At 72.3% G+C, this 55,991-nt stretch carries 54 protein-coding genes and 1 riboswitch (1 of these 55 running past the window's edge); of the genes, 35 read left to right on the top strand and 19 right to left on the bottom strand.

Going from position 1 to position 55,991, the window contains the following annotated elements:
• The 5 genes in view from ABZ794_RS24780 to ABZ794_RS24760 are tightly spaced (each overlapping or abutting the next) and all read left to right on the top strand, a layout consistent with a single transcriptional unit that may run on beyond the window.
• Window positions 1–678, top strand: partial view of an SRPBCC family protein gene (locus tag ABZ794_RS24780; RefSeq protein WP_210781753.1) — the 3' portion only. 78 nt of this gene lie to the left of the window's left edge; the window shows 678 of its 756 coding nt (coding positions 79–756); its start codon lies off the left edge, out of view; the stop codon is at window positions 676–678.
• Entirely contained in the window at window positions 671–1,075 is a 405-nt protein-coding gene (locus ABZ794_RS24775) for a cupin domain-containing protein (protein ID WP_112587250.1), read from the top strand. The genes ABZ794_RS24780 and ABZ794_RS24775 overlap by 8 nt, the downstream gene beginning before the upstream one ends.
• Window positions 1,072–2,346, top strand: a complete 1,275-nt coding sequence (locus ABZ794_RS24770) for a beta-ketoacyl-[acyl-carrier-protein] synthase family protein (protein ID WP_210781754.1) — start codon at window positions 1,072–1,074, stop codon at window positions 2,344–2,346. Before ABZ794_RS24775 ends, ABZ794_RS24770 begins: the two co-directional genes overlap by 4 nt.
• Window positions 2,343–3,617: a beta-ketoacyl synthase N-terminal-like domain-containing protein gene (locus tag ABZ794_RS24765; protein ID WP_210781755.1), complete on the top strand. Its 1,275-nt coding sequence runs from the start codon at window positions 2,343–2,345 to the stop codon at window positions 3,615–3,617. Before ABZ794_RS24770 ends, ABZ794_RS24765 begins: the two co-directional genes overlap by 4 nt.
• A complete protein-coding gene (locus ABZ794_RS24760; protein WP_210781756.1) occupies window positions 3,614–3,931 on the top strand; it encodes an antibiotic biosynthesis monooxygenase family protein in 318 nt (105 codons plus the stop codon). The genes ABZ794_RS24765 and ABZ794_RS24760 overlap by 4 nt, the downstream gene beginning before the upstream one ends.
• Window positions 3,932–4,186: 255 nt before the next feature.
• Here ABZ794_RS24760 and ABZ794_RS24755 read toward each other — a convergent pair whose 3' ends face one another.
• Window positions 4,187–4,696, bottom strand: coding sequence for a hypothetical protein (locus ABZ794_RS24755; RefSeq protein ID WP_210781757.1), 510 nt, complete (start codon window positions 4,694–4,696; stop codon window positions 4,187–4,189).
• A gap of 609 nt (window positions 4,697–5,305) precedes the next feature.
• On the opposite strand from ABZ794_RS24755, the gene ABZ794_RS24750 reads away from it, so the two are divergent.
• Complete coding sequence (locus ABZ794_RS24750) at window positions 5,306–6,691, top strand: class I adenylate-forming enzyme family protein (RefSeq protein ID WP_210781758.1); 1,386 nt, start codon at window positions 5,306–5,308, stop codon at window positions 6,689–6,691.
• Here ABZ794_RS24750 and ABZ794_RS24745 read toward each other — a convergent pair.
• Window positions 6,619–7,305: a 4'-phosphopantetheinyl transferase superfamily protein gene (locus ABZ794_RS24745; protein WP_238688865.1), complete on the bottom strand. Its 687-nt coding sequence runs from the start codon at window positions 7,303–7,305 to the stop codon at window positions 6,619–6,621. The genes ABZ794_RS24750 and ABZ794_RS24745 overlap by 73 nt on opposite strands.
• A gap of 15 nt (window positions 7,306–7,320) precedes the next feature.
• Here ABZ794_RS24745 and ABZ794_RS24740 point away from each other — a divergent pair, with 15 nt between their 5' ends.
• The 12 genes from ABZ794_RS24740 (at window position 7,321) to ABZ794_RS24685 (ending at window position 18,620) form a co-directional block, all read left to right on the top strand.
• Window positions 7,321–7,587 (top strand): acyl carrier protein, encoded by a 267-nt coding sequence (locus ABZ794_RS24740; protein WP_210781759.1) that lies wholly within the window; start codon window positions 7,321–7,323, stop codon window positions 7,585–7,587.
• On the top strand, window positions 7,587–7,832 hold the full coding sequence (locus ABZ794_RS24735) for an acyl carrier protein (protein ID WP_210781760.1): 246 nt from the start codon (window positions 7,587–7,589) through the stop codon (window positions 7,830–7,832). The genes ABZ794_RS24740 and ABZ794_RS24735 overlap by 1 nt, the downstream gene beginning before the upstream one ends.
• On the top strand, window positions 7,825–8,928 hold the full coding sequence (locus ABZ794_RS24730) for a beta-ketoacyl synthase N-terminal-like domain-containing protein (protein ID WP_357517778.1): 1,104 nt from the start codon (window positions 7,825–7,827) through the stop codon (window positions 8,926–8,928). Before ABZ794_RS24735 ends, ABZ794_RS24730 begins: the two co-directional genes overlap by 8 nt.
• Window positions 8,929–9,125: 197 nt before the next feature.
• Window positions 9,126–9,563, top strand: a complete 438-nt coding sequence (locus ABZ794_RS24725) for a beta-ketoacyl synthase chain length factor (RefSeq protein WP_238688867.1) — start codon at window positions 9,126–9,128, stop codon at window positions 9,561–9,563.
• Window positions 9,560–11,176, top strand: coding sequence for a class I adenylate-forming enzyme family protein (locus ABZ794_RS24720; RefSeq protein WP_238688868.1), 1,617 nt, complete (start codon window positions 9,560–9,562; stop codon window positions 11,174–11,176). The genes ABZ794_RS24725 and ABZ794_RS24720 overlap by 4 nt, the downstream gene beginning before the upstream one ends.
• A gap of 22 nt (window positions 11,177–11,198) precedes the next feature.
• Window positions 11,199–12,437, top strand: a complete 1,239-nt coding sequence (locus ABZ794_RS24715) for a beta-ketoacyl-[acyl-carrier-protein] synthase family protein (protein ID WP_357517776.1) — start codon at window positions 11,199–11,201, stop codon at window positions 12,435–12,437.
• Between the two features lie 76 nt (window positions 12,438–12,513).
• A complete protein-coding gene (gene hppD, locus ABZ794_RS24710; protein WP_210784835.1) occupies window positions 12,514–13,605 on the top strand; it encodes a 4-hydroxyphenylpyruvate dioxygenase in 1,092 nt (363 codons plus the stop codon).
• Window positions 13,602–14,531 (top strand): phytanoyl-CoA dioxygenase family protein, encoded by a 930-nt coding sequence (locus tag ABZ794_RS24705; protein WP_210784836.1) that lies wholly within the window; start codon window positions 13,602–13,604, stop codon window positions 14,529–14,531. Before hppD ends, ABZ794_RS24705 begins: the two co-directional genes overlap by 4 nt.
• Window position 14,532: 1 nt before the next feature.
• On the top strand, window positions 14,533–15,324 hold the full coding sequence (locus tag ABZ794_RS24700; RefSeq protein WP_210784837.1) for a DUF3050 domain-containing protein: 792 nt from the start codon (window positions 14,533–14,535) through the stop codon (window positions 15,322–15,324).
• Window positions 15,321–16,295, top strand: a complete 975-nt coding sequence (locus tag ABZ794_RS24695) for a thiamine pyrophosphate-dependent dehydrogenase E1 component subunit alpha (protein ID WP_210784838.1) — start codon at window positions 15,321–15,323, stop codon at window positions 16,293–16,295. Before ABZ794_RS24700 ends, ABZ794_RS24695 begins: the two co-directional genes overlap by 4 nt.
• 1 nt (window position 16,296) lies before the next feature.
• Window positions 16,297–17,265 carry a transketolase C-terminal domain-containing protein gene (locus ABZ794_RS24690; protein WP_210784839.1) on the top strand — a complete coding sequence of 323 codons (969 nt, stop codon included), beginning with the start codon at window positions 16,297–16,299 and terminating at the stop codon, window positions 17,263–17,265.
• The gene (locus ABZ794_RS24685) at window positions 17,262–18,620 is read left to right on the top strand and encodes a hypothetical protein (RefSeq protein WP_357517772.1); all 1,359 of its coding nucleotides are present in this window, start codon (window positions 17,262–17,264) and stop codon (window positions 18,618–18,620) included. The genes ABZ794_RS24690 and ABZ794_RS24685 overlap by 4 nt, the downstream gene beginning before the upstream one ends.
• Here the strand turns inward: ABZ794_RS24685 and ABZ794_RS24680 are convergent.
• The 4 genes from ABZ794_RS24680 to ABZ794_RS24665 all read right to left on the bottom strand — a co-directional run bounded on the left by ABZ794_RS24680 (window position 18,617) and on the right by ABZ794_RS24665 (window position 23,160).
• Window positions 18,617–19,303, bottom strand: a complete 687-nt coding sequence (locus ABZ794_RS24680; RefSeq protein WP_238688872.1) for an SGNH/GDSL hydrolase family protein — start codon at window positions 19,301–19,303, stop codon at window positions 18,617–18,619. The two genes, ABZ794_RS24685 and ABZ794_RS24680, sit on opposite strands and share 4 nt — an antisense overlap.
• Window positions 19,304–19,342: 39 nt before the next feature.
• Window positions 19,343–20,278: a sialidase family protein gene (locus ABZ794_RS24675; protein ID WP_357517770.1), complete on the bottom strand. Its 936-nt coding sequence runs from the start codon at window positions 20,276–20,278 to the stop codon at window positions 19,343–19,345.
• Window positions 20,279–20,380: 102 nt separating this feature from the next.
• Complete coding sequence (locus tag ABZ794_RS24670; protein ID WP_210784843.1) at window positions 20,381–21,604, bottom strand: MFS transporter; 1,224 nt, start codon at window positions 21,602–21,604, stop codon at window positions 20,381–20,383.
• A complete protein-coding gene (locus ABZ794_RS24665) occupies window positions 21,601–23,160 on the bottom strand; it encodes an AMP-binding protein (protein ID WP_238688874.1) in 1,560 nt (519 codons plus the stop codon). The genes ABZ794_RS24670 and ABZ794_RS24665 overlap by 4 nt, the downstream gene beginning before the upstream one ends.
• Window positions 23,161–23,473: 313 nt before the next feature.
• Here ABZ794_RS24665 and ABZ794_RS24660 point away from each other — a divergent pair, with 313 nt between their 5' ends.
• The 6 genes from ABZ794_RS24660 to ABZ794_RS24635 all read left to right on the top strand — a co-directional run bounded on the left by ABZ794_RS24660 (window position 23,474) and on the right by ABZ794_RS24635 (window position 29,789).
• Window positions 23,474–24,751, top strand: coding sequence for an SGNH/GDSL hydrolase family protein (locus tag ABZ794_RS24660; RefSeq protein WP_357517800.1), 1,278 nt, complete (start codon window positions 23,474–23,476; stop codon window positions 24,749–24,751).
• A 70-nt stretch (window positions 24,752–24,821) separates the two neighbouring features.
• Window positions 24,822–26,033 carry a cytochrome P450 gene (locus tag ABZ794_RS24655; protein WP_357517768.1) on the top strand — a complete coding sequence of 404 codons (1,212 nt, stop codon included), beginning with the start codon at window positions 24,822–24,824 and terminating at the stop codon, window positions 26,031–26,033.
• 7 nt (window positions 26,034–26,040) lie between these two features.
• A complete protein-coding gene (locus ABZ794_RS24650) occupies window positions 26,041–27,036 on the top strand; it encodes an alpha/beta hydrolase (RefSeq protein ID WP_357517766.1) in 996 nt (331 codons plus the stop codon).
• Window positions 27,029–28,132 carry an alpha-hydroxy acid oxidase gene (locus ABZ794_RS24645; RefSeq protein WP_357517798.1) on the top strand — a complete coding sequence of 368 codons (1,104 nt, stop codon included), beginning with the start codon at window positions 27,029–27,031 and terminating at the stop codon, window positions 28,130–28,132. The genes ABZ794_RS24650 and ABZ794_RS24645 overlap by 8 nt, the downstream gene beginning before the upstream one ends.
• 3 nt (window positions 28,133–28,135) lie before the next feature.
• Window positions 28,136–29,461, top strand: coding sequence for a PLP-dependent aminotransferase family protein (locus ABZ794_RS24640; RefSeq protein ID WP_357517764.1), 1,326 nt, complete (start codon window positions 28,136–28,138; stop codon window positions 29,459–29,461).
• Between the two features lie 67 nt (window positions 29,462–29,528).
• Window positions 29,529–29,789 (top strand): hypothetical protein, encoded by a 261-nt coding sequence (locus tag ABZ794_RS24635; protein ID WP_210784879.1) that lies wholly within the window; start codon window positions 29,529–29,531, stop codon window positions 29,787–29,789.
• Between the two features lie 95 nt (window positions 29,790–29,884).
• Here ABZ794_RS24635 and ABZ794_RS24630 read toward each other — a convergent pair whose 3' ends face one another.
• The gene (locus ABZ794_RS24630) at window positions 29,885–31,321 is read right to left on the bottom strand and encodes a glycine hydroxymethyltransferase (RefSeq protein WP_210784848.1); all 1,437 of its coding nucleotides are present in this window, start codon (window positions 31,319–31,321) and stop codon (window positions 29,885–29,887) included.
• 19 nt (window positions 31,322–31,340) lie between these two features.
• Window positions 31,341–31,430, bottom strand: a riboswitch (ZMP/ZTP riboswitch).
• Window positions 31,431–31,579: 149 nt separating this feature from the next.
• Here ABZ794_RS24630 and ABZ794_RS24625 point away from each other — a divergent pair.
• Window positions 31,580–32,386 (top strand): SDR family NAD(P)-dependent oxidoreductase, encoded by an 807-nt coding sequence (locus ABZ794_RS24625; protein WP_210784849.1) that lies wholly within the window; start codon window positions 31,580–31,582, stop codon window positions 32,384–32,386.
• Between the two features lie 60 nt (window positions 32,387–32,446).
• On the opposite strand, the gene ABZ794_RS24620 is transcribed toward ABZ794_RS24625, so the two are convergent.
• The 4 genes from ABZ794_RS24620 to ABZ794_RS24605 form a co-directional block, all read right to left on the bottom strand.
• A complete protein-coding gene (locus tag ABZ794_RS24620; RefSeq protein ID WP_210784850.1) occupies window positions 32,447–32,947 on the bottom strand; it encodes a hemerythrin domain-containing protein in 501 nt (166 codons plus the stop codon).
• Window positions 32,948–33,026: 79 nt separating this feature from the next.
• Window positions 33,027–33,896, bottom strand: coding sequence for an NAD(P)H-hydrate dehydratase (locus ABZ794_RS24615; RefSeq protein WP_210784851.1), 870 nt, complete (start codon window positions 33,894–33,896; stop codon window positions 33,027–33,029).
• Window positions 33,880–34,611 (bottom strand): histidine phosphatase family protein, encoded by a 732-nt coding sequence (locus ABZ794_RS24610; protein ID WP_238688877.1) that lies wholly within the window; start codon window positions 34,609–34,611, stop codon window positions 33,880–33,882. Before ABZ794_RS24610 ends, ABZ794_RS24615 begins: the two co-directional genes overlap by 17 nt.
• 52 nt (window positions 34,612–34,663) lie before the next feature.
• The gene (locus tag ABZ794_RS24605; protein ID WP_210784853.1) at window positions 34,664–35,935 is read right to left on the bottom strand and encodes an N-acetyltransferase; all 1,272 of its coding nucleotides are present in this window, start codon (window positions 35,933–35,935) and stop codon (window positions 34,664–34,666) included.
• A gap of 87 nt (window positions 35,936–36,022) precedes the next feature.
• Between ABZ794_RS24605 and ABZ794_RS24600 the strand changes: the two genes are divergently transcribed.
• Window positions 36,023–36,994, top strand: coding sequence for a DNA primase small subunit domain-containing protein (locus ABZ794_RS24600; protein WP_210784854.1), 972 nt, complete (start codon window positions 36,023–36,025; stop codon window positions 36,992–36,994).
• A 9-nt stretch (window positions 36,995–37,003) separates the two neighbouring features.
• Here the strand turns inward: ABZ794_RS24600 and ABZ794_RS24595 are convergent, their stop codons facing one another.
• On the bottom strand, window positions 37,004–37,510 hold the full coding sequence (locus ABZ794_RS24595) for an Lrp/AsnC family transcriptional regulator (protein WP_210784855.1): 507 nt from the start codon (window positions 37,508–37,510) through the stop codon (window positions 37,004–37,006).
• A 72-nt stretch (window positions 37,511–37,582) separates the two neighbouring features.
• Between ABZ794_RS24595 and pdhA the strand changes: the two genes are divergently transcribed.
• The 4 genes from pdhA (at window position 37,583) to ABZ794_RS24575 (ending at window position 42,985) form a co-directional block, all read left to right on the top strand.
• Entirely contained in the window at window positions 37,583–38,782 is a 1,200-nt protein-coding gene (gene pdhA, locus ABZ794_RS24590; RefSeq protein WP_357517796.1) for a pyruvate dehydrogenase (acetyl-transferring) E1 component subunit alpha, read from the top strand.
• Window positions 38,779–39,783, top strand: a complete 1,005-nt coding sequence (locus ABZ794_RS24585) for an alpha-ketoacid dehydrogenase subunit beta (RefSeq protein ID WP_210784881.1) — start codon at window positions 38,779–38,781, stop codon at window positions 39,781–39,783. Before pdhA ends, ABZ794_RS24585 begins: the two co-directional genes overlap by 4 nt.
• Complete coding sequence (locus ABZ794_RS24580; protein ID WP_210784882.1) at window positions 39,768–41,117, top strand: dihydrolipoamide acetyltransferase family protein; 1,350 nt, start codon at window positions 39,768–39,770, stop codon at window positions 41,115–41,117. Before ABZ794_RS24585 ends, ABZ794_RS24580 begins: the two co-directional genes overlap by 16 nt.
• Before the next feature lie 188 nt (window positions 41,118–41,305).
• On the top strand, window positions 41,306–42,985 hold the full coding sequence (locus ABZ794_RS24575) for a right-handed parallel beta-helix repeat-containing protein (protein WP_238688988.1): 1,680 nt from the start codon (window positions 41,306–41,308) through the stop codon (window positions 42,983–42,985).
• A gap of 118 nt (window positions 42,986–43,103) precedes the next feature.
• Here ABZ794_RS24575 and ABZ794_RS24570 read toward each other — a convergent pair whose 3' ends face one another.
• Together ABZ794_RS24570 and ABZ794_RS24565 are read right to left on the bottom strand one after the other, a co-directional pair.
• Entirely contained in the window at window positions 43,104–45,203 is a 2,100-nt protein-coding gene (locus tag ABZ794_RS24570; protein ID WP_357517760.1) for a PQQ-dependent sugar dehydrogenase, read from the bottom strand.
• Window positions 45,204–45,226: 23 nt separating this feature from the next.
• The gene (locus tag ABZ794_RS24565) at window positions 45,227–46,192 is read right to left on the bottom strand and encodes a sugar phosphate isomerase/epimerase (protein ID WP_357517758.1); all 966 of its coding nucleotides are present in this window, start codon (window positions 46,190–46,192) and stop codon (window positions 45,227–45,229) included.
• Between the two features lie 706 nt (window positions 46,193–46,898).
• On the opposite strand from ABZ794_RS24565, the gene ABZ794_RS24560 reads away from it, so the two are divergent.
• The gene (locus tag ABZ794_RS24560) at window positions 46,899–48,167 is read left to right on the top strand and encodes an Ig-like domain-containing protein (RefSeq protein WP_238688879.1); all 1,269 of its coding nucleotides are present in this window, start codon (window positions 46,899–46,901) and stop codon (window positions 48,165–48,167) included.
• Between the two features lie 119 nt (window positions 48,168–48,286).
• On the opposite strand, the gene ABZ794_RS24555 is transcribed toward ABZ794_RS24560, so the two are convergent.
• The gene (locus ABZ794_RS24555; protein WP_238688880.1) at window positions 48,287–49,303 is read right to left on the bottom strand and encodes an SMP-30/gluconolactonase/LRE family protein; all 1,017 of its coding nucleotides are present in this window, start codon (window positions 49,301–49,303) and stop codon (window positions 48,287–48,289) included.
• A 182-nt stretch (window positions 49,304–49,485) separates the two neighbouring features.
• Here ABZ794_RS24555 and ABZ794_RS24550 point away from each other — a divergent pair, with 182 nt between their 5' ends.
• Window positions 49,486–49,872, top strand: a complete 387-nt coding sequence (locus ABZ794_RS24550; protein ID WP_210784860.1) for an STAS domain-containing protein — start codon at window positions 49,486–49,488, stop codon at window positions 49,870–49,872.
• A 79-nt stretch (window positions 49,873–49,951) separates the two neighbouring features.
• On the opposite strand, the gene ABZ794_RS24545 is transcribed toward ABZ794_RS24550, so the two are convergent.
• Complete coding sequence (locus ABZ794_RS24545) at window positions 49,952–50,344, bottom strand: FKBP-type peptidyl-prolyl cis-trans isomerase (RefSeq protein ID WP_210784861.1); 393 nt, start codon at window positions 50,342–50,344, stop codon at window positions 49,952–49,954.
• 367 nt (window positions 50,345–50,711) lie between these two features.
• Here ABZ794_RS24545 and ABZ794_RS24540 point away from each other — a divergent pair, with 367 nt between their 5' ends.
• Window positions 50,712–51,584 (top strand): TerC/Alx family metal homeostasis membrane protein, encoded by an 873-nt coding sequence (locus tag ABZ794_RS24540; protein WP_238688989.1) that lies wholly within the window; start codon window positions 50,712–50,714, stop codon window positions 51,582–51,584.
• A gap of 572 nt (window positions 51,585–52,156) precedes the next feature.
• Here ABZ794_RS24540 and ABZ794_RS24535 read toward each other — a convergent pair.
• The 3 genes from ABZ794_RS24535 to ABZ794_RS24525 are packed head-to-tail and all read right to left on the bottom strand — an operon-like array spanning window position 52,157 to window position 53,251.
• Window positions 52,157–52,678: a DUF6286 domain-containing protein gene (locus ABZ794_RS24535; protein ID WP_238688881.1), complete on the bottom strand. Its 522-nt coding sequence runs from the start codon at window positions 52,676–52,678 to the stop codon at window positions 52,157–52,159.
• A gap of 1 nt (window position 52,679) precedes the next feature.
• Complete coding sequence (locus ABZ794_RS24530; RefSeq protein WP_357517755.1) at window positions 52,680–53,063, bottom strand: Asp23/Gls24 family envelope stress response protein; 384 nt, start codon at window positions 53,061–53,063, stop codon at window positions 52,680–52,682.
• The gene (locus ABZ794_RS24525; protein WP_210784864.1) at window positions 53,060–53,251 is read right to left on the bottom strand and encodes a hypothetical protein; all 192 of its coding nucleotides are present in this window, start codon (window positions 53,249–53,251) and stop codon (window positions 53,060–53,062) included. Before ABZ794_RS24525 ends, ABZ794_RS24530 begins: the two co-directional genes overlap by 4 nt.
• A gap of 164 nt (window positions 53,252–53,415) precedes the next feature.
• On the opposite strand from ABZ794_RS24525, the gene ABZ794_RS24520 reads away from it, so the two are divergent.
• Window positions 53,416–54,291 carry a hypothetical protein gene (locus tag ABZ794_RS24520; RefSeq protein WP_210784865.1) on the top strand — a complete coding sequence of 292 codons (876 nt, stop codon included), beginning with the start codon at window positions 53,416–53,418 and terminating at the stop codon, window positions 54,289–54,291.
• Between the two features lie 294 nt (window positions 54,292–54,585).
• Entirely contained in the window at window positions 54,586–55,875 is a 1,290-nt protein-coding gene (locus ABZ794_RS24515) for a hypothetical protein (protein WP_210784866.1), read from the top strand.
• The last annotated feature ends 116 nt before the right edge of the window (window positions 55,876–55,991 follow it).

The following is a 55,991-nucleotide window of genomic DNA, read 5'->3' as shown; positions in this document are numbered from 1 at the left end:
GCCGCGGCCCGGGCGCCCGCCGCGTCGCTGGAGGAGCTGGGCATGGACTCGCTCGCCCTGCTGGAACTGTCGGCTGTCGTCGCCGACCGCTGGCAGGTGGCCATCCCCGAGCAGGCCGGGCAGTTGAGCATCCCGGCGGTGGCCGACCTGGTCGCCCGCCGCGCCGACCCACCCGGGCACACCGAGAACAGCGTGGTCATCGACGCGCCGCTGGGGCTGGTCTGGGAGGTCACCAACGACGTGGCGAACTGGACCGAGCTGTTCACCGAGTACGCAGTGGTGGAGATCCTGCACCGCGAGGGGCACACGGTGCGGTTCCGCCTCACCATGTACCCCGACGAGAACGGGGTGTCCTGGAGCTGGGTCAGCGAGCGCACCGCCGACCCGGTGAGCAGGCAGGTCCGGGCGCACCGGGTGGAGACCGGGCCGTTCGAGCACATGCGCATCCACTGGCGCTACACCGAGGAGGCCGGTGGCACCCGGATGACCTGGACGCAGGACTTCGCGATGAAGCCGACCGCGCCGGTCGACAACGCCGCGATGACCGAGCGGATCAACACCAACAGCGTGATCCAACTCGCGGTGATCAAGGACCGGGTGGAGCGGATCGCCTGGCAGCGTGCCGACCAGGGCAGCCCGACCGCCAGCGACGCACCGACCGGAGCCGACGATGAGTGACCTGAGCACCCGCCCGATCGCCGCCCGGGACGTACCCGCCGACCGCCGGCGCGGCGGTGAGCTGCGGGTGCTGCTCGGCCCCCGCACCGTCGGCAGCACCTCGGGTTTCCTCGGGGTGGCAACGCTCGAGCCGGGGGAGCGGATCGCCGAGCACTACCACCCGTACAGCGAGGAGTTCCTGTACCTGGTGCGGGGCGCGATCACCGTCGACCTGGACGACCAGCCGACGCTGCTGGCCGCCGGTGAGGGGCTGTTCGTACCGGTGAACGTGCGGCACCGGCTGCGCAACACCGGCGTCGAACCGGCCGAGGTGGTCTTCCACCTGGGCCCGCTCGCCCCCCGGCCCGAACTGGGCCACGTCGACACCGAGCTGGTCGAACAGCGGGGCGGGTCATGACCGGGCGCCGCACGGTGGTGACCGGGATCGGGGTGGTCGCCCCGGGCGGCGCCAGCCGGGACCGCTTCTGGAAGACCATCACCGAGGGGCGGACCGCCACCCGGCGGATCAGTTTCTTCGACCCGTCGGCGTTCCGGTCGCAGATCGCGGCGGAGTGCGACTTCGACCCGGTCGCGGCGGGGCTCAGCGAGGCCGAGCGACGCCGGGCCGACCGGTACGTGCAGTTCGCGCTGGCCTGCTCCGCGGAGGCGGTGGCCGACGCCCAGTTGGTGCTCACCGACGCGGAACGGGACCGGGCCGGGGTGGTGCTGGGCACGGCGGTGGGCGGCACGATGGCGTTGGAGCAGGAGTACGTCACAGTGAGCGAGCACGGCCGACGGTGGCTGGTGGACGGGAACCGCGGTGGCCCGTACCTCTATCAGGCGCTGGTGCCCAGCAGCCTCGCGGCGGACGTGGCCTGCCGGCACGGGCTGCACGGCCCGGCCCAGGTGGTGTCCACCGGCTGCACCTCCGGCATCGACGCCATCGGGTACGCCCACCAGATGATCGTGGACGGTGAGGCGGACGTGATGCTGGCCGGCGCGTCCGACTCGCCGATCTCGCCGGTCACTGTCGCCTCGTTCGACGCGATCAAGGCGACCAGCCCGGACAACGACGACCCGGAGCACGCCTCCCGCCCGTTCGACGCCGACCGGCACGGGTTCGTGCTGGCCGAGGGCGGGGCGGTGCTGGTGCTGGAGGAGGCCGGACACGCCCGGCGGCGGGGAGCGCACATCTACTGCGAGGTTGCCGGCTACGCCAGCCGCAGCAACGGCTTCCACATGACCGGGCTGCGGCCGGACGGGCTGGAGATGGGCCTCGCCGTCACCGACGCGCTCCGGCAGGGCCGGATCCTGCCCGAGCAGGTCTCCTACATCAGCGCGCACGGCTCGGGCACCCGGCAGAACGACCGGCACGAGACGGCCGCGTTCAAGCGGGCGCTGGGCCAGGCCGCGTACGGGATACCGATCAGCTCGATCAAGTCGATGGTCGGGCATTCGCTCGGCGCGATCGGGTCGATCGAGATGGCGGCGTGCGCCCTCGCCATCGAGTTCGGTGTGGTGCCACCGACGGCGAACTGGAGCACCAGGGACCCGGAGTGCGACCTGGACTACGTACCCAATGAGGCACGGGAGGTCCCGGTGGACGTGGCCCTCTCGGTCGGCAGCGGGTTCGGCGGGTTCCAGTCGGCGATGGTCTTCCGTCGGATGCTCGGCGCGGTGGCGGCGTGAGCGCCCCGTCGCACAGTGGCGGCGCGACGGCCCGGGCGGTGGTGACCGGCATCGGGGTGGTCGCACCGAGCGGCATCGGCGCGGACGCGCACTGGCGCACGGTCCTCGCCGGCACCCGCCGGACCGGGCCGATCACGTTGTTCGACCCGGCCGGCTATCCGACCCGCTTCGGCGGGGAGGTGCCCGGCTTCACCGCCGACTCCTACGCCGACAGTCGCCAGTTGGTGCAGACCGACCGCTGGACGCACCTCGGCTTCGCCGCCACCCGGCTGGCGCTGGCCGACGCCGGTCTGCCCGACCGGGCCCCCGACCCGTACGGATACGCGGTGACCCTGGCCAGCTCGTCCGGGGGAAACCTGTTCGGCCAGCGGGAACTGCAACGGCTGTGGGGCGGCACGTCGCGGACGGTCGGGGCGTACCAGTCGATCGCCTGGTTCTACGCGGCCAGCGTCGGGCAGCTCTCCATCCACCACCAGTTCAAGGGCCCGAGCGGGGTGCTGGTCGCGGAGTCGGCCGGCGGGCTGGACAGTTTGGCGCACGCCGCCCGCGCGGTGCGCCGGGGCACCCCGGTCGTGATCGCCGGGGCCACCGAGTGCCCGTTGAGCCCGTACGCGCTGGCCTGCCAGCTGCGCTCGGGGCTGCTCAGTGACGTGGCCGACCCGGAGCGGGCGTACCGGCCGTTCGACGCCACGGCCAGCGGTTACCTGCCGGCCGAGGGTGGAGCGGTGTTCGTGGTGGAGGAGTTGGGGCACGCCCTGGCGCGGGGTGCCCGGGTCTACGGCGAGGTGAGCGGGTGGGGCTCCACCCACGACGCCGCGCACACCACGGCGGAGAGCAGCGGCGACCCGGCCCAGTACGCGCGGGCGATGCGGCTGGCCCTGGACCGGGCGGGCGTCGCCGCCGCAGGAATCGACGTGGTGCTGCCGGACGCTCTCGGCGTGCCCCGCTACGACCGCAGCGAGGCCGAGGCGCTACGGGCCGTGTTCGCCGACCGGCCGCCCCCGGTTACCACGCAGAAACCGCTGACCGGTCGGGCGTACCAGGGCGGCTCGGCGTTGGACGTGGCCACCGCGTTGCTCGCCTTCGCCCACGACACGTTGCCCGCGTCGGCGGGACCGGACGAGGTGGCCGAGGGCTGCGAGCTGGACTTCCTGCGCGAGCACCGCCGACCGCGAAGCCGTCTCGCCCTGATCTGCGCACGAGGCTTCGACGGGTTCAACAGCGCGCTGGTCCTGCGCGGGGCCGCGCCGACGATAGGAGAGGCGTCATGAGCGACAAACGGGCCCGGGTGGTCTTTCTGGTACGGGTGCCGGTGCCGCGCACCGAGCAGTTCCTCGCCGCGTACGAGAAGGTGCGGCACCTGGTCGCCGGCGGCGTGCCGGGGCACCTGGTCGACCAGGTGTGCCGGTCGTCGACCGATCCGGAGCAATGGTTGATCACCAGTGAGTGGGCGAGCCTGGCCGACTTCGAGGACTGGGAGCACAGCCCGGAGCACCGGGAGTTGGTGCGCCCGATGCGGGAGTGCTTCACCGACGCCCGTTCGCTGCGCTTCCACATCCACGCCCAGACCCCGGCCCTGGCCTGAGGTCCGCGCTCGCCCCGCTTTCCGCGATCTTGCTCTTACTGTCGCGACATGGGGGGGGCATTTAACGCATTTAAACCACCGAAAGTGCAAGATCGCCGCGGTGGCCCTGCATCCGCAGGGTCGGTGAGGCGTGCGTACGGATGAGGTGGTGAGAATCGTCAGCGAACGCCGTACCGCATGGCGACGCTCGATCATGCTCGGGGCACGACCGCTCCGTCTGGCCACGCGGTACGGCACTCGCTGCTACCTCAGCGATCAGCTGTTGTTCTGGATCCAGGGTGCTTCCTCGATGGTGGAGGGGGTGCATATGTTGTCACCGGGGGATCGACGACAGGTCTGAAAGCGAATTCGGCTGCCCTTGTCGCCGTAGTTATTGTTGCTGGCGGACTCGTAATAGTCCTTGTTGCACCTGCCCCAGCTCGGGGAGCTCAAATTGTTGTTGCACTCGCCGTGACGATATGGCCGCCACGTGGAGCCGTCCTTGAGCCAGTTCTCCCAGTAGATGAAGGTTTGGCTTCCATCGGCGAAGCTGTCCTGGATACGCCAGACGTCGCCGTACCTGGTGAAGCAGCCCTTGGCGGTCATGACCCATCCGACGCTCGGAACGAGCGCCCAGCTCTCCGAACAGGACTCGCCGCCTGACTCGTAGGTGAAGGTAGAGATGTCGTCCTCGAACGACTTCGCGAAATCTGCGGCCAGGGCGGGACCCTGTCCGCCCAGCAGAATGGCGAGGACTACCGCCGTAATGGCAAATGCTCTCTTCACGTGCACCTCCGCCTCATCGTTTGCGCTAACTCGTCGCGAACTCACTCATCATCGGTAGGGGCGGTCATCCCGGCAACGATTCCGAACGATTCCGAACGGGCCCGAACGGTCCCGAACGCGCGTTCGCGTCTGCCGACGAGAACCCCGTTACCCCCGGGAGCGCAAACGGACGGCACACGCCGCCCGGCACGTTTGAGCGTCAGGCGGCCCTGGTGCGGGATCGGCCCCAATGGTGCTGGCGTCCGCTGCGGACGGGCCGGCCACGGCTCAAGGCCGCCTGACCGCTCAGGCCCGGTGAACGTTCATGGACAACGCACTAGCGCCCGAGAGTCGTCGGGCTCGGCCGACAACGGCGACGCCATCGGCCGTCCGGCTGGCACCGCGCGACGGTTGTACGAGGGGTCATGTCTCGGTGACGCTCTGCCAAGTCGCCCGCCCGATCCTGTCCGCCGAACGGGCTGTGGGCAATCCGGCTGGCCGCTGCTTTTGATCCATCCATTCGCATCTAGCAATGGTCCTGCGGGCGTCGTATGGTTCCCCGCAGCACCCCGACAGGCGTACGTGATGGGCGGATTCGCCCTCTTTCATGCTGGGCGGTGAACGGCAGCGATGGCAGAAGATCCTACGGCGACCGACCCCGGCTGGGTGGACGAAGTCCTCTTCGCCGGCCACCCGACCGACGTTTGTCTCCGTCTGCCCGAGCCCGTCGACCGGGCCACCCTGCACCGGTTGGTCACCGCCGCGCAGGACCGGTTGACCGCCGCCGGACTGCGCCCCGGTGGTGCCGCGGCGCTGCGGCTGCCGCCGTCGCTGGCGTACGTGGTGAACCTGCTGGCCACCTGGCGCTGCGGGGGGCAGGCGATCCTGCTCGACCACCGACTCACCGACCACGAGGTGGACCTGGCGCTGGCCCGGTTGACCCCGCAGGTCGTGGTCGCTCCGGTGCGCACCGGTGGCGGCGCGCTGAAGATCTTCGTCGACGTCACCGAGGGCGTCACCCGGTACGCCGACCGTCCCGCGGTCAGCGGCCACGCCGTGATCCAGCTCAGCTCCGGCTCCACCGGCCCGTCCAAGGTGATCGGCCGCACCGCCGCCGACCTGGTCGCCGAGGTGCACCGCTACACCCGGATCGACGGGGTGGCGCTGCCCGGCGAGCGGATCATCCTGCTGCCCTCGATGGTGCACGTGCTCGGCCTGGTCGGTGGCCTGCTCTACGGGCTGCACGCCGGGGTGGAGCTGGTGCCGCCGGAGCGGCTCAGCGGCGACGCCGTGCTGGCCGCGATCAGCGCCGGCAGCACACCGGCCACCGTCCTCGGTGTGCCGTTCCACATCGGACTGCTCGCCTCCACCCGCCCGACCGGTCCACTGCCGCAGTTGCGGCGGATGACCACCGGGGGTGAGCTGGTCCCGGCCGCCGTCGCGCGGGCGTTCACCGACCGGTACGGGGTGCCGCTGGGCAACATGTACGGGATGACCGAGGTCGGGGTGATCGGCACCGACCTGTACGGGTCGCACCGACCGTCGATCTCCCCCGTGCCCGGAATCGAGGTCCGCGAGTCCGGCGGTGAGCTGTGGGTGTCCTGCCCGGCGTCGCCGTACGTCGGCCTGAGCGACCCGACCCGCTGGTCCGACGGCTGGCTGCACACCCGCGACGCCGGCACCGTCGATGAGGACACCGGCCTGGTCACGGTGCGCGGTCGACTCGACTCGCAGGTCTCCGTCGGCGGGATGAAGGTCGACCTGACCGAGGTGGAGGCCACCGTCGCCGAGCTGACCGGGGTGGCCGCCGCCGTGGTGGTCTGGGACGACGGCATCACCGCGTACGTCCAACCCGACGGCCCGCTGTCGGAGGAGACGCTGGACAAGCTGCTCGCCGAGCGGTTGGCCGGCTACAAACGGCCCCGGGCATTGCACCTGCTCGATCAGTTGCCCCGTACCACCACCGGCAAGCTGGTCCGCTCGACCGACGCGCTGCGCTCGGCGGTCACCCGATGACCGGGCCGCTGCACCACCTCGACGTCGACCTGCGCGCTCGCCCGCGCGGCGACCGCCAGGACGAGGCCCTCGCCCAGCCGCGGGTGACCGACCCGCAGGTGCTCGACGCCGGGCACCGGCCGCAACGGCAGCCCCGGCGGCGGCATCAGCCGGTGCAGCCCGCCGTCACGCAACCCCCGCCCGAGCGCCTTGCCGACCGCCTCCTTCGCGGTCCACAGCCGCAGGAAGTCCACCGTCCGGCCGGCCTCGGGTCGATCGCCCAACCAGGCCAGCTCGCCGGGCGGGAACCAGCGGCGGGCCAGCGCGAGCGCCGGCAGCGGGCGGATCCGCTCCACGTCCACACCGACCGCGCCGGCCCGACGGGCCGCGATCACCACCAGTCCGGCGGTGCGGCTGACGCTGACCGCCAACTCGACCGACCCGGCCACCTCGTCGACCCGCACGACCGGCCGTCCCTCGCGGTCGTGCGTCAGCACCACCTCGCTGTCCGCGCGACCGAGCAGCAGAGCACCCGCCCGCCGCACCAGCACAGCGGCCGGATCCGGCTGACCGCCGGTGTCCCGGCCGACCCACACGTAGACGGTGTCGCGACCGGACACCGTCAGCTGAGCCACGCAGAGAGGGTATCCATGAGAGCCGAGGTCCGTGCCTTCGTCGTCGAGCAGCTCGCCGACATGAACTACGACGTCGAGGGGCTCGACGACGACACCACGCTCGGCCCGTCCGGCGTCGACCTGGAGTCTCTCGCCCTGGCCGACCTGTCCGTCCGGGTCGAGGACCGGTATGGCCTGACGTTCGCCGACGACGAGTCGGAGCAGCTGGCCCTCATGACGGTCGGCGAGTTCACCACAATGGTCGCCAGTCGCGTCACCGAGGCGACGAGCGACAAAGCCTGATGAGCGGTCAGCCCGATCTGGGGCGAGCTGACCTGATGACCATGCTCGCCGAACTCACCGCGAAACCGGCTGCCGAGGTGTCCGACCGGATCGGCTCGATGGAGCTTGCCTGGCTGGTGCACCTCGTCGAGCAGCGCTACGAATGCCGGCTCGACCTCACCGACGACGAACTGGCCGGCATCCGCACCGTCGACGACGCCCTGGTGGTGTTCCGGGCGTCGCTGACCGCCTCCGCTGATGGTTGAGGCGCGCGTCGCCCAGCTCACCGGTGTGTACGCGGTCAGCGCCCTGGGGCGGGGCGCCGACGCGCAGCTCGCCGGTGTGCTGGCCGGGGTGCCGGCGTTCGGACCGGTGGGCCGATTCGACACCGCCGCCCGCCGGGTCACCGTGGCGGCGACGCTGCCCGAGGTCGGCACACTCCCCGACGAGTTGGCCGCCGCTATCGACGCGGCCTGTCGGGCGGCCGGCCTGGACCGCGCGCAGCGCACCGGGTGCGCCCTGCTGCTCGCCGTACATGGCGGCCCAGTCTCGGGCCCGGCGCCGGCCGTGCTGGCCGCTCAGCTCGCGGCTCGATGTGGGCTCTCGGGTCACACCCGGGTCTACACCAGCGCCTGCGTGTCGGCGAGCACGGCGGTGGCCGACGCCGCCGCCCGGATCACCCGGGGTGACGTCGAGCGGGTGGTGGTCGCGGCCGGCTACCTGGTGGAGTCGGACCAGTTCGCGCTCTTCGACGCCGGCCGCGCCCTCGCGGTCGACGGGGCGGTCCGCCCGTTCAGCGCCGGACGCCGCGGGTTGCTGCTGGGTGACGGCGTGGCCGCGGTGGTGCTGGAGTCGAGCACCGTCCGACGACGCGGTGTCGATCCGGTGGCCACAGTGGCCGGTTGGGGACGGGCCGGTGACGCGTTCCATCCCTGCCAGCCGGAGCCCGGTGGCACCGGGCTGGCCCGCGCGGTCGACGCGGCGCTGCGCCGGGCCGGGCTGCCACCGCAGTCCGTCGGCTATGTCAACGCCAACGCCACCGGTACCGCACAGAGCGACGCCGCCGAGGCGGCCGCCCTGCGTCGGGCTCTCGGCGGGCAGGGCACCCGGGTCCCGGTCAGCTCGACCAAGTCGGTGCACGGGCACGCGCTGGAGGCGTCCGGATTGCTCGAACTGGTGGTCACAGTGCTCGCGCTGCGCCACGGCGTACTGCCGGTCAACGCCGGCTGGCTGGCGCCCGACGACTCCTGCCCCCTGAACGTGGTCAAGGACCGTCCCCAAAAGACGGAAGCCACCCACGCCCTGACCCTCAACGCCGCCTTCGGCGGCGCCAACACCGCTCTCCTGGTCGGCGTCGGATGACCGCCCCCCACTCCCCGCGATCTTGCACTTTCTGCCCCGACGATTCCGACCAAGCACACGAAACGACGACCGAAACCGCAAGATCGGCGGGGGAGAGGGCCGGGGAGAGGGGCGGGGAGAGGGGCGGGGAGAGGGGCGGGGAGAGGGCTCGGGCCTTCTGGCCTGAGGGTGGGGAGGGCGGGGGCGGCGCGGCGGGGGTGCCGGGGTTTGTGCACTCGGACTTCGCGCCGGTGGTGGTGGCCGTCGCGGAACGGTGTCTGCGACTGGCGTACGGGCCGGCGGGAGTGCCCGCCGGGGTGCGGACGGGGATCGTGCTGGTCAGCGCCAGCGGTGACCTCGCCAGCGCGCAGCACGTACGGGCCACCGTCGAGACCGGCGGGCGGATCGGCCCGCTGTTCTTCTTCCAGTCCGTGCCCAACAGCGTCGCCGGGCACCTCGCGGCTCGCTGGGACCTACGCGGCCCGGTGGTCTGCCTCAGCCCGACCGGCGACCCGTACACCGACGGCGTCGCCGAGGCCGACCTGCTGCGCGACGACGGCGACGCCGACGAGGTGTTGCTGATCCTGATCGAACAGGCACCCGACGGGCCGACCGAGGCGGTCGCGGTGCTGCTGGGGGGAGGAGCACGACCATGAGGACACGAGGACTGCGCGGCGCACTGGCCGCCGACACCGAGCTGGGTGCGGGCAACGTCCTGGCCCGGGTGCTGGCGCACGACGCCGACCCGGACGGGCCCGGCCTGACCTTCGACACCGCAGTCGACGGGCACCCCGCCGAGACGCCACTGACGCTGGGGCGGCTCGACGAGCGGGTCGCCGCCCGCGCCGCCTGGCTGCACGAACAGGGGGTACGCCCCCGCGACCCGGTCGCGGTCTGGGCCACCGCCGCCGCCGACATGGTGCTCAGTTACCTGGCGCTGGCCCGGCTCGGGGCGATCCCGGCGCTGATGAACGGCAAACTTCGCCCGGAGATCGCCGCCGAGTACATCCGCCGCCTGCGGGGCGTCGGTGTGCTGGCCGACGACGCGCACACCGCATTGCTGGCCGGGCACGACCTGGGCGTACCGCTGCTCGGCACCCCCGCGCAGGCAGGCACGGGCGACCCGGCCACGGCCCCGGCGCACTACCGGCACCACCCGGACGACCCGATCGTGATCACCCACACCTCCGGAACGACCGGGGTGCCCAAGGCGGTGCTGCACTCGCACGCCAGCCTCTTCGCGGCCACCCGGCACCTGCTCACCATGCCGCAGGCGCAGGGCACCACCCGGATCCTCAACGCGCTGCCCGCACCGCACACCGCCACGGTGCTGATGGTCAACCAGGCGCTGGGCAACCGCGCGCAGATGTTCCTGCTCTCCGAGCAGGGCGGCGAGCGGGTGCTGGACGCCATCCAACGCTGGCGCCCCGACGGGGTGTTCGGTTTCTCGGTCACCTGGGCGGAGCTGGCCCGCTTCGACCTGTCCGGGTACGACCTGGACTCGGTGCGGCTGTGGTTCAACACCGGCGACGCCTCGCACGAGCCGCACATCCGCCGCCTGGTCGCTGTCGGTTGGCACGACACCGTCACCCGCGACGGGGTGGCGAAGGTGCCCGGCTCGGTCTTCATCGACGGGTTGGGCTCCAGCGAGATGGGGCACTCGATGTTCCACATCACCCACCGCGCCGACACCGACCGGTACGGCCGCTGCATCGGCCGCCCGTACCGGTTCGCCAAGGTCGCGGTGCTCGACGCCGACGGCGAGCCGGTGCCGGTCGGCGAGGTGGGTTTCCTGGGCATCGACTCGCCGTCGCTGTTCCGGGGCTACTGGAACGACTCGGTCACCACCTACCGCTTCCGCCAGCGCGGCTGGTACCTCACCGGTGACCTGGTCCGCGCCGACACCGACGGCCGCTACTACCACCTGGACCGGGCGGTGGACTCGGTCGACGCCGGTGACGGGCGGCGCTTCTACACCGCGCTGTCCGAGGAGCGCATCCTCGCCGCCTGCCCGGACGTCACCGACTGCACTGTGGTGATCGTCGCCGAGGCCGGCGCTGTCGTCACCGACGTGCTGCTGGAGTTGGCCGCCGGCGCCGACGAGGACGAGGACCGCACCGAGCGGGTCCGCGCCGCCCTCGGCCCGGACGTCGGCGCCACGCTGCGCCGGGTCGTGCCGGTGCGCTCCGCCGACATCCCGGTCACCGTGACCGGCAAGGTCCGCAAGGTGGTCCTGCGCGAGCGCTACCTCACCGAGGCCACGTCATGAGCGAGCGAAGCGGAGCGGCGGCGTGACCGCGTTGATAACGGGGATGGGTCTGTTCACACCGGTCGGGCGGGGTGTCGAGGAAACCTTCGACGCGCTGACCACCGGCCGGTCCGGGCTGACCCGCCCGCCCGAGGGGCACCCGGCGAGCAGGTCGCTGGACGTGGCCGGTCTGCTGCCCGACATCGACCCACGTACCGTCGCGTCCGGGCCGGAGGCCCGGGTGCTGGACCGGATCGTCGTCCTCGCCCTGCTCGCCGCCGTCGACGCTCTCACCGATGCCGGCATCGAGGTGGGCCGCGACGTCGACCCCGACCGGATCGGTGTGATCGTCGGTGGGGTCGGCGGGATGGCCACCCTGGAGTCGCAGGTGCTGGCCCGGGCGGCCCGGGGTCGGGCGGCGGTCAGCCCGTACCTGCTCACCGGGATCCTGCCGAACATGCCGGCGGCGCGGATCGCCATCGCGCACGGCATCCGAGGCTACAGCTCGTCGGTGGGCACGGCCTGCGCCTCCGGCGCCCAGGCGGTCGCCGACGGGGCGCGGCTCATCGCGACCGGAGAGGTCGACGTGGTGCTCTGTGGGGCCAGCGAGGCTCCGCTCTTCCCGACCTTCGCCGACACCTTCGGCAACGCGCGGGCGTTGGCGCGCGCCGGCACCGACCCGGGGCGGGCGAGTCGGCCGTTCGACACCTCCCGCAGCGGGTTCGTCCTGTCCGAGGGTGCCGCGCTGCTGGTGCTCGAACGCGCCGAGCACGCCGCGGCGCGCGGCGTCGCCGGGTATGCCGAGGTGGCCGGGCACGGCGCGACGACGGACGCGTACCACCCGACCGCCCCCCGCCCGGACGGCGCCGGCGCGGCGGCGTGCATCCGCCGGGCGCTGCTCAGCGCCGGTGTGCCGGCGGCGGCGGTCGGTTACGTCAACGCGCACGGCACCGGCACGAAGCTCGGTGACATCGCGGAGGCCACCGCGCTGGCCGACGTCTTCGGCGTCGGCGGTGTGCCGGTCAGCTCCACCAAGGCGCTCACCGGTCACCTGCTCGGTGCCTCCGGGGTGCTGGAGGCGGCGGCCACCGCGTTGGCGCTCGGTCGGGGGCTGCTGCCGCCGACGTACCACCTCGACGACCCGGATCCGGCCTGCCCGGCGGACCACGTCCGTGGCACGCCCCGCAAGGCGGACCTGGAGTACGCGGTCACCAACTCGTTCGGGTTCGGCGGCCAGAACGTGAGCCTGCTGCTGGCCCGCGTCGCCGAGCCGAGGGGGTGATCGAGGCGGCATTCCGGGCGGGTTGTGCCCGGACGGGGCAACGCAGGGGAATCGGGTGGGAAGGGTTTCAGGGGACATGGACATCCGTGGTATCGATCACATCGAACTCTACGTGGGGGACGCCCGACAGGCGGCCTTCTACTTCAGCACCGCCGTCGGCTTCGAGATCTGTGGCCAGGGTGGTCCGGAGACCGGGCTGGCGGGGCAGCGCTCGCTGCTGCTCTGCCACGGCGACATCCGGTTGCTGCTCACCTCCGGGCTGAGCGCCGAGCATCCGGCGTCTCGGTACGTGCAACGCCACGGTGACGGCATCGGGGTCGTCGCGGTCGAGGTCGACGACGTGCCGGCCGCGTACGCCGAGCTGGTGGCCCGGGGCGCGACCGGGGTGACGCCGCCGACCACTCGCACCGGCGCGGACGCCGAGGTGGTGATCGCCGAGGTGGACGGTTTCGCCGACGTGCGGCACCGGCTGGTGCAGCGCCGGGGCGAGGGCGGCGAGTTCCTGCCCGGCGCCATCACCGCGGCGGCGTCCACGACGGACGGTCATCCGCCGGTGCTCGCCGAGATCGACCACCTGGCGGTCTGCGTGCCGCCCGGCCAGCTCGACGAGACGGTCCGGCACTTCGAGGCGCTGTTCGGCTTCGCGCAGATCTTCGAGGAGCACATCGAGGTCGACGGACAGGGAATGAACTCCAAGGTGGTGCAGAGCCCGTCCGGGCGGGTCACAGTGGTGTTGCTCGAACCGGACCGCACCCGGCGGCCTGGGCAGATCGACGCGTTCCTCGACCAGCACGCCGGTGGGGGAGTGCAGCACCTGGGGCTGCGCACCGACGACATCGTCGGCGCGGTCGAGGCGCTGGGCCGGCGCGGGGTGCGCTTCGCCGGCACCCCCGCCAGCTACTACGACGCCCTGGAGGCGCGGGTCGGTCGGATCGACGCCCCACTGCACCGGCTGCGCGAGCTGGGTGTGCTCGTCGACTCCGACCACGACGGCCAGCTGTTGCAGATCTTCGCCGAGTCGATGCACGTGCGTCGCACGCTCTTCCTGGAGCTGATCGAGCGACGCGGCGCGCGCGGCTTCGGCAGCGGCAACATCAAGGCGCTCTACGAGGCCAAGGAGCGGGAACTGGCCGCCGTGGCGGCCACACCACAGGGGGTGGGGGCATGACCGTCACGGAGTACGAGCCGACGTTGACCGCCGAGGAGCGGGCGCTGCTGCCGTCCGACGACGACGTGCGGCACTACGCCGAGCACGGCTGGTACCTGTCGAAAAAGGTGCTCACCGACGACGAGGTGGACGCCCTCGCCGCCGCCACGCAGCGCTACTACGACGGGGAGCGGGACCGGCGGCTGCCGGTACGCCCACCGAAGCTGGCCTACTGGGAGCCATCGAAGGGCCCGGTGCAGCGGCACAACGACTACGTCCACCACGAACACGACGGGCTCGGCGCGATCCTGCGCAAGCCGCTGCTCGGCGCGGTCGCCGCCCGGCTCGCCCAGGCCGACGAGATCCGGGTCTTCCAGTCCACTCTGATCTACAAGCCGCCGATCTCCGGCGAACCGAGCAACATAGTGCCCTGGCACTTCGACAAGCACTACTGGGCGTCCTCGTCGTCGGAGAAGATGCTCACCGCGTTCATCCCCTTCCACGACTGCGGGGAGGAGATGGGCACCATCACCATGGTCGACGGTTCGCACCGGTGGAAGGAAATCGGCGCGGACGACACGGTGGTGCGCCACTTCGCCGACCGGGAGCGCAGCCAGCTGGAGGAGATGCTGGCCGAGAACGCCGCGTACAACGGCGCGGAGATCCGCAAGATCCCGATGGTGATCCCCAAGGGACACGTGAGCTTCCACCACTGCCGCACCTACCACGGCAGCGGCCCCAACGTCAGCGGTCGCCCCCGACAGGCGATCTCGCTGCACCTGCAGGACGGCGACAACGCCTGGCGGGAGTATCCGCTCTCCGACGGCACGCTCGCCGCGTACAACCACGACGTGCTGGTCCGCCGCACCCACGACGGGCGGCCGGACTACGCGGACCCGGACTACTGCCCGATCATCTGGCGCCACCGCGCCCAGCAGGGAGGCTGACATGTCACGGTACGACTGGGGTAAGACGCACCCGGGCATCGAGCGGTTGGAGCGGGCGGTGACCGACAGGCGCGACGCCGTGGTCAAACACCCGCTCTACGCCAACCTCGACACCCACGAGGCGCTGGTCACCTTCATGCGGCACCACGTCTTCGCGGTCTGGGACTTCATGTCCCTGCTGAAGTCGCTGCAACGACAGCTGACCTGCGTCAGCGTGCCGTGGATCCCGACCGGCCCGACCGGCAGCCGCCGCCTCATCAACGACATCGTCATGGTCGAGGAGAGCGACGAGCTGGGCGGCGGCTACATCAGCCACTTCGAGCTGTACGTGCAGGGCATGGCCGAGGCCGGCGCGGACACCACGGCGGTGAACGCGCTCATCGACCTGCTGCGCGCCGGCCGGCCGGTCACCGAGGCGCTCGCCGAGGCCGGGGTGCCGGCCGCGTCGGCGAGGTTCGCCGCGACCACCTGGCAGATCATCGAGTCCACCCCGGTGCACTGCCAGGCGGCGGCCTTCGCGTTCGGCCGGGAGGACCTGATCCCGGACATGTTCACCCAGGTCGTCTCGGTCAACGAGCACAGCAACCGGCTGCACACGTTCGTCGACTACCTGGAGCGGCACATCGAGGTCGACGGCGAGCAGCACACCCCGATGGCCATGCAGATGCTCGCCGACCTGTGCGGCGACGACGACACCAAGTGGCAGGAGTGCGCCGACACGGTCAACACCGCCCTCGCCGCCAGGGCCCGGCTCTGGGACGACATCCTGGCCGCCATCAAGGGGCCCGCGTGACCGACGCCGACCCGGTCCGGCTCTACCGCACGGTCCGGCTGATCCGCCGGTTCGAGGAACGGGCGGTGGAGCTGGTCCACGGCGGGCAGATCGTCGGCGGCATCCACCCGTACCTCGGTCAGGAGGGGATCGCCGCCGGCGTCTGCGCCGCGCTGGGCGCCGACGACGTGCTCGCCGGCACCCATCGGGGGCACGGGCACGTCCTGGCCCGCGGGGCCGACCCGGCCCGGATGCTCGCCGAGTTGTGCGGCCGGGTCACCGGCCTCAACGCCGGCCGGGGCGGTTCGATGCACGCCGCCGACCTGAGTATCGGCGTGCTCGGCGCCAACGCGATCGTCGGCGCCTCCGGGGCGATCATCACGGGCGCGGTCTGGGCCCACCGCCGCCGGGGCCGCGACACCGTCGGGGTGAGCTTCTTCGGCGACGGCGCGGTCAACGAGGGGATGCTGCTGGAGGCGTTCAACCTGGCCGCGCTCTGGCGGGTGCCGGTGCTGTTCGTCTGCGAGAACAACGGTTACGCCACCACCATGCCGGTCGCCGGCGCGGTGGCCGGCAGCATCGCCGGGCGGGCCGCCGCGTTCGACATCCCGGCCGTGCGCGTCGACGGCCAGGACCCCGAGACGGTACGCGTCGCCGCGTGCGCCGCCGTCGACCGGATGCGCGCCGGCGGCGGCCCCGAGCTGATCGAGGCCCGGACCTACCGCTTCGACGTCCACCACACCTTCGAACACGCGGTACGCCTCGACGACTATCGCCCACCCGACGAGGTGACCCGTGGTCGGGTCCGTGACCCGGTGCGCATCCAGGGTGAACGCCTCGCCGACGCCGATCGCGCCGCCGTGGACGCCGAGGTCGAGGCGACCCTCGACGCGGCGGTGCGGTTCGCCCTGGACAGCCCGGAACCCGACCCGGCCGAGGCGTTGACCTACCTGTACGCCAGCGGCCTGACCGCCCGCACCGGAGGTGGCTGAGGTGCCCCGACTGTCGTACCGCCGGGCGCTGACCCGGGCCCTCGCTGACGAGTTGGCCCGCGACGAGGCGGTGTTCCTGCTCGGCGAGGACGTTCGGGTCGGGGCGTCGCTGGTGACCACCGGGCTGGCCAAGCGGTTCGGCGCCGAACGGGTCCGCGACACCCCCCTGTCGGAGCAGGCGTTCACCAGCTTCGCGACCGGTGCGGCGCTGGCCGGGCTGCGGCCGGTGGTCGAGTTCCAGATCCCGTCGCTGCTGTTCCTGGTCTTCGAGCAGATCGTCAACCACGCGCACAAGTTCCCGTTGATGACCGGCGGGCAGTGCAGTGTCCCCGTCACCTACCTGGTGCCCGGCTCCGGCTCGCGTACCGGGTGGGCCGGGCAGCACTCCGACCACCCGTACAGCCTCTTCGCCCACGTCGGCGTGGTCACCGTCGTGCCGGCCACCCCGGCCGACGCGTACGGGCTGCTGGTCACCGCGATCCGCCACGACGACCCGGTGGTGGTGTTCGCGCCGGCCGGCGCGATGGACGTGCGCGACGACGTCGACGACCTGACGCCGGTGCCGCTGGGCCGGGGCCGGATCCACCGCTTCGGCGACGACGTGACGGTGGTCGCGATCGGGCACCTGGTGCACGACGCGCTCGCCGTCGCCGAGGAGTTGGCCGACCAGGTCTCGGTGGAGGTGTTCGACCCGCGCACCCTGTACCCGTTCGACATCGACGGTCTCACCGAGTCGGTGGCCCGCACCGGACGCCTCGTGGTGCTCGACGACGGCAACCGTTCCTGCGGAATGGCCGCCGAGATCATCGCGAGCGTGGTGGAGCGGGTCCGGTTGCTCGCGCCGCCGCGCCGGGTCACCCGCCCGGACGGGGCGGTGCTGCCGTTCGCCCCGGCACTGGACCGGGCCGTCCAACCCGGCCGGGACCAGCTCGCCACCGCCATCCACCTGACCCTGAAGGACGGATCATGATCGACCCGAACTATCCGTGGCCGGCGGCCGACCGGGCCTGGACCGACCTTCCGGAGCCGGGCCGTCGGGCCATGGTGGCCAGTGGGGCGGCGGCCTGGGAGCAGCTCTTCCACGGCCGGGCCACCTACAACAAGCAGTGGCGGTTGGCCCGACCCCCGGTGCTCACCGCCGACGCCTGGCGGGAACTCAACGAGGTCTGCGACCGGCTCGCCCAGCTCATCCTCGACGCCTGCCGTCGGCGGGCCGGCACCGCCGGCGAGCTGCGCCGGCTGCTCGGCGTACCGGCGGGGGAGACCCGGCTGCTGGACGAGGCCGAGCCGCTGACCGAGGCGCTGCTGGCCGCGTACCGCCCGGACGTGATCTTCTCCGCCGGGGTGCCGAAGTTCGTCGAGTACAACATCGACAGCAGCCTCGGCGGTGGGTTCGACGCCGACACCGTCATCCAGCGGTACGAGGGCCTCTACCGGGAGCACGGCATCCTCGACGACCTGCCGGTGCGGGCCGCGCCGTCGCTGCTGGACCAGCGGTTCGTGGCGATCCGCGAGGAGCTGCGGCTGCCCGAGGGCGCCCGGGTGGCGCTGCTGATGGACTTCGACGGCGACTACCCGGGCCTCGACGACCCGCAGACGTTCCTCCGGATCCTCGACCCCCTCGCCGTACGGGCCCGGGACTTCGGCATCGACCTGGTCATCGCCCCGGTCGCCACCGCCACAGTGGACGCCGACAACCGTCTGGTCGTCGACGGCGCCCCGGTCGACGCGCTGTTCCGGTTGTTCGTGCCCAACCGGGTCACCCCGACCGCCGGTCTGGACGCGGTGGCCGTGGCCCTCGCCGCCGGCACCCTGCCGATGTTCGTGTCGGCGGCGGCCTGGCTGCTCGGCAACAAGACCACGTTCGCCTGGCTGTGGGAGGACGTGGCCGGGCTGCCCGCCGACGACCAGGCACTGATCCGCCGGCACGTGCCGTACACGGTGCCGTTGACCGCCGCGGTGCTCGACCGGGCCATCGCCGAGCAGGCCACGCTGGTGGCGAAGCCGGCCGACGGTTCGGCCGGGCACGGTGTCCTGCTCGGCCCGGAGTTGAGCGCGGCGGACTGGGCCGACGGTGTGCGGGCCGCCGTCGACCAGGGCGGCGCCATCCTCCAGGAGTACCTGCCGACCGACCGGGTGTCGATGGACTTCGTCCAGATCGAGACGGGTGAGACGGTCACCGCCGACGTCCCGTACTCCCTGGCCCCGTACCTGTTCGGTCGGCACGCCTCCGGCGGCCTGGCGAGGGTCGGCTACCCCGGCTGCGACGGCATCCTCAACCTGGCCCACGGCGTCCTCCTAACCGGAATCCTCCTAACCGACTAACCGCGCCGGAGGGGATGGCGGGTGGACAGGGCGCGGAGGGTTTCGGCGGTGGCCACGGCGTCGCTGCGGGCGCTGCCGTGGCGGCCGTCGGTGCTGTAGAGGGTGGGGTCGGCCGTCAGGGGATGGTCGGTCAGGTGCACGTGGATGGTGTTCAGGCGCTCGGCCAGGCTTGCCGTGTGGGCCGACAGGCGGCGCATTCGGTCGCCCAGGCCGGGCCGCAGGTGCGCGGGCACCGCCGGGCTGTGCGAGACGTCGAACATGCCAACTGTGATCACGTCGGCGCCCACGTCGCGCAGCCCGATGATCATCGCGGTCAGCTCGGCGTCCACCGCCTCCGCGTCGTACGCCGGGTGGAAGGCGTCGTTGCCCCCGCAGACGACCAGCGCCAGGTCCGGTGCGAACGCCAGCGCCGGGGCGAGCTGGGTGGCCCGCACCTGGTGCGCGCGCAGCCCGCGTCGACCCAGATTCCGGTACGCCAACTCGGGGCGCACGGCGGTCAGCTCGGCGGCGACCCGGTCGACCCACTGTACGTCCGGGTAGCCCGGTGTCGGCTCACACATGCCCTCCACGACGCTGTCGCCGAGCGCCACGAACCGCCGCCACGGGTGCCCGTTCAGCAGCTCGGCGGCCTCCCCGGGGCGCAGACAGTACGGGTCCGTCGATTCGGTGAGCGTCGATGGCATGCCGGCACGCTAGCCGACCGCCGGGCTGCCCGGCCAGGCTCAGCCGGTCAGGCTGACCTCGGCCAGGTAGACACAGGTCCGCCCCTCGTGCGACGAGTAGTAGCTCACCCAGAGCAGGTCGTCGTGCCAGACCAGGCCGGGGTAGCTGGTGTCGCCGCCGGACGGCAGCGCGACCAGCTCGGTCAGCTCGCCCCGGTCCGGGTCGACGACGCAGATCGCGGTGCGGACCTCGCCGTCGTGCAGCCGCACCCCGGCCAGCAGCAGCCCGTCGGGCAGCCGGAGCAGCGTCGGCCCGCCCACCTGGACACCGAGATCCGTCCAGGTCCAGTCCCGGTACGGCGGCACGGCCCGGCCGAGCTGCGCGCTCGCGGTGCCCGCGTCCCGCCGCAGCAGGCAGAGGGCGGTGCCGTCCGGGGCGAAGACCAGACCGGACTCGTTGGGGTACCCGTCCTCGAACAGCATCGGCACCCACTGCCGCAGGTCCACCCCGTCCGTGCTCCGGTAGAGCCGGGCGAACCTCGGCTCCCGGGTGGCGTAGCCGACGCCGTACATCGCGTCGTCGTGCCAGGCCGCCCGCCACACCCAGACGCCCGGCTCGCCCACCTGGGTCGGACCGCCCCAGGCGTGCCCGTCGGTGGAGAGCCAGGTCACCGTCTGGAACGTCGTGGTGACCGCGCCGGTGGCGGCCGCCGCCAGCAGTTGCAGCCGCCCGTCGGGTCGTGCCACGAAGCGCGGATCGCGCAGGTCGGTGCCGGCCTGCGCGATGACCGTCGCGGAGGTCCAGGACCGACCGTCCGTCGACGTCAGAACCCGGATCACGCCGTCGTCACTGAGGTGGGTGCGGGCCTCCCGGAAGGCGCAGAACCAACGTCCGGAGTACCGGACCAGGTCGGTGAACGCGCTGTGCGGCGCGCTGTCGCCGATCCGGCGTACGGCGGTGACCTCGGCGGTGCGGCGGCGGGTGGGTGACGTCATACGCGGCGACCTCCAGGTGCGGTGACGACGGTCGACGCTAGCCGTCCCCGGTCGACGCCCGCGCGGCCAGCAGCCGAACGTCCGACGAACAACGCGCGCGCTTTACCGGGTGGTGACGGGGGTGGGCCGCGCCGGCGTCTCCGGGCCGGAGGCCCTGCTCAGCAGCGGGTACGCGGTGACCACCAGGCACGCCGCCGCCATGGTCAGCAGGGCCGGGGTGAATCCCAGAGCGTCCACCGACCAGCCGCCGAGCAGCGCGCCGACCGGCAACCCGACGAACGCCAACGAACCGGCGATGCCGATCACCCGGGTCTGCAACTCCGGTGGCACCCGCTCGTAGAGCGCCACGCCGAGCAGCGGGTTGACCGCCGCGATGCCGATTCCGGACAGGAACGTCACCACGAGCACCACCGGCAGCTCGTCGCTGATCGCCAGCGCCACCAGCCGGGGCGTGCCGGCGACCAGCGCGCCGACCAGGAACGTCAGCCGCCGGGGCAGCCGGGGCCCGAGCGCGGTGAACACCAGGTTGCCCAGCAGCGCGCCCGCCGAGAACGCCGCCAGCACCAGGCCGAGACCGCTCGGGCCGGGCAGCTCCCGGGCGACCCAGACCGGGATGTAGACGGCCACGCTCGCGTTGGCCACCATGTTCAGCGCCGAGATGACGGCGAGCATGCCGAGCAGCGGCCGGTCCCGGCCCAGGTAACTGAAGCCACCCCGCAGGGCGCGCAGGTAACCTTCCGGCTGGGTGGGTTGCGTCGGGACGGCCGGCGGGCGGACCAGGACACCGATGAGCAGCGCGCAGACCCCGAAGCTGGCCGCGTCGATGAGGATCGCCTCGGTCACCCCGAAGACAGCGATCAGCAGGCCGCCCACTGCGGCGCCGAACAGTGTCACCACCCGGCTGAGCCCGTCGTACGCGGAGGTCAGCCGGATCAGCGGCACTCCGGCGGCCTCCGCGACCGGGCGGAACATCACGTGCTTCACCCGGTCCCCGATGCCCCGCAGCGCGCCGGCCACCGCGACGAGCGCCACCAGCGGGACGAAGCCCAACCACGGGGTCAGCGCCACGACGACCATCACCACCGCGCTGCCCGCGTCGCAGAGGATCGAGGTACGGCGCAGGCCGATCCGGTCCGCCCACGGCGTGCCCAACGCGCTGGACAGCAGGTAGGGCAGGGTCTCGGCGAACGCGACAAGACCCATCTTGGTGGGGCTGCCGGTGGTGACCAGCACCAGCCACGGAATGGTCACCACCGAGATGCGGGTGCCCAGGTTGGAGATCAGGTCCGCGCTGACCAGGACGACCAGTTGTCGGCGGGGGGTCACGCCCCGACCGCCGCCGCCCGACGGGCCGCGTACCGCGCGCGCAGCGCCCGCTTGTCCACCTTCATCGACCGGTTCACCGGCAGCCGGTCGAGGAACTCCACAGCGGCCGGCGCCCACATCTCGTTGAGTTCGGCGGTCACCAGGTCGATCAGTTCCGCCCCGGTGACCGTCGCGCCCGGCCCGAGCACCACGTACGCGTACGGCACCTCGCCGACCGTCTCGTCCGGCACGCCGATCACGGCGGCGGCCCGTACCTGGGAGTGCCCGACCAGCACGTCCTCGATGGGACGGCAGAAGATCGCCCAGTTCCGGCGATGCGTGACGATCATGTCGTGGGCCCGGTCGACGAGGTAGAGGTAGCCGTCGTCGTCGAGGTGGCCGATGTCGCGGGTTCGCACCCACCCGTCGACGAGCGTCTGCGCGGTCAGCTCGGGCTGACCGTGGTAGCCGGCGAAGCTCAGTCGGGTCCGCACCCACACCTCGCCGTCGCGGCCGGTCGGCAGCACCGCGCCGTCGTCGTCGCGGATCTCGATGCGGACGTCGCCGTAGGGCCGCCCGCAGGAGCGCAACCGCTCCGGGTGCTCCGGATCGTCGGTCAGCCCGGGCAGCGCGGTGATCACGACCGCCTCGCTGAGGCCGTACACGATGCGCAGCACCGGACCGAACCGCGCGATGGCCTGGCGCAGCCGGGCGGGCGCGGCGGGCCCGGCGCCCACGTTGAACATGAACATGGCGGAGAAGTCCGCGCCCACCAGCGCCGGGTGGTCCAACACCTCGTAGAGCATCGGCGGGGTGACGAAGGTCGAGTTGATCCGCTCCCGTTGCACGGTGTCCACGAAGGCCACCGGGTCCCAGTCGTCGCGCAGGAACAGCACCCCGCCGGTGAACAGGTTGAACAGTGTGGTGATCTGCCCGCTGGCCAGCCACATCGGCGAGTGCGACAGGTGTCGCAGCAACGGGAACCCGGCGGCGCGGAAGTCGGCGGCAAGGGCGAGGATCTGGGCGTAGAAGCTCTCCCGGTGGTGCACCAGCTTGGGGCTGCCGGTGGTGCCACTGGTCTGCAGGAACGACTCGGGCGCCGGCACGGACGCCGGCAGCTCCGCCACGTCGGTGTCGGCGGTGAGGTCAGGGCCGGCGCCACCCGCGCCCAGACAGCAGACCGGTGTGCCGGGCAGCGCGACGGCCAGCTCCGGGCCCAGGCTGGCCCCGTCCCGGGCGTCGTAGACCAGGGCGTCCGGGCGAGCCAACCGGATGAACTCGTCGACCTCCCGGCGCGCGGTCACCGGGGCGACCCACATCGTCCGGCAGCCGAGCAGGTGCAGGGCCAGTTGCAGCAGTGGACCCTCCACCGTGTTCGCCACGGTCACCAACACCGCCGACCCCGGCCGTACGCCATGCCGGGTCAACGTCGCGGCCATCGCCCGGACCCGCGCGGCGGCCTCGGCGTAGGTGAGTCGCCGATCGGCGCCGACCAACGCCTCCCGGTCGCCGAATTCGGCGAAGAGGTCCAACACCCTGTGCACGTAGGTAGTGGTGTGCCCGGGTCCGTCAGTCATCCGGCAGCCCCCATCCGAGAAAGCGGCGGTCCCCGGGCAGCTCCCGGTGACGACGCGACGGTGGCGCGCTCGGGCGACCGCTCCGCCGCCGCCTGGAAGCCTAGGCGGGAAACGGCTGGTCGGAACCGTGCCGACGGGCGGTCCGAGCGTCCCGCCGGACATTTGATCGCGTCGATCAGGTTGATTGACGCCTGTCAGCGGCGGCGGCTAGGTTTCTGGACCATCGTCCAGGCGGGCGCCGTCAGCGGACGGCCCTGGGCTGCCACACGATGGAGGTTCCATGGCAACGGCAACCCCGAAGAGATGGCATGTCATCGCCGCTGCGGCCGCGCTGTTGATCGCCGGCGCACCCGCCGTCGTCGCCAGCGCCGGTCCGTCCGGCACCGCCGCCAGCCGACCCGACCGCGCCGAGTGGGCGGGCAGCTGGGCCACCGCTGTCACCCGGGGCAACTCGGTCGGGTTGACCAACACCGGCCTCAACGACCAGAGCGTCCGGATGATCGTGCACGTCTCCGTGGGCGGCCCGGCGCTGCGGGTCCGCCTGAGCAACCTCTACGGCGAGCAGGCGGTCAAGGTAGGACGCGCCACAGTGGCCCGGCCGAACACCGCGACCCCCGACGACCTCTCCGACATCGACGCCGCCTCGGTACGCCCGCTGACCTTCACCGGTGCCACCACGGCGACCATGAACCGGGGCGCCGAACTGCTCAGCGACCCGTTGGCCTTCCCGGTCGCTGACGACAGCGACCTGGTGGTCACAGTGCACTTCCCGACGCCGACCGGCCCGACCACGTTCCACGGGCAGTCCCAGCAGGCCAACTTCATCGGTGCCGGGGATCTGACCGGGGTGGCCGAGGGCACCGGGTTCACCACCCGTCCGACCTGCTGCTGGTTCTTCCTCTCCGGCGTCGACGTGCAGCGCAAGGGCAGCCCCGGCGCGCTGGTAGTGCTCAGCGACTCCATCGGCGACGGTAACGGCAGCACCGTAAACGCCAACCGGCGCTGGCCCGACCTGCTCTCCGACCGGCTGCTCGCCGACCGGCCGGACCGGCGCACCCCGGGCGTGCTCAACCTGAGCCTGGCCGGCAACCGGCTCAACCACGAGGGCACCGAGCCGGGCGACGGCAACTACCCGGGCTACTACCAGCTCGGCCCGAACGCGGCGGCCCGGCTCAACGAGGACGTGTTCGGCCAGACCGGGGTGCGTACCGTCGTCACCCACCTGGGCATCAACGACATCTGGATGTCGAACGACTCACCCGAGGCGATCATCGGCACGCTGCGGCAGATCAACCAGCAGTTCCAGCAGCGCGGGCTGACCAGCCTGGTGGCCACGCTGACGCCGTACGAGGGGCACGGCGCGCCGGGCGTGTGGACGCCGCAGAAGGAGGCCACCCGCCAGGCGGTGAACGCGTACCTGCGCGGCAGTCGGGAGTTCGACGGGCTGCTCGACTTCGACCGGGTGCTGCGCGACCCGGCACGGCCCAGCCAGCTGCTGCCCGCGTACGACTCGGGGGACCACATCCACCCGAACGACGCCGGCAACCAGGCACTGGCAAACGCCGTGCCGCTGCGGCTGCTCGACCTGTGACATGGGCCGGGGGCGGCGGGTGATCCCCGCTGCCCCCGGTCACCGACATCGGCGGGGGGAGGAGTTGGCCGTGGACGTGGACGAGATACTCACCGGCCTGTACAGCGAGGAGGGCAGACAGGACCCGTACCCGTGGTACGCGGACCTGCACCGGCTCGGCCCGATCAGCGCGCTGCCGGCCCGCGCCGAGCACCGGACGGTGACCGCCGTCGCGGTCGGCTACGACCTGGTCGACGGGCTGCTGCGCGATCCGGAGTGGACGAAGCAGCCGCCGCCGGGCTGGGAGGAGCAGGAGATCCTGCGGACCTTCCAGACCTCGATGATGTTCGTCAACCCGCCCGATCACACCCGGATGCGGCACGTCTTCTCCCGCACCTTCACGCCGCGCCGGCTCGGCGCGCTGGAACCGGTGATCCTGCGGGTGGTGGACGAGCTGCTGGACCGGATGGCGGACGCCGGGGAGGACGTCGTCGACTTCGTGGCCGACTTCGCGTACCCGATTCCGGCGCTGGTGATGGCCGAGTTCATCGGCATCCCGGCAGCGGAGTTGCAGTGGTACCGCGAACGGGTGGAGTGGATCGACGAGTTCCTGGACGTGGCGGGGAAGACCCCGCAGCGGCTGGCCGCGGCCAACACCGCCGCGCGGGAGTTGCGGGACTTCTACCGGGAGCTGCTCGGGCACCGCCGCCGGGTGCCCGCCGACGACCTGCTCAGCGCGTTGGTCGAGGCCCTCGACTCCGGGGAGGTGGAGCTGACCGAGGAGGAGTTGGTCAGCAACCTGATCGTGCTGTTCAACGCCAGCTTCGTCACCACGGTCTACATGTTCAGCAACGGGCTGCCGTTGCTGCTGGCCCACCCGCAGACCGTCGCGGCGCTGCCCACCGACGCCACGCTGGCGCAGGGCTGCGTCGACGAGGTGCTGCGGTTGGCGAGCCCCGTGCACTTCCTGGCCCGCGCCGCGCCGACCGACACGGTGCTGCACGGCGTGCCGGTCGCCACTGACGACAACGTGCTCATCATGATCGGGGCGGCCAACCGCGACCCGGCCCGCTTCCCGGCTCCGGACACCTTCGACCCGACCCGTTGCGGCCCGCCGTCGCTGGCCTTCGGGGTGGGCCCGCACTTCTGCCTCGGCGCGGCGGTGTCGCGGTTGGAGGGCCGCCTCGCGCTGCCCCGGCTGTTCGCCCGGTTCCCCGCGCTGAGGGTCACCGAGGCGCCGGCGTACAGCGGCAGCCTGTTCCTGCGCGGCGTCGACACGTTGCTGGTCAGCACCGGTGGATAGGAGCGAGATGGCAGTGCACCCGGAGGTGGCGGCCTACCGGGCGGCCCGTGCCGCGGCCGGCACCCCGCCGCTGTACGCACAGACCCTGTCCGAGGCGCGCGCCGCGGACCTGGCCGCGATCCGCGCCGGCAGCGGCGCGGTCGAGCCGGTGACCGAGGTACGCGACGAGCGGATCCCCGGCCCCGCCGGTGAGCTGCGGCTGCGGGTGTACCGGCCGACCGGGTCGGGTCCGCTGCCCACCCTGCTGTACTTCTTCGGCGGCGGCTGGACGCTCGGCAGCATCGACACCGCCGACGGCATCTGCCGGCGGCTGGCCAACGCCGTGCCCTGTCAGGTGATCACCGTCGGCTACCGCCTCGCCCCGGAGCACCCCTTCCCGGCTGCGGTGCACGACTGCCACGCCGCCACTTCGTGGATCGCTCGGCACGCCGACGAGCTGGGAGTGGACCCGACCCGGCTGGCGGTGGGAGGCGACAGCGCCGGCGGGAACCTGGCCGCCGCGGTCACCCTGCTCAGCCGTACGGACGGGCCGCCGCTCGCCGCGCAGTTGCTGGTCTATCCGAACACTGACCAGAGCGGCGAACCGGCCGGGGACGACGACCCGGCGCTGTTCAACAGCCGTTCGGTCGCCTGGTACCGGACGCACTACCTGGCCGATCCGGCGTACGCGAAGGATCCGCTGGCCTCGCCGCTGCTCGCCGACGACCTGTCCGGGTTGCCGCCGGCGCTGGTGATCACCGCCGAACTGGATCCACTGTGCGCCGAGGGGCAGCGGTACGCCGAGCGGCTGCGCGACGCTGGTGTGTCCACCCGGCTGGAGCACTACCCGGGCATGATCCACGGGTTCTTCGCCATGCCGGGCACCTTCACCGACGGTCGGCGCGCGCAGGAAAGCGCCGCGGCCTTCCTCCGCGAGCGCTTCGGACTGCCGGCCGGGCCGGGCGGGGTGGATGAGCCGGCCGAGCCGGATGCCGCGACGGGTCCGGGGCCGGGCGATGGGTGAGCGGGTGTTTGCCGACCTGCCGGCCGTGTCGCTCGCCGACTACGCCGAGCGGGCCCGGGCCGTGCTGCCGCCGGACGTGTGGGACTACCTGGCCGGCGGCAGCGCGTCCGAGGTGACGCTCGCCGCGAACCGTCGCGCGCTGGACCGGGTCGCGGTGCTGCCCCGGGTGCTGCGCGGGGTGGACACCGTCGACCTCGGCACCCACCTGCTCGGCCGGCGGTACGCCATGCCGGTCGGGGTGGCGCCGATGGCGTACCAGCGGTTGGTGCACCCGGACGGAGAACTGGGTCTGGCGGCGGCGGCCGGCGCGGCAGGGATCCCGTACCTTGCCAGCACGCTGGGCAGCACCCCCATCGAACAGGTCACCGGGGCGGGCGCGGACGTCTGGTTCCAGCTCTACTGGCTGCGCGACCGGGCGCTCGTCCGCGACCTGCTGGACCGGGTCGTCGCGGCCGGGTGCCGGGCGCTGGTGGTCACCGTGGACGTCCCGGTGCTCGGCCGACGTCCCCGGGACCTGCGCAACGCGTTCCGGCTGCCGACCGAGGTGGTCGCCGCGAACCTCCCGGACGGTCGCGACGCGCTGGCGCACGCCGGTGCGCCCGGGGTGTCCGCGATCGCCGCGCACACCGCCGCGTCGTTCGCGCCGGCGCTGCGCTGGGCGGACCTGGCGTGGCTGCGCGAGCAGGTCGACCTGCCGCTGGTGGTCAAGGGGCTGCTGGACCCGCGCGACGCGACCGAGGCGGTACGGGTCGGCGCGGACGCGGTGGTCGTCTCCAACCACGGCGGGCGGCAACTGGACGGCTCACCGGCGAGCGTCACCATGCTGCCGCAGGTCGTCGACGTGGTCGGGGACGACTGCCAGGTGCTGCTGGACAGCGGCATCCGGTGCGGCACCGACGTGCTGCGGGCGCTGGCGTTGGGTGCGGCCGGGGTGCTGGTCGGCCGGCCGCTGCTCTGGGCCCTCGCAGCCGGTGGCGAACCGGCCGCCCGGGACGCGTTGGGGCTGCTCGTGGCCGAGTTGACCGACGCGCTCATCCTGGCCGGCTGCGCCGACGTGGTGGCGGCCGGCGAGCTGCGCACCCTCGGGGTCGGCTGAGGGATGGCCGCCGGCGAACCGGTCGACCTGAGCGTCGCCGACCTGCACCCCGCGCTGGGCGATCCGGCGCTGACCTCGATGAACTTCCTCAACGAGGTGTCCGAGCGCTACCCGGCGGCGGTGTCCCTCGCGGCCGGCCGGCCGTACGAGGAGTTTTTCGACCTCGCGGCGGTGCACCGGCACCTGGACACCTTCCACCGGCACCTCGTCGACGACCTGGGGCACCGACCCGAGCAGGCCCGGCGGCTGCTGCTGCAGTACGGCCGGACCAAGGGCATCGTGCACCACCTGATCGCCCGCAACCTCGCGGTCGACGAGGGGATCACCGTCGACCCGGAGGACGTGGTGGTGACCGTCGGCTGCCAGGAGGCGATGTTCCTGGTGTTGCGGGCGCTGCGGGCCGGGCCGACGGACGTGCTGCTCGCGGTCGCCCCGACGTACGTCGGGCTGACCGGGGCGGCCCGGCTGGTGGACCTGCCGGTGTGGCCGGTCGCGAGTGGGTCGGCCGGGGTCGACCTGGCCGCCCTGGCCGCCCAGGTGCGCCGGGCGCGGGCGGCGGGGCTGCGGCCGCGCGCCTGCTACCTGATGCCGGACTTCGCCAACCCCTCCGGGGTCAGCATCGACGCCGCACACCGGCAACGGCTGCTGGACCTGGCCGGGCAGGAGGATCTGCTGCTGCTGGAGGACAACCCGTACGGTCTGTTCCACAGCGACGACGGGCCGCGCCCGCCCACCCTGAAGGCGTTGGACACCGGGCGGCGGGTCGTCTACCTCGGCTCGTTCGCCAAGACCGTGCTCCCTGGCGCACGGGTCGGGTACGTCGTCGCCGACCAGCGGGTTGCCGGCCCGGACGGGCGGGTCGGCCCGTTCGCCGACCAACTCGCCATGATCAAGAGCATGGTCACTGTGAACACGTCGCCGATCGCGCAGGCGGTGATCGGTGGCCGGCTGCTGGAGCACGGATGCAGCCTGGTGGCCGCGAACACCCGGGAGCGGTCCGCGTACACCCGGAATCTGCGCCACCTGGTGGCCGGCCTCACCCGGCGCTTTCCGGCTCAGCCGGACCGGCCCGCGGTGCGGTGGACGGTGCCGGCCGGCGGGTTCTTCGTGGTGGTTACCGTGCCGTTCCCGGTCGACGACGCGCTGCTGGACCGCTCGGGGCGCGACTACGGGGTGCTGTGGACGCCGATGGCGCACTTCTACGACGACAGCGTGCCGGTCCACGCGTTGCGGTTGTCGGTCAGCGCTGTCACACCGGAGCAGATCGACGTCGGGCTGGACCGCCTCGCGGCGCTGATCACCGACGAGTTGACTCGCCGGGCGGGTTGACACACCGCGTTCATCGGATGGCAATGCGCGACGACCCGCGTGCCGCCGTCCTGGTTGGACGGTCATAATAAGCCGCATGGTTGCCTGGGAGTACGCCCTGCTCGTCCGTCGCTATCAGGGACAGGGCCGCAATTTTCACGTCTCGTTCGTCTGGTATGCGCCGGACGGGTCACGCAAGGACATCACCGCCTACGGCGACACCGCCATCGCGCACCTCAACCGCGCGGGCCGGGAGGGGTGGGAGTTGGTCTCCGCCGCGGAGGACGTCAACAACGTCCAGGGCAGCACCGAAGTCCACCGCTACCACCTGAAGCGCCCGATGGACTGAGGCCCCCGCGTCGATCATGGGGTTGTGGTGGTGGACGAAAGTCGTGCACCAGCCCGGATCGGGCACCACAACTCCATGATCGACGCGGTCGAGGGCTAGCTCAGGTCGATGCCGGGGTAGAGGGGGTACGTGGCCAGCAGGTCGGTGGCCTGGCGGGCCACCTTGTCGGCCAGGCCGGCGTCCAGGTTGTACTTCGCCTTCGACGGGGTGCCGTCGGCGTTGGCGCCGGCGGTGGTCTGGGTCAGCACGGTGTGGATCAGCTCGGCGGTCTGGTCCATCTCGGCGGTGCCCAGGCCCCGGGTGGTCAGCGCCGGGGTGCCGATCCGGATGCCGGACGTGTACCAGGCGCCGTTCGGGTCCTGCGGGACCGAGTTGCGGTTGGTGACGATGCCCGAGTCGAGCAGGGCCTGCTCGGCCTGCCGGCCGGTGAGCCCGTAGCCGGACACGTCGATCAGCACCAGGTGGTTGTCGGTGCCGCCGGTGACCAGTGTGGCGCCCCGGCTCAGCAGCCCCTCGGCGAGCGCCTTCGCGTTGTCGACGATCCGCTGGGCGTAGTCGGCGAAGTCGGGCCGGCGGGCCTCGGCGAGCGCGACCGCCTTGGCGGCCATCACGTGCGGCAGCGGGCCGCCGAGCACCATCGGGCAGCCTCGGTCGACCTGGTCGGCCAACTCCGGCTGGCAGAGCACCATGCCGCCGCGCGGGCCGCGCAACGACTTGTGCGTGGTGGTCGTGACGATGTGCGCGTGCGGCACCGGGTCGAAGTCGCCGGTGAACACCTTGCCGGCCACCAGGCCCGCGAAGTGCGCCATGTCGACCATGAAGGTGGCGCCGACCGAGTCGGCGATCTCGCGCAGGATCCGGAAGTTCACCTTCCGGGGGTACGCCGAGTAGCCGCCCACCAGGATCAGCGGCTTGAACTCGCGGGCGGCCTCGGCCACCCGGTCGTAGTCGATCAGGCCGGTCGCCGGGTCGGTGCCGTAGCTGCGCTGGTCGAACATCTTGCCGGAGATGTTCGGCCGGAAACCGTGGGTGAGGTGGCCGCCGGCGTCCAGCGACATGCCGAGCATCCGCTGGTTGCCCAGCTCGCGGCGCAGCGCGAACCAGTCGGCCTCGGTGAGGTCGTTGACCTGGCGGACCTGGGCCTTCTTCAGGGCGGGGGACTCCACCCGGTCGGCCAGCACCGCCCAGAAGGCGACCAGGTTGGCATCGATGCCCGAGTGCGGCTGCACGTACGCGTGCGCGGCGCCGAACAGCTCCCGGGCGTGCTCGGCGGCGAGCGCCTCGACGGTGTCGACGTTCTGGCAGCCGGCGTAGAAGCGGCGGCCGACGGTGCCCTCGGCGTACTTGTCACTGAACCAGTTGCCCATGGCCAGCAGGGTCGCCGGGGAGGCGTAGTTTTCGCTGGCGATCAGCTTGAGCGACTCCCGCTGGTCGGTCAGCTCGGCGCCGATGGCGTCGGCGACCCGCGGCTCGACAGCCCGGATCACCTCAAGGGCACTCCGGAATGCGGTGGACTCGGCGTTGCGGGACATGCGACCTCCAACAGACGTGCGGGAAGGCCCAGGCGCTCGGCAAACGTCCACGTGACGAGGCCGCTCCCCGATGGTTCTCCATCCCCACGCGCCAGTAACGGCCCGGGAGGATCCTACCGGGCCGGAGCCGGCCGTTCGGGCCACCCTCCGGGAGGCGACCCCGCCGACGTGATTGGGCGGTGCGTCGCGGGGCACACGGTAGGAGACCACCGCACCGTCACGGGTGCGGCCAGGGTTCGCACAGAAGGAGTCGAGAACATGACCACACCCACCTCCGACCGGCCGCTCGCCCTGGTGACCGGCGCCTCCAGCGGGATCGGGTACGAGCTGGCGGCGCAGTTCGTCGAGCACGGCTTCGACCTGGTGATCGCGGCCGAGGACGACGGCATCGAGCTGGCCGCGCAGAAGCTGCGCCGCGACGGCGGCCCGCAGATCTGGTCGGTCCGCGTCGACCTGGCCCGCGAGCAGGGCGTGTCGGAACTGGTGGCGGCCGTCACCGCGACCGGACGGCCGCTGGACGCGCTGGCGCTCAACGCCGGCCGGGGCGCCGGTGGCGCCTTCGTCGGCGGCACCGACCTCGCTGACGAGTTGGAGATCGTCGACCTCAACGTGCGCTCGACGGTGCACCTGGCGAAGCGGCTGCTGCCCGGGATGGTCGAGCGGGGCGCGGGCCGGGTCCTCTTCACCTCGTCGATCGCCTCCACCATGCCGGGGCCGTTCCAGGCGGTCTACAACGCGTCGAAGTCGTTCGTGCAGTCCTTCGCCGAGGCGCTGCGCAACGAGTTGAAGGACACCGGCGTCACGGTGACCTCGCTGATGCCCGGGCCGACCGACACGGAGTTCTTCGACCGCGCCGACATGGAGGACACGCGGGTGGGCTCGGGCAGGAAGGACGACCCGGCGAAGGTCGCCGAGCAGGGCTTCGAGGCGATGATGAGGGGTGATCAGACGATCACCGCCGGCTCGCTGATGAACAAGGTGCAGACCGCCGCCGGCAAGATCATTCCGGACAAGCTCAAGTCCGAGCAGCACCGCCGGATGGCCGAGCCGGGCTCGGGCAGCTGACCCGTGGCGCGCGACGAAGGGCCCGGCATCGTGCCGGGCCCTTCGGTGTGAGCGGGTGCCTCAGGCCGTCACCGCGTCGAGCGCCTTCTTGATCGCCTTCGGTGCGGTGGGGGTACGCGGCGCGTCCGCGCGCAAGGCGATCATCTTCTCGCCGATCTCCTGGAGCTGCTTGCGGCCCAGCGCGTCGCGGACCTTGGGGAACCACTCCTGCTCTTCCTCCTCGACGTGGTGGGTGACGTTCTCGATTAGCACTGTCGTCTTGGCGTTGAACCGCTCGTCGTCGGCGTCCATGCTGGCCAGCTCGGCGCAGAGCACATCGGCGACGTGGTGTTCCTCGTACGACTCGAGGATGTCGTCCTCCAGGTCGGGCAGCAGCCGCCGGACCTCCGGGTACATCACCTCGTTCTCCAGATAGGTGTGCACGGTCAGTGCCTCCAGGATCTGGTCCACCAGCTTCTGCCGCTGGCTCGCCGGCCCCTCCTCGGCGTCCTGGAAGGCAGTGAACAGGCGGCGCATTTCCTTGTGGTCCTCTTTGAGCAGGACGATGGCATCGGTCGACACCGGTATGACCTCCCTGACGAGTCTCGGCTGGTGGGGTTCCGGTACCCCGACACCGAATGCGGAAACAGGTGAAACCGCCTCAGACCATCGCCAGGGTGCGGGGGATCTCGTCGAGCAACTCCCGAGCCAGAAAGCCGATCCGGCCGTAGCGGGGGATCAGCCGCTGGCCGCTCACCGAGTGCGCGAACGAGCCCCAGCAGGCCGCCTGCGCCGGGTCGGCGCCCCGGGACAGCAGCCCCGCCAGCAACCCGGCGAGCACGTCCCCGCTGCCGGAGGTGCCCAGCCCGGCGTCGCCGCTCTCCTCCCGCCAACCCCGCCCGTCCGGAGCGGCCACGTGCCCGTACAGCGACACGACAGCCTCGTACCGCGCGGCCAACTCGGCCGCCTCGGCGTCCAGGTCGTCGCCCGGCTCCCGCCCGAGCAGGTGCCCGGCCTCGGTGACGTTGGGGGTGAGCACCACGGGCCGACCCGAGCCGACCAGCAGGTCCGGTGCGTGGCTGAGCGCACCGAGGGCGTACGCGTCGAGCACCAGCGACGTGTCGGGACGGGCCGCCTCCAGAACCAGGCCCAGCAGGCGGTTGGTCTCGTCGATCGCCTTCAAGCCGGGGCCGATCGCCACCACGTCGGCCTGCGCGACCAGGTCGCCGAGCTGCCCGTCGCGGTCGGCGGCCACCGCGCCGTCGGAGGTCTCCGGCAACCCGACCACCAGCGCCTCGGGCACCTGGATGCTCAGCGCGGCGGCGGTGGACTCGGCGGCGGCCAACTGGAGCACCCCGGCACCGGCGCGCAGCGCGGCCACCCCGGCGAGCAGCACCGCGCCCGGCGTGAAGCGGGAACCGCCGACCACCAGCACGGTGCCCCGGCTCTCCTTTCCACCGACCGGAACCGGCAGCGCCCAGTCCCGCAGCAACGCCGGGGTGATCACCTTCACCTCAGACCGGCTCGGCATGGATCTCGTCCTCCCTGGTCGGCTGGGCGCCCTGCTGACGCAGGTGCGCGACATCGTTGAAGGCGGTGAGGGCCAGGCGGTCCTCGCCGTCCGCCGACCACTCGGTGATCGAACAGTTGGCGATCACGTCCTGCCGGGTGAGCGCCATCAGCTCGTCCTCGGTCAACCCCTCCAGCAGATAGCGAAGCAGGAAGACCAGCGCGTCGTGGCCGAAGAGCAGCACCCGGCAACCCTCGTGGTCGCGGCGCAGGTCGCCCAGCAGCGTCCGCAGCCGCAGCGCCACGTCCGTCCAGGACTCCCCACCCGGCGGCCGGTAGTAGAACTTGCCCAACCGCTCCCGGCGCTCGGCCTCGTCCGGGTACCGCCGGCGCACCCCGTGCCCGGTCAGTCCGTCGAGGATGCCCAGCTCCCGGTCGCGCAGCCGCTCGTCGCGGTGCACGGGAATGTCGGTGCCGGCCAGCGCCAGCCGCGAGGTCTGCACCGCCCGCAGGTACGGCGACACCACAGCCACGTCCGGTCGCCCCGCGTCCGGCAGCTCGGCCAGCCAACGGCCGGTCGCCCGAGCTTGCTCCTCGCCGGTCGGGGAGAGTGGCACGTCGGCGTCGCGGTGGGTGAGGTCGATCAGCTCCGCGCCCGACGCCTCGGCGTGCGTCGCCGCGACGTTCGCGGTGCTCTCGCCGTGCCGGACGATCCACAGGGTTGCCAGTTCCGCCATGCGGCCCCCCTACCCGGCACGAGCGTTTGGTAATCGGAGCGCCGTCCGTTGCCTAGCGGCGGCTCTGCCAGGGGCGCAGCCCTGCCTGGGGTGTCGACTCGTCGCGCCGGCGGAAGAGGTACGTGAAGGACTGGGCGGCCAGGGCCAGGAGTACCGCTCCCGTCCAGGCCCAGGGGACCATCGGAGCGGAGTGGCGTACCGCGAGGACGCCCAGCACCGGCGCGGCGGCGACGAAGAGGGACAGTGCGGTCGTGCTGACGCTCTGTCGAAAGCGCGCCGAGATGGCGAAGGCCGACCGGTCGTAGACGAGCAGTGCGGCGCCGAAGAGGGCCGCGGCCGCCAGGGCCACGCCCACCGAGGAGGTGATCCTCGCGAAGGTGACCGGTAGGGCGATGAGGAAGGGGAAGACACCGCCGAACTCCGACAGCACGTTGCCCCACTTGGTGTACCGGCCGAAGCTGTTGGTTCGCAGCCGCGCCAGCTCACCGGAGGTGTTGGCATAGATGATCAGCGACGCGGTGGTGGCCAGGGCCGAGCACATCAGCAGCACCCGTACCCCGTCGGGATAGGCCGGGGAGGCGAACGACAGGCCGAGCACGAACGCGATCGAGGCCAGGATGCCGCTGGAGAAGGCGATCCCGGCGGCGCTCTCGTCGGACTGCAGGGCCGCGAAGTCCTCCTTCTCGAACCGGGACAGCTCCAGGGCCGGCCCGGCGGGCAGGTTCACCAGTCCCGTGATGACGTTCTGCTCGCCGGCCAGCAGGGTGGCGATCTGTGCCGACGCGGCAACCGGGATCAGATAGCGCTCGTCGGCGTCGACGTACTCCACCCGTGACTTGTGCTGGCAGTAGTAGCGGTCGCGTCCCGGGCCGAAGTAGTCCGGCACGATGGTGCGCACGACGAACCCGCGGGACAGCAGCAACCCGAGCATGGCCAGGTTCTCCGGGCTGGTCACCGTGGAGATGGTCGGGTGGGGCTGCGCCCCGACCGCCCGTGCCCGGGCCACGAAGTCGTCGAGAAGTGCCGCACCCACACCGGTGCGCCGCTGGTCCGGGTGCACCCCGAGCCCACTCAGGTAGAGGTGATGGGCGCTCGGCAACTCGTACTGGAGGAAGCCGACGATCTCCGTGCCGGCGCGGACCACCCGGACGTGTCCGCCCGCGACGCCGTTCTCGATCTCGCTCGGCGCCGCTGGCTCGTGCGCCGGGTCGTCGGGCGGGAAACAGAGCGCGTCGAGGGCGAGCAGGGCGGGGATGTCCTCGATCTTCGCGTCGTCGATCCGGACGGCGGGTGCCCCACCCGATCTGGTCTTCTGCTGGCGCACGACGCCATCCTGCCCGACCGGGTCAAGAAGTGCGATCGACGCCAGTCGGTGCCTGCTGATCACCTGACCACCGCGTACCCTCGGTGCGTGGCCACGACGGCGGAGGAGATTCAGGTGGGGGAGCGGCTGGTCCGCGTCTCCAGCCCCGACAAGCCGTATTTTCCCGAGCGTGGGCTGACCAAGCTGGACGTGGTCCGCTACTTCCTGGCGGTGGGCGACGGCATCCTGCGGGCGCTGCGCGATCGGCCGACCATGCTGGAACGCTGGCCGCGCGGTGTCTTCGAGGGCGCGACGATCGCCACCCGGCAGACCAACAAGGGCGACGCGTTCTACCAGAAGCGGCTGCCGGCGGGAGCGCCCGAGTGGGTGCGGACCGCGCACATCACCTTCCCCAGTGGGCGTACCGCCGACGAAGTCGCGCCGAGCGAGTTGGCGGTCGTCATCTGGGCGGCCAACCTGGGCACCCTGCGGTTTCACCCGTGGCCGGTCACCGCCGCCGACGTGGAACGCCCCGACCAGCTACGCATCGACCTGGATCCGATGCCCGGCGTCGGCTTCGAGCAGGTGGTGCCGGTGGCGCACGAGGTGCGGGCGTTCCTCGCCGAGCTGGGCATGACCGGCTACCCGAAGACCACCGGCGGTCGAGGGCTGCACGTCTACCTGTCGATCGAGCCGCGGTGGAGCTTCGGTGAGTGCCGTCGGGCGGTGCTCGCGCTGGGCCGGGAGATGCAGCGTCGGCTGCCGGACCTGGTCACCACCACCTGGTGGCGCGAGCAGCGGGACCGGCCGGTCTTCGTCGACTACAACCAGATGGCCCGCGACCACACGGTGACCTCGGCGTACTCGATCCGGCCGACGCCGGCCGCGCTGGTCTCCGCGCCGCTGGACTGGTCGGAGCTGGACCAGGTCCGTCCGGAGGACTTCGACGTGCTCAGCATGCCGGCCCGGTTCGCCGAGCGCGGCGACCCGCACGCCGGCCTGGACGGTGACCGGCACTCGCTGGAACCGCTGCTGGAGTTGGCCGACCGCGACGGGCTGGAGGCCCCGCCGGAGCGCTGAGCCCGCCGCTCACGCCCAGGGGCTGCCGGCCCCGTCGAACTCCTCGAAGACCAGCCAGGTGCGGGTGGACAGCACCCCGGGAATGCTCTGCACCCGGCCCAGCACCACGTCGCGCAGCGCGGCGTTGTCCGGGGCGCGCACCAGCGCGAGCACGTCGTGGTCACCGCCGAGCAGCGCGGCGTGCTCGATGTAGCGCACCCGGGCCAGCTCGGCCGACACCTCCCGCCAGGTGTTCTGCTCGATGGTCAGGGCGATGTACGCCGAGGTGCCCAGCCCGGCCGCCTCGGGCGCCACCTGGGCCCGGAACCCGGTGATCACCCCGTCGCGGAGCAACCGCTCCACCCGCGCGTACGCGTTGGTGCGGGAGATGTGGATCCGTTCGGCGAGGGTGCGCACCGACGTCCGACCGTCGCGGACCAGCTCGTCGAGGATCCGCCGGTCGACCTCGTCCAGGGCTCGGGCCGATCGTCCCGATCCCGTACCCCGGCTCGCTTCGTCGGCGGTCTCCTGGCTCACTGCTGGGCCCTCCGCATGCCAACCGTCCCGCCTTCCGTGTCGATCTTGAGTCAATCATCCACAAGCGGAAGCATAGGCTCACCACACGTCCCAGGAGGTTCCGCCGTGACGACCACTCCCCAGGCGGTCCGCAGGGCATCCCCGCGCGCCCGTCGAACGGTCACCCCGCCCGACCCGGCGCGCTCGTTGCTGCCAGACGCCGAGCCGGTCCGCCTGCTCGCCGAGAGCGGCACGCCGCTGCCCGCCCGCGCCGACTACCCCGAACCACCCGCCGAGGTGCTGCGCGAGCTGTACCGCCGGATGGTGCTCGGCCGCCGCTTCGACACCCAGGCGACCGCGCTGACCAAGCAGGGCCGGCTCGCCGTCTACCCGTCCTCGCGGGGCCAGGAGGCGTGCCAGGTCGGCGCGGTCCTCGCGGTCCGCGACACCGACTGGGTCTTCCCCACGTACCGCGAATCGATGGCGCTGGTTGCCCGAGGCATCGACCCGGTCGAGGTGCTCACCCTGCTGCGCGGCGACTGGCACTGCGGCTACGACCCGACCGAGGTGCACACCGCACCGCAGTGCACCCCCCTCGCCACCCAGTGCGTGCACGCCGCCGGGCTGGCGTACGGCGAGGCGTACCAGGGTCGCGACACAGTGGCGCTGGCCTTCATCGGCGACGGCGCCACCAGCGAGGGCGACTTCCACGAGGGGATCAACTTCGCCGCCGTGTTCAAGGCGCCGGTGGTCTACTTCGTCCAGAACAACAAGTACGCCATCAGCGTCCCGCTGTCGCGGCAGACCGCCGCGCCGTCGCTGGCCTACAAGGGCGTCGGCTACGGCGTACCCAGCGAGCAGGTCGACGGCAACGACCCGGTCGCGGTGCTCGCCGTGCTCACCCGCGCGGTCGCCCACGTCCGCGCCGGCAAGGGACCGTTCCTGGTCGAGGCCCACACCTACCGGATGGAGCCGCACACCAACGCCGACGACGCCACTCGCTACCGCGACGGCGCCGAGGTCGACGCCTGGCGGGACCGGGACCCGGTCGCCCGGCTGGAGACCTACCTGCGCGCCCGCGGTGTGCTCGACGACGCGGCGGTCGCCGAGATCGCCGAGCAGGCCGAGGCGTACGCGGCGGACCTGAGGACCCGGATGAACGAGCAGCCCACCGTCGACCCGCTGAGCCTCTTCGACCACGTCTACGCCGAGCCCACCCCGCAGCTGATCGAACAGCGTGAGCAGGTCCGCGCCGAGCTGGCCGCCGCCCACGCCGAGGAGGGTGACGCCTGATGGCCACCACCATGGCGAAGGCGCTCAACACCGCGCTCGCCGACGCGCTCGCCGCCGACGACCGGGTCGTCGTCTTCGGTGAGGACGTCGGCGCGCTCGGCGGCGTCTTCCGGATCACCGACGGCCTCCAGGCCCGCTTCGGCGAGAACCGCTGCTTCGACACCCCCCTCGCCGAGGCCGGCATCGTCGGCTTCGCCGTCGGCATGGCCATGTCCGGCCTGCGCCCGGTGGTCGAGATGCAGTTCGACGCGTTCGCGTACCCGGCGTTCGAGCAGATCGCCTCGCACGTGGCGAAGCTGCGCAACCGCACCCGGGGCGCGCTGAGCGTGCCGATTGTCATCCGCGTGCCGTACGCGGGCGGGATCGGCGGAGTCGAGCACCACTGCGACTCGTCCGAGGCGTACTACGCGCACACGCCCGGGCTGAAGGTGGTCACCCCGGCGACTGTCGACGACGCGTACTCGCTGCTGCGCGAGGCGATCGAGGACCCCGACCCGGTGATCTTCATGGAGCCCAAGAAGCTCTACTTCGCCAGCGCCGAGGCGTCTCTGCCGACCCGCAACGAGCCGTTCGGTCGGGCCGTCGTGCGCCGGCCCGGACGCGACGCCACCCTGGTGGCGTACGGGCCGGCGGTGCCGGTCGCGCTGGAGGCCGCCGAGGCCGCCCGGGAGGAGGGGTGGGACCTGGAGGTCGTCGACGTGCGCACCATCGTGCCGTTCGACGACGAGACCATCACCGCCTCGGTCCGGCGTACCGGCCGGTGCGTGGTGATCCAGGAGGCGCCCGGCTTCGCGGGCGTCGGCGCGGAGATCGCCGCCCGGGTGCAGGAGCGCTGCTTCCACGCGCTGCACGCCCCGGTGCTGCGGGTCGCCGGACTGGACATCCCGTACCCGGCGCCGATGCTGGAGCACACCCACCTGCCCGGCGTGGACCGGGTGCTCGACGCGGTGGCCCGCCTCCAGTGGGACGACCAGCCGGACGCGCGTTGGGCGGCGGCATGACCATCGTCGAACGGACGCAGGTCTTCCTCCTGCCCGACCTGGGCGAGGGGCTGAGCGAGGCCGAGATCGTCGAGTGGCGGGTCGCCGTGGGTGACGTGGTCACCGTCGACCAGAGCGTGGTCGAGGTGGAGACCGCCAAGGCCGTCGTCGACGTGCCCTGCCCGTACGCCGGACGGGTGGTCACCCTGCACGGCGCGGCCGGCGAGGTACGCCCGGTCGGCCAGCCGTTGATCACCATTGCGCCGCTGGACGGGGGCGACGAGCCCGCCGGGCACGCCACCTACCGCGAGGAGGAGCGCGCCGGCTCCGGCAACGTGCTGATCGGGTACGGCACCGGGCACGGCAGCACCACCCGTCGTCGGCGTCGCCCCCGCCTGGCGGTGGCCCCCGAACCGGCTGATGCCGGCCCGACCGGCGCGGCTGCCGCGTCCGGCGAACCGGCACCGCCTACTGCCGCCCTGGTCATCTCGCCGATCGTGCGGCGGCTGGCCCGGGAGCACGGCGTCGACCTCGACACGGTGCGAGGGACCGGACCCGGGGGTGTGATCCGCCGCGCCGACGTGCAGGCCGCGCTGACCGCGCCCGCCGCCCGGCTCGCCGCCGTGCCGGACCCGCAGGTCGGGTCGGCCCCGGCCGGGGACGGCGACGTCATCGTCCCGCTGACCGGCGTCCGCAAGGTGATCGCCGACAAACTCTCCCGCAGCCGGCGGGAGATCCCGGAGGTGACCATCTGGGTCGACGTGGACGCCACCGGGCTGCTGGAGACCCGCGCCGCGATCAACGCCGCGACGCCCGACGCGCCGGTGAGCATCCTGGCCCTGCTGGCCCGGATCTGCCTCAGCGGACTGCGCCGGTTCCCGCAGCTCAACGCCCGGGTCGACACCGAGGCGCAGCGCATCGTCCAGTCCGCCGGGGTGCACCTCGGCATCGCCGCGCAGACCGACCGGGGGCTCCTGGTGCCGGTGCTGCGCGACGCCCAGCGGCTCACCACCGCCGAGCTGGCCGCCGAACTGGCGGCGACCACCGCCGCCGCCCGGGCCGGCAGCCTGCCCCCGGCCCGGCTGACCGGTGGCACCTTCACGCTGAACAACTACGGGGTGTTCGGCGTCGACGGCTCCACGCCGATCATCAACCACCCCGAAGCGGCCCTGCTCGGGGTCGGGCGGATCGTGGACAAGCCGTGGGTGGTCGACGGGCAGCTCGCCGTCCGCAAGGTGACGCAGCTCAGCCTCACCTTCGACCACCGGGTCTGCGACGGCGGGGTGGCCGGCGGCTTCCTGCGGCACGTCGCCGACTGCGTGGAGCGACCGGCGCTGCTGATCGCCGCCGTCTGACGCGTACCCCCTCGGCCCCGGCGCTGCTGATGCGGCGCCGGGGCCGGCGCACGTCCGGGGTCGCCGGCGGTGCCATCGAGGCCGGGGTTTCCCGGCGGTGCCATCGGGCCGGGTTTCCCGGCGGCCTCACCGGGAAGTCGGCCCCGCCGGAGCGCACCGAACGCGTCGAAGGGAGCCCGCCCGTGGCCGTGGCGAACGAGCTGCTACTGAACTCGGTCCGGGTACGACGGCCCGCCTCGGCCGGCGCGCCGCTGTACTGCGACGCGCTGGAGTACGGGCTCTCCGGTGACGGCGCGACAAACGACCAGCCGGCGCTGGCCGCCCTCGTGGACCGCCTCGGCGCCGGGTACGCCTCGGACGGACGGGCCCGGGTCATCTACTGCCCGCCGGGCATCTACTCGATCCGGGACGCGGGCACTGTGTGGCGCAGCGGCGTGTCGCTGATCGGGGCCGGCCCGGCGGCGACCCGGTTCATGCTCAGCAACGAGGGCAACCGGGCCGACCCCACGCCGTTGGCCTTCTGGACCACGGTGCAGCACGGCGCCGACCGGGATCGGCACATCGCCGACTGCACCTTCTCCGACTTCCAGATCGACGGCTCCGGCGTCGCCATGGCCGAGTACAACTACCTGGCCAAGGGCCTCGGCCTCCAGTACGTGGTGCGGGGCGTCTTCCGCAACCTCTACATCCACCACACCGCCGCCACCGGGCTGGGCTGCGACTTCCTCCAGGACTCCCTGATCGACGGCGTGGTGGTGGTCGGCTGTGGCCGACTGGACAACGGCGAGCAGATGGGCGGCGCCGGCATCGGGATCGGCATCGGCGGCTGGGGAGCGGTGGAACGGCTGACCATCGCCAACTGCACCGCCCTGGCCAACGGCACCAACGGCATCTTCCTGGAACTGCAGAAGGACTACTGGGCGCCGCCGCGCGGCTACCGCATCATCGGTTGCCACAGCCAGGGCAACCGCTTCGGCATCTCCGACTGGGGCGCCGACGGCCTGATCGTCTCCGCCTGCACCATGACCGGAAACCTGGAGACCGGGTTCGACGTGTCCGCGCAGGGCACCTCGTCGGTGGCCGGCCGGGGCGGGCTGCTCACCGACTGCGTCATCGACGGCAACATGTGCGACGGGGTCAGCATCGGCAACAGCCCCGGCCCGTACACCGTCCGGGGCAACCGGATCAGCGGCAACGGCCGGCACGGCTATCACTCGCACGACCTGGGGCGCGGCTACCGGGGCTCGATCCGGGACGTGGTGATCGAGAGCAACGAGTTCTGGGGCAACGGCCTCGACGCGATCCGGATCGACCACCAGATGACCGACGCGGTGCTGCTCAACAACCGGATCCGCAACAACGGACGGCAGTACGGCGAGGGCACCGGCGGTACCGGCGACGCCGTCCGCTACAGCGAGCGGTGCCTGGTGGACCGGTCGGCCAACTGGCCGCACGACGGGCACCGGGGCAAGGTACTGCGGGTCGGGAAGGCCGTGGCCATGGTGGCCTCCAACACCGGCGACGAACTCACCCTCGCCCCGGTCCGCCCGGACGCGTTCAGCGCGTGGAGCGGGGACGTGCCACCGCCGGGGTGCGGATACGAACTGGCCGCCGCACCGAAGGTGCGGGCCGGCATCACCGTCGACGCGCCGTTCGACTCGGCCACCATCCGGGGTAACCGGGTCTGGGACAACCACGACGACCCGACCCAGACGCACGGGCTGTGGATCACCGAGCGGGGCAGTTGCGTGGACTGCCGGGTCGAGGACAACGACCTGGCCGGCAACGCCGACGAGGGGATGCGACTGGACACCCCGCCGGTGGGCGGACGGTGGCGGGACAACCACGTGGACAGCGACTGGAGCTGACCGGCCGCCGGCCGCTGTCCGGAGGCCCCGCCGATGGCGCCGGCGAGATCTTGGAGCTGAACGACGTGCGGCGGCGGCCGGAAGGGTCCGGCCGCCGCCACTGTCGTGGTTGAGCTGATCAGCCGGCCAGACCGGCCACCGGGGTCGGGTCCAGCACCACCGTCGCCGAACCGGACTGAGCGGGTACGCCCGGGTCGGTCGGCGCGTCGGTGTACTCCGCGACGAACACCGCGGTCAGGTTGTCCGCGCCGCTGTGCCCACCGTCCAGGAAGGTGGGGATGGACCCGGAGCAACCCGTCGAGGTGGAGAGCGGGTGCCCGTGCTCATCGTGCCCGAGCACGTAGGTGACCTTCACCCGGGAGCAGTCCACCGGCAGGTCGTCGGTGACCTTCACCTCGTACGCGACCGTCTGCCCGAACTGGAACGGCTGCCCGGCCTCCGGGGTGACGAACTCGACGATCGGCGCGGTCGGCCCGACCACCAGCGGCAGGGACGCCGAGGCGGACCGTCCGGTGCGGTCGGTGACCTTCAACGTCGGCGTGTACGAGCCGTTCTCCGGGAACGTCCAGCTCGCGTTCGCAGCGGTGCTGTCCACCGAGCCGTCCGCGTTGAAGTCCCACGCGTAGCTGAGCTTGTCACCGTCCGGGTCGGTCGTGCCGGCGCTGGAGAACGCGACGGTCAGCGGGGCCTGCCCGACGGTCGGCGTGCCGCTGATCTTCGGGATCGGCGTCCGGTTGCCGCGGACGAAGTCGATCCGGGACAGCTGCGCGTCCGGGTTCTCGGCGAAGTAGCCGTCGCCGTACTCCAGCACGTAGAGTGCGCCGTCCGGGCCGAACTCCATGTCCATCGGGTTGTCCACCACCAGCGACGGCGCCACCGGACGGATGTCCGTCACGTCGCCGTCGGAGTCGAGGCGGAACTCCTTGATGTAGTCGCGGGACCACTCGTAGAACAGCGGCACCCCGTCGTAGTAGGCCGGCCAGCGGGTGCGCGACGTGCTGGTTCCGTCGTACTCGTACGCCGGGCCACCCATCGGAGAGATGCCGCCGGTGCCCAGCTGCGGGAACTCGGCCGAGGGGGCCGCCGCGTACCAGACCTCCGGCTGCTCGACCGGCGGCAGCACGCGCTTGCCGGTGTTGTGCGGTGAGTCGTTGACCGGGCGCTTGCAGTTGAACTTGGCGCCGGACTCGCCGGTGGCGAAGTCGTAGTCGCGGTAGGCGATCGTCGGCGTCACGCAGTACGGCCAGCCGTAGTTGGCCGGCTTGTCGACGAGCATCCACCGGCCGTGCCCGGCCGGCCCACGCTCCGGGTTCGGGCTGGAGGCGTCCGGGGAGTAGTCGCCCACGTACACGTCGTCGGTACGCCTGTCGACGGCGAACCGGAATGCGTTGCGCAGCCCCATCGCGTAGATCTCCGGGCGGGTCTGCGCCGTGCCGGGCTTGAACAGGTTGCCGGCCGGCACCGTGTAACCACCACCGGCCTTCACCTTGATGCGCAGCAGCTTGCCGCGCAGGTCGTTGGTGTTGGCCGAGGTGCGCTGGGCGTCGTACGCCGGGTGGCGGTCGGCCCGTTCGTCGATCGGGATGTAGCCGTCGGAGGCGAACGGGTTGGTGTCGTCACCGGTCGACAGGTACAGGTTGCCCTTGCTGTCGAAGTCGATCTGGCCGCCGACGTGGCAGCAGATGCCCCGGTCGGTGGGCACGTCGATGATCTGCTGCTCGCTGGCGAGGTTCAGCTTCATCCCGTCCAGCTTGAACCGGGACAGCCGCAACGCGCCCTTGAACCGCTGCCAGTCCGCCTCGGTGCCGGTCTCCGGCGCGTCCCCCTCGTTGACGCCGGGGGTCGCCGGGTCGTCCACCGGAGTGTCCATCGGCGGGGAGTAGTAGAGGTACACCCACTTGTTCTGGGCGAAGTTCGGGTCGATGGCGACGCCCTGCAACCCCTCCTCGTCGTGCTCGTACACCGGAATGTCGGCGGCGAGGGTGTTCAGCCCGGTGCGCGGGTCGTGGATGCGGACCTCACCGGTGCGGGAGGTGTGCAGCACCCGCAGGTCGGGCAGGACGGCGAGGCTCATCGGCTCGCCCGGGAAGTCGTTCAGTGTCACTTTCTGAAAGCTGCTGTCCGGCGGCGCGGCCGGCGCCGCGGACGCTGCCGACTGTGGTACGGCCAGACCGGCCGTCACCAACAGCAGGGCGGACGCGAATGCGGTCCTGTTCATCAGGTGAATCCCCCGGGGTGGTTTCAGTACCGAAGTGAGGCGAGATAGTCGAAGCCAACGCGAGCGGTGTCCAGGGCGTCGGCGGGGGAGCGCGGTGCGGTGCCCGCGTCGTCACGCTCCACGATGTACTCCTCGATGCCGGCCTCCCGCTCGTGGGCGAAGATGCGGCCGAAATCGATGACGCCGTCGCCGAGGTCGGCGAAACCACCCTCGACGTCGAGGTCCTTGACGTGCACCTGGCGGATCCGACCGCGGTTGGCCCGGATCACGTCGACCGGGTCGTGGGCGCCCCGCCAGGTCCAGTAGAGGTCGAGTTCGAAGTGGACCAACCGGGAATCGGTCTGCGAGCTGAGGATGTCGAACCCGGTCGAGCCGCCAGTCAGCGGCACGAACTCGAGCTGGTGGTTGTGGTAGCCGAAGTCCAGCCCCGCGCGTTCGGCGAGCCGACCGGCGCGGTTCAGGTCGCGAGCCAAGGCCCGGTAGATGGCGGGGTCCCGGATCGGCTGACCGCTCGCGTCCCGACCGAAGTACGGGTGGACGATCTTCTTGCAGCCCACCACGTTGGCGTCGGCGAGAGCCTGCTCCCAGGTCGCGGCGTCGAACGGCTGCGGGATGCCGACATGCCCGGAGGTGGAACGCAGGCCGGCCTCGTCGAGCGCGGCCCGGAACTGTGCGGCGGTGCGTCCGACGAAACCTGCGTGCTCCACTCGCCGGTAGCCGATCCGACGCAGCGCGTCCAGGGTGCCGGGCAGATCGGCGGCGAGCTGATCACGCAGCGTGTAGAGCTGAATGCTGATCCGGTCCACCGGCACCCGGCGGCGGCCCTGGGCCTGCCCGGTGGATGCGGCGGGCGCGGCGACGGCAGGGCCGCCGAGCAGGCCGGCGGCGCCGACAGCGGCCGCGGAGACGGTCGCGGCGCGCAGCACTCCACGCCGGCTGACCGGCTCGGACGCCGGGGTCGGCCCCGGTCGGTTGAGTTGTTGATCCATGGTGGTGGTCCCTTCCTGACGGCTGGTACGCCGTCGGCGGCGGTCGACCTGACTGCCGTCCGCCGGGCGCGCCGAACCGGCCGGAGGCGGGCTCCGGCTGGAACGGTGAGGGACGGCGCGGGTGCGGCCCGGACCCATCGGGGGGCGGAACGCGGCGACCCGGCAGAGGTGGCGGCAAGTTGATCGACGAATGGGCAACCCTCTATCTAGATCGAGACCTTACCCTTGCCTCCGGACGAAGGCAAAGCTTTGTCGCGTTCGCCGGAAGTTTCGCTTCAATTGACAAAAGTCCGCCCACGAGGTGCGCCACCCGGCCTGACCTTCTACTTCCCGCGCCGCCGCGCCGCCGCGCCGCCGCGCGCGCCATCAGCCCCGCCCGGCCCGGCCCGCCCCGGCGCGTGATCCACCCGGGGTTCATGGAAGTCGCGGCAGGGCGACCGGGATGCGGCGACTTCCTTGTAGTCGAGTCGATCATGAAGCCGGCCGGCCGTGCCACCGCCCCCGCCATTCGGACAGTCGACGTTGCGTCGCTCAAGCGGAGCAAAGCGCATGACACGGGTCGGTTGAACACCTGTTCCGGCCAAGCGGAGCATTGTCGGAAAATGCGTCGATAAATGCGCCGCCGAGTATTTCCGAATGCCGCGAATGGTCCCCTCAAGCGGGCAAGAATGTGGCGGAGGGAAGTCGAAAACGGGGGGACTGAAACATGATGTCTAGGCGGCGATTGACGCTGTTGGCGGTAACCATCGCGGCGGCACCACTCGTCCTGGGTGCGTGCACCGCCGACCGGGGTTCGGCGACCGGCTCGGCCAAGAAGCACGCCGCCCCACCGGAGCTCGCTGTGACGCCGGGGGACAAGGCCCGGGACGTCCCGGTCAGCGCCGAGGTGGGCACCGTGGTCACGGGCGGGCGGGTCACCGGCGTACGCCTCACCGACGACAAGGGCAAGCAGGTCAACGCCGAGCCGCGCGAGGACGGCTCCGGCTGGGTGCCGAGCGCCCCGCTGCAACCACGACGGACCTACACCGCCGAGGTGACCGCGACCGGTGACTCCGGTGCCACCACCACCCGCACCACCACGTTCACGACGATGGCCAAATCGACCAGGCCGCAGATCACCAGCACCCTCTATTTCAACGGTAATCGGACGTACGGCACGGCGATGCCGGTAACGGTGGCGTTCGACCCAGGAATTCCGAAAGAGGCCAGGGCGGATGTCCAGCGGCGGTTGTTCGTAAAGACGAATCCGCCGCAACCGGGTGCCTGGTCGTGGCTTGAGGATGGAAGTCAGGTCTATTACCGGGCTCCCGATTTCTGGAAGCCGGGGACCACCATCAGTGTCCGGGCCGGTCTGGAGGGTCTGCCGATCGGAAAGAAACTGGTCGGCGACGCCGAGCGGACCGCGACCTCCAAGATCGGACGGCAGGTCTCGCTGGAGATCGACAACGCCACCAAGCAGATGACAGTGCTGCGCGACGGCAAGCAGGTCCGCCGGATCCCGGTGAGCCTGGGTAAGCCGAGCACACCGAGTTCCAGCGGCAAGATGGTGATCATGGAGAAGCACGAGCGGGTCACCTTCGACACCCGGGGTGAGCCGGACGGTGGCTACGTGGTCGACGTCGACGACGCCCAGCGCTACACCTGGGGCGGCGAGTTCATCCACTCCGCCCCCTGGTCGGAGGGGGACCAGGGCAACACCAACGTCTCGCACGGTTGTGCGAACGTCTCCGCCACCGCGGCCGACTGGTTGATGGGGGTGACGCAGGTTGGTGACCTGGTCACCGTCAAGGGCACCGAGGTGGAGCTACAGCCGGGCAACGGCTGGACCGCGTGGAACGTGAGCTGGGACGAGTTCGCCCGGGGCAGCGCCCTGCCGGTGCCGCCCGGGCTCAAGCCCGCGCCGGTCGCCCCGGCGCACCCGGGCGCGGTGGCCGGCGGATCGCCCGCACCGGCGCCCTCGGTCAGCGGCCGCTGAGGCAGCACTGACGGCTTGACAGGGCTGGGCCGCCACGACGGCGGACCGGCCCTGTCGCCGCCCGCGCCCGTCACACCAGGGGTACCCGGCGGGACCGGCCCAGTCGCCGCCCCAGGCCATCACCCCAGGGGCACGCGAGCCACCCCGGACCCGGTCAGGCTGCCCAGCCAGAGGTGGTCGCCGTGCTGGCGTACCCCGGTGATCATCGAGTAGTGCCCGTTCGGACCGTGCAGCGTCCGGCGGACCGTTCCCCCGTCGTCGACCAGCGCGACCAGCCCGTAGCGGCGTGGCTGCGGCTGCATCGCGTCGGGCAGCAGGGCGGCGATCTGGCGCAGCCGCGGATGGGGCAGCAGCCGTTCGGCGATCGGCACACGCGGGCTGGGCAGCGCGATCCAGTACGTCCCGTCACCCACCGAGGCGAGATTGTCCGGGTACGCGGGCAGGTCGGCGAGGACCCGCACACCGCCGCTGAGCTCGACTCGCAGCAGGCGGTGGGTGCTGGTCTCCACCAGCATCAGCGCCGACTCGTCGGGGGTCAGCGCGATCCCGTTGGGGAAGTACAGCCCGTCGGTCACCACCTCGGTGCGGCCGCTGCCCGGATGGTGGGCCAGCACCCGACCGTTGGGACGGTGCTCCAGCAGGTCCCGCTTCCAGTGCGAGACCGGAAACCGGTCGGAGCTGTCGGTGAAGTAGATGGTGCCGTCACGGCCCACCGTCGCGTTGTTGGCCAGGTGCACCGGCGGTGCCGTTCCGGTCAGTTCGCGTACCGCGCCGTCCGGGGTGACCCGCAGCAACCCGCGGTACGCGTCGCAGACCACCAGGGCCTCGCCGGACGGGTCCAGCTCGATGCCGAGCGGACGGCCCCCGGTCTCGGCCAGCAGTTGGGGTGGGGTGCCGGCCCGCGCGTCGACCGGCCACCACCACAGCCGACCGTCCTCGTCGCCACTGATCACCCGCCCGGCGCCGTCGACCAGCACGTCCTCGGGGCCGACGGCGCCCGCGGGGAGGGGTAGCAACTCGGCCTCGTCGAGCCGGCGGTCGGTGGGGGCCCATGGCCCGGCCAGCGCCGGAGGGCTGGTCGCCGGCTCGCGGACGGGGCGGATCAGCCGGGGCGGCCGGGGCCGGGGGATCAACATCGACCTATTCTCCACCCGAATGCCGGCCGACCCCCGGGTTCCGGGCCCGCGCGGCGCGCCGCCCGAGCCCCTGACTCCACCCCGAGAGGGAGGTGGGGTACCTCGGGGTATGCCCCTGGGCGTACCCGGAATCACTCCGCGGAGGGGCGAAAGTGTCGGTGGTGGCGGCTAGATTTCTGGGCATGGAAGAGCACAGCGACCGGCTGGACGTGCAGGTCAGCGTGGGTGACCAGATGGTCCTCGTGCGGGTGGCCGGCGAGATCGACATCGCGACGGTGGCCGCGTTCCGGTCCGCGCTGTGGTCCGCGCCGGCCCGCCCGGTGCTTCAACTGGAGTTGTCCGGGCTGCGGCTGCTCTCCGCCGCCGGCGTTCGCACGCTGCTCGCCGCGCATCTGCGCGTGCGGGCCCGCGGTGGCGAGCTGGTCCTGGTCGACCCGAGCCCGGTGGTGGCGCGGGTGTTGCGCGTCACCGGGCTGCACCGCGTGATGCCGATTCTGGAGCTGACCTCGCCGATCGAGGCCGCGCGTCGCCCGGTGGTCGCGACCACGGACCTGCAACTGGCCGCCTGAACCCGGTCGACGAGGTGGGCCGCCACCGTCGCACCCGGGCGCGGGGCCGCCGGCGTGGGCCGGCGACCCCGACGATCGGTCAGTTCACTCCGAGCAGGTCGACGACGAAGATCAGCGTCTCGCCCGGCTTGATGACGCCGCCGGCGCCCCGGTCGCCGTACCCCAGGTGTGGCGGAATGGTCAGGCGGCGGCGACCGCCGACGCGCATGCCGGCGACGCCCTGGTCCCAGCCGGCGATGACCTGACCGCCGCCGAGCGGAAAGTCGAACGCCTCGCCCCGGTTCCAGGACGAGTCGAACTCGCCGCCGGTGGAGTGCGACACGCCGACGTAGTGAACGCTGACCAGTTGGCCCGGCTCGGCCTGCGGGCCGTCGCCCACGGTGATGTCCTCGATCACGAGGTCGGCCGGCGGTGCACCCTCGATCGGACCAACCTCGGGCTTGCCCGACTGGGCGCCTGCTGCCTGGGTCATGCGGGGATCTCCTGCCGTGTTGGGTGATGTGTCCGGTCACCGTCGATCCTGCCGGATCACCCGTCACCGATGTGTGGCGGACCCGCAACCTGCTCCGCGGCCCCCGTACGCCGGTCGTGCGCCGACGGTCCCGGTGGCGCTGCGGGCCCGGGCGGTGGGGCGACGCCATGGCGGGCCTCACCGGTGCCCGACCCGACTTCGTGCGACCGTCCGATGCCGGGTCGGGCGTTCACCTAGGCTCGGAAAGGGCCGGCCGGCCTGGTTGACGGGCGGTGCGCGGTGGTCGATGCGGAGGGCGTCGGTGGCTGAGGCGACGGTCGCGGTCCCGCTGTGGGCCTGGGCGGCGGTCGGCGCGGTGATCGCGGTGATGCTCGCCGTGGATGTGCTCCTGCACCGGGACAACCACGTCATCGAACTCCGTGAGGCACTGCTGTGGAGCGCCGTCTGGATCGGCGCGGGTCTGCTGTTCGGGTTGGTCGTCTGGTGGGGCCTCGGCGGTGACCCGGCCATCGCGTACTTCTCCGGCTACCTGCTGGAGAAGGCGCTCTCGGTGGACAACGTGTTCGTCTTCGCGCTGCTCTTCGGCTATTTCCAGGTGCCGTCGGGCTACCAGCACAAGGTGCTGTTCTGGGGTGTCGTGGGGGCACTCGTCTTCCGGCTGCTGTTCATCTTCGCCGGCGCCGAGTTGCTGGACCGGCTCGCCTGGGCCGGGTTCGTGCTGGGCGCGTTCCTGATCTGGACCGGTTGGCGGCTGGCCGTACGCGGAAAGCCGGAGGTCGACCCGGAACGCAACATCGCCGTCCGGCTGTTCCGGCGGCTGGTGCCCACCGACGCCCGCTACCACGGAGACCGGTTCACCGCCCGGGTGGGCGGCCGACGGATGGCGACGTTGCTGCTGGTCGCGCTCGTCGCCATCGAGGCCACCGACGTGGTCTTCGCCATCGACTCGGTGGCGGCGATCCTTGCCATCACCACCAACACCTTCCTGGTCTGGACGGCCACCGCGTTCGCCGTCCTGGGCCTGCGCAGCCTCTACTTCTGCCTCGCCGGCCTGCTGCGCCACTTCGGCTACCTGCGGTACGGGCTCGCGCTGCTACTGGCCTTCGCCGGGCTGAAACTGATTCTCGCCGAGACGCCGGTGGGCAAGCTGCCGGTCTGGTTGACCCTGGCCGTGGTTCTGCTGACCCTGGCGGTCTCCATCGGCGCCAGCACCCTGGCCGCCCGCCGAACCGCTGACTGAGCCGCCGGGCCGCTGACAGGGGCGGCCGGGCTCGATGCGGGCGGTCACGTCGAGGTGCGCGGGCTGGCAGTCGGTCGTCGCCGCGAATCGGCGTACCGCGGCGCGAACGTGCTCGCGTACGCCGGTGGCCGACGCGTCGGCGGTGAGGTCCACCCGGATCCACACGTCGGGGCGCGGTGGCGCGCCGGTGAGCACCACGCGGGCCCGGCGTACCCCGGGGTTGCCGGTCAGGTCGCGTACCAGTGCGTCGGCGAGAACGTCGGTGGCGAGCCGGGTCCGGCCCGGCCGGCGTCCGGGGTGGCTCAGGGTGCCGCGCAGCGCGCCGTCCGGGCCCCGCAGCTCCCGGGTCAGCAGGCGCTGCCCGGCCAGCGCGAACAGCGCTCCGGCGACGGCCGCGGCCAGGGTGCTCCACGGCGCGGCGATCCGCCACCTGTCGACCAGCTCGGCGCTGAGCAGCACCGCCGCCGGGTCAGCGCCGGGCAACGTGCCGAGGCTGGCCGTCAGCGCGGCCCCGCCGCCCCCGACCAGCAGCAACGCGATGATGGTCCACAGCAGTCGGTGCCCGGCGTTTGTCACGCCGGCCGTCGCCGAGGCAGCAGCCGGACGTCGATCCGGGCGGGGCGGGGTGCGCTGAGGTGGCGCAGCTCCTGGCGCACGGCGAACTCGATCTCCGCCCGGGCCGCCGGATCGCCGGTCGCGCGGACCCGGGGGCGCCACTGGCCGCCGCGCCGTCGGACCCGGACCCGGGCGTGGCGGACGCCCGGCACCGCGCTGGCCGCGTCAGCGAGCCGCCGTTCCACACAGCGTCGGTGCAGGTGCCAGCCGTCGCGCTCGTCGGCGCGTAGGCGGACCGGCGTCCAGCGGCGCAGTTGGGCGACGAGGATGGCCAGGCCCAGCAGGAGGGCCCCGCCGGCCACGGCCCGGACGGTGGGGTCTCGCCACCGGGTGCCGCTGAGCGCGTCGAGCCAGCCGCTGGTGTCGAGCGGTGCCGGTCGGTGCACTGTGAGCAGCAACGCCTGGACGGCCGCCGCCGCGCCACCGAGAAGCAGGGCGGTTGCCAGCAGCAACGAGGCGACCCGGTTGGCGGTGCGCATCTCAGCCGTCCTCCGGTGTTGTGGCGGTGCCGACGCCGGAGGAGTCGACGCCGGGGACGAGCAGGTCGTCCACGGTGACGGTCACCACCGCCACGCTGAGCCCGGTCTGGGCGGCCACCCGGTCGGTGACCACCGCCCGGACCGTCTCGGCGATCGTCGGCACGCTGTGCCCGTACCAGGTGATGAGGTGCAGGTCGAGTCCGACGGACCGGTCATCCAGGCGGACCGCCGCCGGGCGGACGACGGACACGCCCGGCACGAGGCTGGCCGCCTGCACCGCGATCCGCGCGACGTCCGCGATGTCGCCCGGGCGGCGTTCCGGACCGCTCGTCCCGGCGGCCGGTCCGGTGCCGGGGTTCGTCCCTGCGGACGGGCGGGTGGTCATCGGCGCCGCCGAGCGTCGGCGCGGCGGTCACCGAGACCGGTCACCGCGAGGTCGCCGTCGAGCACCCGGACGACCAGCCAGCCGAGCAGGCCGACGAGCACGGCGAGGGCGGCCACGCCGACGCCGGCGAGCGCCCAGACCGCCACGGCGAGGAACCCGGCGAGGAAGCCGAACTGCTGTCGCGACATGGTCACCTCCGGGCCGGTCCGGTACCGGCGGTCGGTGGATACACCTGGCGGCAGTCTCTGGAACGTCGGCGCTACTGTGATCCCGGTCACACAAGAAGTCGGTGGCCCATGATCGACCACCTAGACTCGGCCCGGCTCGACCGACCGGCGGATGGATCAGGCAGATGACGAGCATCGGGAGCGACGACCGCGGTTGGCTGCGGGCGATGCCCGCCGAGGCGGGGCGCGACGCGCTGCTCAGCCGCGCCGGCCATCGGGTCCTGCCGGCACGCCGGCTCACTGATCTGGTCCAGGGCCGCCCACCCGGCGTCACCGGCAGCCAGTGGACCTCGGCGAGCCGCGCCAGCTTCGACTTCGTGGTCCACGCCGCCGACACCGGCCGTCCGGTCGCCGCCGTGCAGATCGGCCCGGTGCCGTCTCCCGGCTCGGCGGAGCAGCGCGTCGAGCGACTCACGGACGCGGTGAGCGCGGCCGCCGGCCTGCCCGTTCTGCGGATCGGTTCGCCCACGTTGAACGCCGCCGAGCACGGCCGCCGCCTGGTCGAGTACGTGATCGACGCGCGCGCCTACGCCGCGGGCGGGCCGACCGCCGGCGGGACCGAACCGGCGCCGGTGGGCTTCCGGGACATCCTGGGCCGGCTGCCGGACGGACGTACCGGGCCGGTCAACGACCTCGGTGCGCTGACCCGCGCTGCGGCCGTCGAGGCGTACGTGGCCGGGCGGGTGGCCGACCCGATCGTGCGAGGACTGCACGTCCGCTGGGTGGACGGGCCGGCACAGGGGTGGAGTTGGGTGCAGGTACGCCCCGACGCGTGCCTCATCGAGCAGGTCTCGGTGACCGAACACCGCTTCTCCTGCGGCATCGACGCGGCCCGGCTGGCCGAGGATCTCGCCGCCGTCGCCGTGGGGGAACGACTGCGGGAGAACGCCGTCGCCGACCTGCTGTCACGCGCCGAGTGGACCGCGCAGATCGCCGCGCTGAGCCAGCGCCGCCACGAACTGGTCGGCGGGTTCGCCTTCGACCACCTCTGCGCCGACTGACCAGCGCCCCTTTTCACCTGCTGCTCCTGCTCCGCGCCGGCTCCGCGTCGGGTCGCGGCAATTTCCTGTGCGTCTGTTGAACCTTCCCGGCCGCCGCCCCGTACTCCTGCGCGAATGAACAGGATCTCCCCATCCGCGTCCACCGGGCGCGGGAGACGGTGCGGAAAGGGCATCGTCGGCCATCGACGCATTACCGGGTAGGTCACGGTGGGTCGCCACCGCGGCGTGCCACTCACATCCGTCGGTCCGCCGAGGGCAGAAATCCACTACCGGATCGAGAAGGAGAGCAATTCGATGCGCAGGTCCACTCGGGCGCGCCGGCCTTCCGGCAACGCGCGGAGCAAGCGTCTGCTGGCAGTTGTCGGCACGCTCGCGGTCTTCGGCGGAGTTGTCGCCGTGACTCAGATTTCGTCGGCCCAGGACCGGCGGACAAATAAGCCCCGTCCGGCTTCCGGGCAGTGCGTGGAGCCGAGCCCGGGCGCGACCGCGCCGACCGGTGGCGGTTCTACCAGCCGTACCTGGCAGAACGGTCGGTGGGTGCGTAATCACTGGGGTGACGGACAGCAGTCGGTTCCCGAGTGTGAGGACGGCAAGGACGGCACCGTGGGCACCGGCACCGCCATCGCCTGTCCGGATGTGGCGGCCAAACTGCCGCAGGTGCCGAACCGGGCTCGGGCCGAGGTGGACCGCAACCTCGCCCAGTTGCAGACCCAGATCGCCGAGGCGGACCGCCGGCTCGCCGCCGAGGGCAACAAGGGTGAGGCGTTCATCCGCAACGCGATCCTCCAGCCGTTGGCCGGCAAGCGCCGCGCCGTGCTGGACCGGATCACGACCGCCATCGACCGGGTCGGACCCCGGCCGCAGGGCCTCGCGCAGCTCGCCGAGTGCCAGGTGCAGCCCACCGGCGGTACGGGCGGCAACAACGGCGGCGGCACCACGCCCACCACCACCCCCGGTGGTGGCAACAACGGCGGTGGCAACAACGGTGGCGGGAACAACGGCGGCGGGAACAACGGCGGTGGCACCGAGCCCGGCGCCGGGCTCGGCGTGCTCGCCAACGACTGCGACGAGAGCCGGCTCCAGCCGCACGACGGTTTCCAGAACGGCAACCGCTGCGTGAGCACCGAGTTCGGTGAGGTCGGTGCGGCGGCCAACAACCCGTCGCTGCTGATCACCCAGTTCCCCGAGCAGGTCGGCCAGAACCAGCCCTTCACCCTGCGGGTCAGTACCCGCAATCTGGTCCGGGACCGCTTCCTGGCCGCCGGTCAGGGTGGCTACTACGTGGAGAGCTCGCTCCTCAACGACCAGGGCCTGGTCCGCGGTCACTTCCACACCGCCTGCCGGATGCTGGACAGCCTGACCGCTCCGCCGGAGCCGCAGGAGGTGCCCGCGTTCTTCGTCGCGACCGAGGACGGCCGCGGTGGCGCCCAGCCCGACGAGGTGACGATCCAGATTCCGGGCCTGCCGGAGTCCGGTACCGCCCAGTGCTCCGTCTGGGCCGGTGACGGCTCGCACCGCCTGCCGATGATGGAGCGGGCCAACCAGACTCCCGCCTTCGACTCGGTGCGCATCGACGTCAACTGAGTTCAGGTGCCAACGGCGGGCGGGCCCCCCCCGGCGGAAAACCCGGTGGGGGGCCCCCCCCGCCCGCAGGGTGGGGGGGCAAACCAACCCGGGCCCCCCGGATCAGCCCGGCCCCC

It is taken from the genome of Micromonospora sp. NPDC047187 (assembly GCF_040643355.1).
GTDB classification, from domain to species: Bacteria; Actinomycetota; Actinomycetes; order Mycobacteriales; family Micromonosporaceae; genus Micromonospora; species Micromonospora salmantinae.
Note: the sequence above shows the minus strand (reverse complement) of the source record. Positions and strands in the feature narration are given on the sequence as shown.

Coding starts and splice junctions, on each gene's coding strand:
- ABZ794_RS24775 (WP_112587250.1), top strand. CDS start 671: ATGAGTGACCTGAGCACCCGCCCGATCGCCGCCCGGGACGTACCCGCC.
- ABZ794_RS24770 (WP_210781754.1), top strand. CDS start 1,072: ATGACCGGGCGCCGCACGGTGGTGACCGGGATCGGGGTGGTCGCCCCG.
- ABZ794_RS24760 (WP_210781756.1), top strand. CDS start 3,614: ATGAGCGACAAACGGGCCCGGGTGGTCTTTCTGGTACGGGTGCCGGTG.
- ABZ794_RS24750 (WP_210781758.1), top strand. CDS start 5,306: ATGGCAGAAGATCCTACGGCGACCGACCCCGGCTGGGTGGACGAAGTC.
- ABZ794_RS24740 (WP_210781759.1), top strand. CDS start 7,321: ATGAGAGCCGAGGTCCGTGCCTTCGTCGTCGAGCAGCTCGCCGACATG.
- ABZ794_RS24735 (WP_210781760.1), top strand. CDS start 7,587: ATGAGCGGTCAGCCCGATCTGGGGCGAGCTGACCTGATGACCATGCTC.
- ABZ794_RS24730 (WP_357517778.1), top strand. CDS start 7,825: ATGGTTGAGGCGCGCGTCGCCCAGCTCACCGGTGTGTACGCGGTCAGC.
- ABZ794_RS24720 (WP_238688868.1), top strand. CDS start 9,560: ATGAGGACACGAGGACTGCGCGGCGCACTGGCCGCCGACACCGAGCTG.
- hppD (WP_210784835.1), top strand. CDS start 12,514: ATGGACATCCGTGGTATCGATCACATCGAACTCTACGTGGGGGACGCC.
- ABZ794_RS24705 (WP_210784836.1), top strand. CDS start 13,602: ATGACCGTCACGGAGTACGAGCCGACGTTGACCGCCGAGGAGCGGGCG.
- ABZ794_RS24700 (WP_210784837.1), top strand. CDS start 14,533: ATGTCACGGTACGACTGGGGTAAGACGCACCCGGGCATCGAGCGGTTG.
- ABZ794_RS24685 (WP_357517772.1), top strand. CDS start 17,262: ATGATCGACCCGAACTATCCGTGGCCGGCGGCCGACCGGGCCTGGACC.
- ABZ794_RS24680 (WP_238688872.1), bottom strand. CDS start 19,303: ATGCCATCGACGCTCACCGAATCGACGGACCCGTACTGTCTGCGCCCC.
- ABZ794_RS24675 (WP_357517770.1), bottom strand. CDS start 20,278: ATGACGTCACCCACCCGCCGCCGCACCGCCGAGGTCACCGCCGTACGC.
- ABZ794_RS24665 (WP_238688874.1), bottom strand. CDS start 23,160: ATGACTGACGGACCCGGGCACACCACTACCTACGTGCACAGGGTGTTG.
- ABZ794_RS24650 (WP_357517766.1), top strand. CDS start 26,041: ATGGCAGTGCACCCGGAGGTGGCGGCCTACCGGGCGGCCCGTGCCGCG.
- ABZ794_RS24645 (WP_357517798.1), top strand. CDS start 27,029: ATGGGTGAGCGGGTGTTTGCCGACCTGCCGGCCGTGTCGCTCGCCGAC.
- ABZ794_RS24640 (WP_357517764.1), top strand. CDS start 28,136: ATGGCCGCCGGCGAACCGGTCGACCTGAGCGTCGCCGACCTGCACCCC.
- ABZ794_RS24630 (WP_210784848.1), bottom strand. CDS start 31,321: ATGTCCCGCAACGCCGAGTCCACCGCATTCCGGAGTGCCCTTGAGGTG.
- ABZ794_RS24625 (WP_210784849.1), top strand. CDS start 31,580: ATGACCACACCCACCTCCGACCGGCCGCTCGCCCTGGTGACCGGCGCC.
- ABZ794_RS24615 (WP_210784851.1), bottom strand. CDS start 33,896: ATGCCGAGCCGGTCTGAGGTGAAGGTGATCACCCCGGCGTTGCTGCGG.
- ABZ794_RS24610 (WP_238688877.1), bottom strand. CDS start 34,611: ATGGCGGAACTGGCAACCCTGTGGATCGTCCGGCACGGCGAGAGCACC.
- ABZ794_RS24570 (WP_357517760.1), bottom strand. CDS start 45,203: ATGAACAGGACCGCATTCGCGTCCGCCCTGCTGTTGGTGACGGCCGGT.
- ABZ794_RS24565 (WP_357517758.1), bottom strand. CDS start 46,192: ATGGATCAACAACTCAACCGACCGGGGCCGACCCCGGCGTCCGAGCCG.
- ABZ794_RS24560 (WP_238688879.1), top strand. CDS start 46,899: ATGATGTCTAGGCGGCGATTGACGCTGTTGGCGGTAACCATCGCGGCG.
- ABZ794_RS24555 (WP_238688880.1), bottom strand. CDS start 49,303: ATGTTGATCCCCCGGCCCCGGCCGCCCCGGCTGATCCGCCCCGTCCGC.
- ABZ794_RS24550 (WP_210784860.1), top strand. CDS start 49,486: ATGGAAGAGCACAGCGACCGGCTGGACGTGCAGGTCAGCGTGGGTGAC.
- ABZ794_RS24545 (WP_210784861.1), bottom strand. CDS start 50,344: ATGACCCAGGCAGCAGGCGCCCAGTCGGGCAAGCCCGAGGTTGGTCCG.
- ABZ794_RS24540 (WP_238688989.1), top strand. CDS start 50,712: ATGCTCGCCGTGGATGTGCTCCTGCACCGGGACAACCACGTCATCGAA.
- ABZ794_RS24535 (WP_238688881.1), bottom strand. CDS start 52,678: ATGCGCACCGCCAACCGGGTCGCCTCGTTGCTGCTGGCAACCGCCCTG.
- ABZ794_RS24530 (WP_357517755.1), bottom strand. CDS start 53,063: ATGACCACCCGCCCGTCCGCAGGGACGAACCCCGGCACCGGACCGGCC.
- ABZ794_RS24525 (WP_210784864.1), bottom strand. CDS start 53,251: ATGTCGCGACAGCAGTTCGGCTTCCTCGCCGGGTTCCTCGCCGTGGCG.
- ABZ794_RS24520 (WP_210784865.1), top strand. CDS start 53,416: ATGACGAGCATCGGGAGCGACGACCGCGGTTGGCTGCGGGCGATGCCC.
- ABZ794_RS24515 (WP_210784866.1), top strand. CDS start 54,586: ATGCGCAGGTCCACTCGGGCGCGCCGGCCTTCCGGCAACGCGCGGAGC.